General features: G+C 44.4%; 44 protein-coding genes and 3 pseudogenes (2 of these 47 only partly in view). 24 read left to right on the forward strand and 23 right to left on the reverse strand.

The window, feature by feature from the left end; translation table 11 throughout:
- On the forward strand, window positions 1-133 hold the 3' end of the coding sequence (locus ACESPU_RS08675) for an FKBP-type peptidyl-prolyl cis-trans isomerase (RefSeq protein WP_005859990.1). 386 nt of this gene lie to the left of the window's left edge; the window shows 133 of its 519 coding nt (coding positions 387-519); the start codon falls outside the window, past its left edge; the stop codon is at window positions 131-133.
- 337 nt (window positions 134-470) lie between these two features.
- Here the strand turns inward: ACESPU_RS08675 and ACESPU_RS08680 are convergent, their stop codons facing one another.
- The gene (locus tag ACESPU_RS08680) at window positions 471-1,265 is read right to left on the reverse strand and encodes a LytR/AlgR family response regulator transcription factor (RefSeq protein WP_373133279.1); all 795 of its coding nucleotides are present in this window, start codon (window positions 1,263-1,265) and stop codon (window positions 471-473) included.
- A 7-nt stretch (window positions 1,266-1,272) separates the two neighbouring features.
- Window positions 1,273-2,040, reverse strand: coding sequence for a LiaI-LiaF-like domain-containing protein (locus ACESPU_RS08685; RefSeq protein WP_158532916.1), 768 nt, complete (start codon window positions 2,038-2,040; stop codon window positions 1,273-1,275).
- A 239-nt stretch (window positions 2,041-2,279) separates the two neighbouring features.
- On the opposite strand from ACESPU_RS08685, the gene ACESPU_RS08690 reads away from it, so the two are divergent.
- A complete protein-coding gene (locus tag ACESPU_RS08690; protein ID WP_373133280.1) occupies window positions 2,280-5,417 on the forward strand; it encodes an ATP-binding protein in 3,138 nt (1,045 codons plus the stop codon).
- Between the two features lie 205 nt (window positions 5,418-5,622).
- Here ACESPU_RS08690 and ACESPU_RS08695 read toward each other — a convergent pair whose 3' ends face one another.
- The 5 genes from ACESPU_RS08695 to ACESPU_RS08715 all read right to left on the reverse strand — a co-directional run bounded on the left by ACESPU_RS08695 (window position 5,623) and on the right by ACESPU_RS08715 (window position 11,987).
- Complete coding sequence (locus tag ACESPU_RS08695; RefSeq protein WP_036616340.1) at window positions 5,623-6,855, reverse strand: glycosyltransferase; 1,233 nt, start codon at window positions 6,853-6,855, stop codon at window positions 5,623-5,625.
- Window positions 6,856-6,888: 33 nt separating this feature from the next.
- Window positions 6,889-8,100, reverse strand: a complete 1,212-nt coding sequence (locus ACESPU_RS08700) for a radical SAM protein (RefSeq protein WP_158532914.1) — start codon at window positions 8,098-8,100, stop codon at window positions 6,889-6,891.
- Window positions 8,101-8,522: 422 nt separating this feature from the next.
- Window positions 8,523-9,278: a succinate dehydrogenase/fumarate reductase iron-sulfur subunit gene (locus tag ACESPU_RS08705; RefSeq protein ID WP_036616332.1), complete on the reverse strand. Its 756-nt coding sequence runs from the start codon at window positions 9,276-9,278 to the stop codon at window positions 8,523-8,525.
- Between the two features lie 24 nt (window positions 9,279-9,302).
- Entirely contained in the window at window positions 9,303-11,246 is a 1,944-nt protein-coding gene (locus ACESPU_RS08710) for a fumarate reductase/succinate dehydrogenase flavoprotein subunit (protein ID WP_036616329.1), read from the reverse strand.
- A gap of 48 nt (window positions 11,247-11,294) precedes the next feature.
- Window positions 11,295-11,987 carry a succinate dehydrogenase cytochrome b subunit gene (locus ACESPU_RS08715; RefSeq protein WP_005859976.1) on the reverse strand — a complete coding sequence of 231 codons (693 nt, stop codon included), beginning with the start codon at window positions 11,985-11,987 and terminating at the stop codon, window positions 11,295-11,297.
- 185 nt (window positions 11,988-12,172) lie between these two features.
- Here ACESPU_RS08715 and ACESPU_RS08720 point away from each other — a divergent pair, with 185 nt between their 5' ends.
- The 11 genes and pseudogenes from ACESPU_RS08720 (at window position 12,173) to ACESPU_RS08770 (ending at window position 24,603) form a co-directional block, all read left to right on the forward strand.
- A complete protein-coding gene (locus tag ACESPU_RS08720) occupies window positions 12,173-13,588 on the forward strand; it encodes a tetratricopeptide repeat protein (RefSeq protein WP_158532913.1) in 1,416 nt (471 codons plus the stop codon).
- A gap of 109 nt (window positions 13,589-13,697) precedes the next feature.
- A complete protein-coding gene (locus ACESPU_RS08725; protein ID WP_121962464.1) occupies window positions 13,698-14,921 on the forward strand; it encodes a 6-bladed beta-propeller in 1,224 nt (407 codons plus the stop codon).
- Window positions 14,922-15,331: 410 nt separating this feature from the next.
- A complete protein-coding gene (locus ACESPU_RS08730; RefSeq protein WP_036616290.1) occupies window positions 15,332-15,817 on the forward strand; it encodes an energy transducer TonB in 486 nt (161 codons plus the stop codon).
- Between the two features lie 115 nt (window positions 15,818-15,932).
- On the forward strand, window positions 15,933-16,295 hold the full coding sequence (locus ACESPU_RS08735) for a BlaI/MecI/CopY family transcriptional regulator (protein WP_005859967.1): 363 nt from the start codon (window positions 15,933-15,935) through the stop codon (window positions 16,293-16,295).
- Between the two features lie 470 nt (window positions 16,296-16,765).
- A pseudogene (locus ACESPU_RS08740) lies at window positions 16,766-17,479 on the forward strand (M56 family metallopeptidase); the annotation flags it as partial.
- A gap of 93 nt (window positions 17,480-17,572) precedes the next feature.
- Window positions 17,573-17,785 (forward strand): annotated as a pseudogene (locus ACESPU_RS08745) (energy transducer TonB); the annotation flags it as partial.
- Window positions 17,786-17,911: 126 nt separating this feature from the next.
- Window positions 17,912-18,136 (forward strand): annotated as a pseudogene (locus tag ACESPU_RS08750) (energy transducer TonB); the annotation flags it as partial.
- 56 nt (window positions 18,137-18,192) lie between these two features.
- A complete protein-coding gene (locus ACESPU_RS08755; protein ID WP_158532912.1) occupies window positions 18,193-20,055 on the forward strand; it encodes a tetratricopeptide repeat protein in 1,863 nt (620 codons plus the stop codon).
- 31 nt (window positions 20,056-20,086) lie between these two features.
- A complete protein-coding gene (locus tag ACESPU_RS08760) occupies window positions 20,087-21,244 on the forward strand; it encodes a 6-bladed beta-propeller (RefSeq protein WP_057326100.1) in 1,158 nt (385 codons plus the stop codon).
- 445 nt (window positions 21,245-21,689) lie between these two features.
- A complete protein-coding gene (locus ACESPU_RS08765) occupies window positions 21,690-23,894 on the forward strand; it encodes a patatin-like phospholipase family protein (RefSeq protein WP_057328440.1) in 2,205 nt (734 codons plus the stop codon).
- A gap of 37 nt (window positions 23,895-23,931) precedes the next feature.
- Window positions 23,932-24,603, forward strand: coding sequence for a DUF2461 domain-containing protein (locus tag ACESPU_RS08770; protein ID WP_158532910.1), 672 nt, complete (start codon window positions 23,932-23,934; stop codon window positions 24,601-24,603).
- Window positions 24,604-24,614: 11 nt separating this feature from the next.
- Here ACESPU_RS08770 and ACESPU_RS08775 read toward each other — a convergent pair whose 3' ends face one another.
- Complete coding sequence (locus tag ACESPU_RS08775; RefSeq protein ID WP_005863380.1) at window positions 24,615-25,763, reverse strand: BPL-N domain-containing protein; 1,149 nt, start codon at window positions 25,761-25,763, stop codon at window positions 24,615-24,617.
- 21 nt (window positions 25,764-25,784) lie between these two features.
- Window positions 25,785-26,984: an LruC domain-containing protein gene (locus ACESPU_RS08780; RefSeq protein WP_121961181.1), complete on the reverse strand. Its 1,200-nt coding sequence runs from the start codon at window positions 26,982-26,984 to the stop codon at window positions 25,785-25,787.
- A 332-nt stretch (window positions 26,985-27,316) separates the two neighbouring features.
- Here ACESPU_RS08780 and ACESPU_RS08785 point away from each other — a divergent pair, with 332 nt between their 5' ends.
- Complete coding sequence (locus ACESPU_RS08785) at window positions 27,317-27,727, forward strand: DUF3836 domain-containing protein (protein WP_005863376.1); 411 nt, start codon at window positions 27,317-27,319, stop codon at window positions 27,725-27,727.
- 77 nt (window positions 27,728-27,804) lie between these two features.
- Here the strand turns inward: ACESPU_RS08785 and ACESPU_RS08790 are convergent, their stop codons facing one another.
- Complete coding sequence (locus tag ACESPU_RS08790; RefSeq protein ID WP_005859947.1) at window positions 27,805-29,166, reverse strand: TrpB-like pyridoxal phosphate-dependent enzyme; 1,362 nt, start codon at window positions 29,164-29,166, stop codon at window positions 27,805-27,807.
- A gap of 159 nt (window positions 29,167-29,325) precedes the next feature.
- Here ACESPU_RS08790 and ACESPU_RS08795 point away from each other — a divergent pair, with 159 nt between their 5' ends.
- Together ACESPU_RS08795 and ACESPU_RS08800 are read left to right on the forward strand one after the other, a co-directional pair.
- Window positions 29,326-30,555, forward strand: coding sequence for a DcaP family trimeric outer membrane transporter (locus ACESPU_RS08795; RefSeq protein ID WP_005859945.1), 1,230 nt, complete (start codon window positions 29,326-29,328; stop codon window positions 30,553-30,555).
- A gap of 22 nt (window positions 30,556-30,577) precedes the next feature.
- Window positions 30,578-31,798 carry a DcaP family trimeric outer membrane transporter gene (locus tag ACESPU_RS08800; protein WP_034530824.1) on the forward strand — a complete coding sequence of 407 codons (1,221 nt, stop codon included), beginning with the start codon at window positions 30,578-30,580 and terminating at the stop codon, window positions 31,796-31,798.
- A gap of 95 nt (window positions 31,799-31,893) precedes the next feature.
- Here the strand turns inward: ACESPU_RS08800 and ACESPU_RS08805 are convergent, their stop codons facing one another.
- Window positions 31,894-32,904: an aspartate-semialdehyde dehydrogenase gene (locus ACESPU_RS08805; protein WP_005859941.1), complete on the reverse strand. Its 1,011-nt coding sequence runs from the start codon at window positions 32,902-32,904 to the stop codon at window positions 31,894-31,896.
- 154 nt (window positions 32,905-33,058) lie between these two features.
- On the opposite strand from ACESPU_RS08805, the gene ACESPU_RS08810 reads away from it, so the two are divergent.
- The gene (locus tag ACESPU_RS08810; protein ID WP_158532909.1) at window positions 33,059-35,431 is read left to right on the forward strand and encodes a lamin tail domain-containing protein; all 2,373 of its coding nucleotides are present in this window, start codon (window positions 33,059-33,061) and stop codon (window positions 35,429-35,431) included.
- Window positions 35,432-35,464: 33 nt separating this feature from the next.
- Window positions 35,465-35,743, forward strand: coding sequence for a hypothetical protein (locus ACESPU_RS08815; RefSeq protein ID WP_048927034.1), 279 nt, complete (start codon window positions 35,465-35,467; stop codon window positions 35,741-35,743).
- A 102-nt stretch (window positions 35,744-35,845) separates the two neighbouring features.
- Here the strand turns inward: ACESPU_RS08815 and ACESPU_RS08820 are convergent, their stop codons facing one another.
- Window positions 35,846-36,976: a clostripain-related cysteine peptidase gene (locus ACESPU_RS08820; protein WP_048927035.1), complete on the reverse strand. Its 1,131-nt coding sequence runs from the start codon at window positions 36,974-36,976 to the stop codon at window positions 35,846-35,848.
- A 152-nt stretch (window positions 36,977-37,128) separates the two neighbouring features.
- Between ACESPU_RS08820 and ACESPU_RS08825 the strand changes: the two genes are divergently transcribed.
- The gene (locus ACESPU_RS08825; protein ID WP_005863367.1) at window positions 37,129-37,689 is read left to right on the forward strand and encodes a DUF3575 domain-containing protein; all 561 of its coding nucleotides are present in this window, start codon (window positions 37,129-37,131) and stop codon (window positions 37,687-37,689) included.
- 12 nt (window positions 37,690-37,701) lie between these two features.
- Window positions 37,702-38,208: a DUF3868 domain-containing protein gene (locus ACESPU_RS08830; RefSeq protein WP_121956061.1), complete on the forward strand. Its 507-nt coding sequence runs from the start codon at window positions 37,702-37,704 to the stop codon at window positions 38,206-38,208.
- Between the two features lie 286 nt (window positions 38,209-38,494).
- Here the strand turns inward: ACESPU_RS08830 and ACESPU_RS08835 are convergent, their stop codons facing one another.
- Entirely contained in the window at window positions 38,495-38,776 is a 282-nt protein-coding gene (locus ACESPU_RS08835; RefSeq protein ID WP_227154242.1) for a hypothetical protein, read from the reverse strand.
- A 225-nt stretch (window positions 38,777-39,001) separates the two neighbouring features.
- On the opposite strand from ACESPU_RS08835, the gene ACESPU_RS08840 reads away from it, so the two are divergent.
- A complete protein-coding gene (locus ACESPU_RS08840) occupies window positions 39,002-39,691 on the forward strand; it encodes a type 1 glutamine amidotransferase domain-containing protein (RefSeq protein WP_158532908.1) in 690 nt (229 codons plus the stop codon).
- A gap of 55 nt (window positions 39,692-39,746) precedes the next feature.
- Complete coding sequence (locus ACESPU_RS08845) at window positions 39,747-40,475, forward strand: nitroreductase family protein (RefSeq protein ID WP_057326109.1); 729 nt, start codon at window positions 39,747-39,749, stop codon at window positions 40,473-40,475.
- A 94-nt stretch (window positions 40,476-40,569) separates the two neighbouring features.
- Here the strand turns inward: ACESPU_RS08845 and ACESPU_RS08850 are convergent, their stop codons facing one another.
- The 6 genes from ACESPU_RS08850 to ACESPU_RS08875 all read right to left on the reverse strand — a co-directional run bounded on the left by ACESPU_RS08850 (window position 40,570) and on the right by ACESPU_RS08875 (window position 47,067).
- Window positions 40,570-40,980, reverse strand: coding sequence for a hypothetical protein (locus ACESPU_RS08850; RefSeq protein WP_005863355.1), 411 nt, complete (start codon window positions 40,978-40,980; stop codon window positions 40,570-40,572).
- Between the two features lie 945 nt (window positions 40,981-41,925).
- Window positions 41,926-42,882, reverse strand: coding sequence for a fimbrillin family protein (locus ACESPU_RS08855; protein WP_057319154.1), 957 nt, complete (start codon window positions 42,880-42,882; stop codon window positions 41,926-41,928).
- A gap of 53 nt (window positions 42,883-42,935) precedes the next feature.
- Window positions 42,936-43,967: a DUF5119 domain-containing protein gene (locus ACESPU_RS08860; RefSeq protein ID WP_057326111.1), complete on the reverse strand. Its 1,032-nt coding sequence runs from the start codon at window positions 43,965-43,967 to the stop codon at window positions 42,936-42,938.
- Window positions 43,964-44,539 carry a DUF5119 domain-containing protein gene (locus ACESPU_RS08865; protein ID WP_009275253.1) on the reverse strand — a complete coding sequence of 192 codons (576 nt, stop codon included), beginning with the start codon at window positions 44,537-44,539 and terminating at the stop codon, window positions 43,964-43,966. Before ACESPU_RS08865 ends, ACESPU_RS08860 begins: the two co-directional genes overlap by 4 nt.
- Before the next feature lie 132 nt (window positions 44,540-44,671).
- Entirely contained in the window at window positions 44,672-45,526 is an 855-nt protein-coding gene (locus ACESPU_RS08870) for a helix-turn-helix transcriptional regulator (protein ID WP_005859912.1), read from the reverse strand.
- Window positions 45,527-45,537: 11 nt separating this feature from the next.
- On the reverse strand, window positions 45,538-47,067 hold the full coding sequence (locus ACESPU_RS08875; RefSeq protein WP_005859910.1) for a glycoside hydrolase family 10 protein: 1,530 nt from the start codon (window positions 47,065-47,067) through the stop codon (window positions 45,538-45,540).
- Window positions 47,068-47,273: 206 nt separating this feature from the next.
- Between ACESPU_RS08875 and uvrA the strand changes: the two genes are divergently transcribed.
- On the forward strand, window positions 47,274-50,057 hold the full coding sequence (uvrA, locus tag ACESPU_RS08880) for an excinuclease ABC subunit UvrA (protein ID WP_005863345.1): 2,784 nt from the start codon (window positions 47,274-47,276) through the stop codon (window positions 50,055-50,057).
- Between the two features lie 88 nt (window positions 50,058-50,145).
- Here the strand turns inward: uvrA and ACESPU_RS08885 are convergent, their stop codons facing one another.
- From ACESPU_RS08885 to ACESPU_RS08900, 4 genes are all read right to left on the reverse strand, one after another.
- Window positions 50,146-51,777 (reverse strand): RagB/SusD family nutrient uptake outer membrane protein, encoded by a 1,632-nt coding sequence (locus tag ACESPU_RS08885; RefSeq protein ID WP_048927038.1) that lies wholly within the window; start codon window positions 51,775-51,777, stop codon window positions 50,146-50,148.
- A gap of 25 nt (window positions 51,778-51,802) precedes the next feature.
- A complete protein-coding gene (locus ACESPU_RS08890) occupies window positions 51,803-54,991 on the reverse strand; it encodes a TonB-dependent receptor (RefSeq protein ID WP_005863341.1) in 3,189 nt (1,062 codons plus the stop codon).
- Window positions 54,992-55,427: 436 nt separating this feature from the next.
- Window positions 55,428-55,646, reverse strand: a complete 219-nt coding sequence (locus ACESPU_RS08895) for a hypothetical protein (RefSeq protein WP_005863339.1) — start codon at window positions 55,644-55,646, stop codon at window positions 55,428-55,430.
- 49 nt (window positions 55,647-55,695) lie between these two features.
- On the reverse strand, window positions 55,696-57,498 hold the full coding sequence (locus ACESPU_RS08900; RefSeq protein WP_373133281.1) for a T9SS C-terminal target domain-containing protein: 1,803 nt from the start codon (window positions 57,496-57,498) through the stop codon (window positions 55,696-55,698).
- Window positions 57,499-57,571: 73 nt separating this feature from the next.
- On the opposite strand from ACESPU_RS08900, the gene hflX reads away from it, so the two are divergent.
- On the forward strand, window positions 57,572-57,671 hold the 5' portion of the coding sequence (hflX, locus tag ACESPU_RS08905; RefSeq protein ID WP_005859898.1) for a GTPase HflX. The gene runs 1,112 nt beyond the window's last position; only the first 100 of its 1,212 coding nucleotides appear in the window; the start codon lies at window positions 57,572-57,574; the stop codon falls past the right edge of the window.

Consider the following 57,671-nt stretch of genomic DNA (forward strand, 5'->3'; position numbering starts at 1 on the left):
TCGTTGGGAGATTTGGATTCCTCAACAGATGGGATACGGTTCGGCTGGAAGGAGTGCTTCGGGAAGTGTCATAATAAAGCCTTATACGACTTTGATCTTTGATTTGGAAGTTACAAGGATTGTCAAAGAGTAGGTTCTTTCATTAAGAATAATTACGGCCGCCTCTTTTTAGGGGTGGCCGTTTTTTTATAGTTATATGTAAATCTAGGGAAGCAAACCTCTATAAACAATTAAAGCCTGTCTCACGACAAGCCCTAACCAAACTTTGTTAACCTTAAATCTAATACTATTATGAAAAAACCACGATGCAAAGATACGTTCGTCAAGACCATTTGTCAAGTCTTTTGCAACTAATATATGTTAAGTAACATATCTATGCTTGCCAAAAAGTGTTACACAACACAAAACTCTATATATTACAATCAAAATCTTCTAATTTTAACGATGATTAGGTCCCTTTTATAGGACTGCTAAAGGGAAAGACGTTCTTTGAGTAGCTTATAGCCAGCGCTACTGGCACGAAGATATGTTCCATCCTTTAATCGTACTTGATAGGTTTCTTTTCCGAATAGTTCTACTCGCAATATCTGTTCCGTATTAACGATATAAGAGCGGTGTATACGAACGAACTCCGGAGAAGGAAGGCTTCGCTCGAAATACTTCATGGTTTGCTCCTTTACGTGCTGACCGGAAGTGGTGAATAAGGTCACATAGTCGCCACATGCTTGCAAATAGAATATCTCTTTTATCGGGATGATATGAATACGTGCCCCGTCTTTTACGGATATACGATCTAGAATCTCCTCCGGAACGGTAGTCGGGGGAGGTGCCGTCTTTTCCTCCATTTGTCTCACGATAGGTTCCGCCTCACTCTTTCTTTCCCGACTGGCATACCATTGGGATAGAATGATCCATGCCATTAGGCCGAACAGGAATCGAAAAGGAATCGTGATCGAGAATTCCTCCCAATCTTCCAATCCGAATATTTGTAGCAAGATCGAGCATCCGGCTATGCAAGCGATTTGTACGAGTACGGCGAAAGCCACTCGTGCTTGCATGATATGTAACGTACATTGTACATACCAAAGATAATATCCCGCTACGGCGAACAATGCGATGGAAAGTAAGCTATCGATCAAAGTGATGCTCAACGGAAGATCGCCATAAAGAGTTAATAATGCGCATTGGATCGCTATGGCTAAAAATAATAATAGGCTTCCCAGCCCTTTATGTAATATGGATGTTGTAATAGGATGTTCTTGCATGATGAGTTTAGTCTCTTAGTTCAAGGCCGCTGAACGACAAGTCTCCACATATATACAACGTGTGCGTCATGTCGGTTGTTTCTGTCAGGTCCCTCATATCTTGGCATCCAGCCAAGAAGGAATCAACCTTTAGACGAACCAGCCATCCTTTAGGGACATATATTACTACGCCGCTGAAGGAGCTATCTATGTTTATGATGGTTTCATCAGCCTCTAATGTTGTTTTTTTAAGATCGAGGATCACGTTGCCGAAAGATACGTCTATGTCCGCCCCCTTGAATACGGGGTCCAGTACGATGTGCCTTACCGAGTTGAAAGTGGTGTCAACCGATACGAAACCGTTATCTGTCTCGTAGTTGATCTCATCGTTAGGCTTTCGGTGCCCGAAAGGGGGATGGTTAAAGGGACGTTTATGCTTTTTCGTGCGGATAGAATCTTTCCGCTTCAGCATGATGACCAATCCTAACAGGATTAATCCTAACGGCCAATATACACGTAAGAAATCGTTCGTGATCCAATTTAACTGCGGGAAAAGGAAATAGACTCCCACGCCCACGAGGAGCATACCTCCTACCGGATTACGGTGGAAAATCATAAAGATGCCCGACACGACAAGCAGCATCGGCCAAGATACAAGCAAGTCAAATAAAGATGGATCTATCATTCCTAGATTCCGCAGTAAAAATAATATACCGACAATGATAAATAAGGTAGCGATCAGATACCCGTTTGTCCTCTTCTCTTTAAAATCGATGTCATAATCTTTCATATCCATAAGTTCCATTTTTTTGTTTTTTATCAAATGTACGGGTTCGTCATTCTATACACAAGTAAATACCGCTGATTTCTATACGAGTATCGGTAAATAACCGAATAATCCCGATTAAAAAAGCCTTTAGTTTGTAAGAAACGTGAATTTGACACCAAAACTTGATAAAAAAACGAGTTTGATAAGATTAGTTGATAATTAAGGAATATCTTTGTCTTTACAACTGCAATAGAGGAATGTAGGGAATGATACGAAATATTATAAATTTAAAGGCAATAATACTTTATTTTGGATTGATTTTATGCTTGATAGCCGGTATGCCGACTCCGGCTTATGGGAGTTTTTCATATCCGGTCAAGGATGAATCGTATGTATTGGTAATAAATTCATATGTGGATGGCGAACGCAGGTCTGGCAATTTATTAAACATGATCTCGAAGTTCGCTACCCCGGAGGAGTACACCCTCCGGATAGATCATATGAGCGTGATGTTGGTTGATACGCCAGAGAAATTAAAAGAGAAGCAAGAGGCCTTCTTTGAAGTTAATAAGAAGAAGCCGGATGGAATTATCTACTTAGGCGTAAATGGATGGGCTTTTATGCGGGATAAGATCCGGGAGAAATGGGGGGATATTCCCACTCTGGTCTGTTCGGAAACGGGTGAAATGGCAGAAGATGAATGTTATTTTAATCAGCGGCATTCCTCTGATAGGGTGATCCCTTTACAAGAGGCGGTTAAGGGGTATAACGCTACGGGCTTGGTTATCCCTTATTATGTTAAAGGTTCGATCGACTTGGTGAAGGAATTAATCCCGGGTTTGAAACGTCTGATTTTCATATCCGACAGACGTTATGTCTCCACATGGCTTCGGGATGAGATGGAGAAACATATGGAAACTTCTTTCCCTGAGGGGAAAGTGGATTTTTATACGGAGGGTTCTTGCTCCATGGATAGTTTAATGGCGGTTCTGTCGGAGAAAGACCCACATCGAGCGACGGCCGTGATGTATTACTCGTGGATTACCGAGAAACCTTTCTTGAATCACTCGTTATTATATAGTACTTTGTATCAAGGTATAAACGGCATTTCTAGGCATCCTGTTTTTTCTTTATATGATATGGGCGTGGAAGAAGGATATACGATTGGTGGATATTATAATAGCTCTAAAACGATTGAGACAGCTCTAATTCCCTTGCTACAGCAAGTTTATAACGGTGAAGATATGGGCAAGATCCCGGTTTCAACGGTGGATGATCCTCATAAATACTTGAATTATGTTTCGCTGATGAGCGCGATGTCTAATGAAGATAATTTCCCACATGATGCGATCTATTTGAATGCGCCTCCCTCTTTTTTAGAAAAATATTGGATGCCGCTATTAGGCTTTCTGATTTTCTTTCTGGTAGTCGTGTTTTTAGCGTGGCATTACGTGTATCGTTCTAAGCAAAAGATGAAGGAAGTGGAGTTGAGGCTATTATCCCGTTACCGTGATTTATTTAATAATATGCCATTGCCTTATATACGGCAGCGGCTGATTCGGGAAGGTACGCAAATCGATGTGCAGGTTTTGGATGTAAACCATGCTTTCGAGGAAAAAATCGCTCCTAAAGATTTCGTGGTAAATAAGCATGGAAAAGAGATCGCTAATTTAATTGGGGGAAGTTATCCTTTGCTTCTATCGGCTGTGCCTACAGTTCTGGAGAGTGGGAAATCCTTTACTTGTGAGTATTATTTTGAGCCGACAGGGCTTTACTATACGATTATCATCATGCCTACCTCGGAAGAGAATGTAGTTGACGCGTTTTTTATTGATATTACGGATATCCATAAATTCCAGACGCATTTGAAAGCCATGAATCATAAGCTGGCTATGGCGTTAGAGGCGGCAGATCTTTTACCGTGGCGATATAATCTGGCTGAAGGGAAGATTATCTATGAGTCGAAAGTACATCCGGAAGATAATATAGAGACTGCCGAGATACATACCCATGAGGTTTCGTTGAAGGAATATTTCAGCAAGATACACCCGTCTTTCAGGGCTTGCGTGGAAAAGGCTTTCGATGATTTGTGTAATGGGAAAATAAAGAAAGTACGAAAAGAATATTGTCTGGAGCGGTTGATTCCGGGAGAAGATCGCCATGAGTGGGAGGAGATACAGGTAATGGCCGAATATGATGCTTCCGGTAAACCGAAAGCGTTGATCGGTTCTACGATATCTATTACCGAGCGTAAGCAATTGGAACATGACCTTCGAATGGCTAGGGATAAGGCGGAAGAGTCGAATAAATTGAAATCAGCGTTTTTAGCAAATATGAGCCATGAGATACGTACACCGTTAAATGCGATCGTAGGTTTCTCTAATATCCTTGCCTCGACCGATGACCTTGAGGATAAGAAGGAATTCGCTGATATTATCGAGAATAATAATTCCCTATTGTTGCAGTTGATAAACGATATCTTGGATTTGTCAAAGATCGAGGCGGGTACCTTGGAGTTTACTTATGACTATGTGGATATTAACGCTGTATTGAGGGATTTGGAGCAATCGGCTCATTTGAAGAATAAGAATCCGGATGTACAGATCTCATTTAAGGATTATCTGGAGCCTTGCGTGATTTATACGGATCGAAATCGTCTGTCTCAACTGATGATCAATCTGTTGAACAATGCCATGAAATTTACGCTGGCAGGATCGATTTTATTTGGCTATAAGTTGAAGGATGATAATACGTTGTGGTTCTATGTAGAGGATACGGGCTGCGGAATCCCGGAGAATAAGCGGAAAGATATTTTCGGACGTTTTGTAAAACTGAATACTTTCGCTCAAGGAACAGGACTGGGTTTAAGCATCTGTGAGATGATTGTTACCCAGATGAAAGGAACGATCGGGGTTGATTCTATGGAAGGGAAAGGCTCTAAGTTCTGGTTTACATTGCCTTTTCAGCCGAAGAAAGAATTATTTCCTAGTGAAGAGCAGAAGCCTGTTACTTTGGAGAAGATCGCCCGAAGTGAGGTTACGATCTTGATCGCTGAGGACAATTCCAGTAATTATCGCCTGTTTGAGTCTATATTGAAGCCTGAATATAAATTGATTCATGCATGGAATGGAAAGGAGGCTGTGGAGCTATTTCATCAGCACAAACCGCAGTTGATCTTGATGGATATAAAGATGCCGGTCATGGATGGATACGAGGCTACCGCAGAGATTCGTAAGGTTTCTGCTAGCGTGCCTATTATTGCGGTGACGGCTTATGCTTTCGCCCAAGATGAGCAACGGATCATTAATAGTGGATTTGATGCCTATACGGCGAAACCGATTAATGGGAAGATCTTAAAAGACAAGATATCAACTTTATTGACGCATCGGATTATTCTGATGTAATCGAAGGGCTTTGCGGGAAGCAGACCTTATAAAACAATTAAAGCCTGTCTCACGACAAGCCCTAACCAAACTTTGTTAACCTTAAATCTAATACTATTATGAAAAAACCACTATGCAAATATACGGAGTTACCGCTATTTGTCAATAGTTTAAGTGCTAAATTGTGTTTTGTAACATGTAATAAAATCTAATAGGAACTTATGCCTCATTGAAATCTTTCGATAGAGTCGCATATATTCTTTATACCTCCCTCTTTTTGGATCATCTCGCCTATATGAGCGGCATTTTTCTTATAAAGCGGATTGGTGACCAGATCACAAACCTTGCGTTCGATCTCCTGCTCGCTCGCTTTCGCTATCTTAACCCCTTCCGGCCCTAACCCTAATTGGTGGATTCGATAGGACCAATAGGGTTGATCGATAATCAACGGAGTGATTAATTGGGGCTTTCCCGCCCTTCCTACGCTATGGGTCGTGCCGCAACCTCCATGATGGATAACGCCGTCGCAGTGCGGAAATATCAAATTATGCGGAACCGGCTGCTTCATTAAGAATAAATGTTTATCCGCTTGTAAGGTGATTCCTGTCTTTGCCCAACCGGAACCGATGATGAGCCGATAATCATGTTTCTTGCAAATATCGACCAAGGCTTTGCTGAAACGGTTACCATCCTTGGAACTACAACTCCCGAGGGTAAAAAAGATAATAGGGCTTTGAGCGCTGTCGACGAATGATATCATTTCCTCGTAAGCCTTCTCATCATATTGAAAAGTGTCATTGAAGCAATAGCCTCCGATCGACCATTCGAACGTCCAGTCCGGATCTACGTTTCCTAGGTGCTGGCTGAAAAGCAAGTAATTATATGAACGCTCTCCCGCGTGATAGCCAAAATTGCGGATCGGAGCGAGTCCGTATTTAGCCCGGTTCTTATTGATCGTGTCTTTGACCATGAAATTGGTCATCCGGTTCATCAACTTCCATAGGATAGCGGGAGTGATGATCGGGTTGGGTTTGGGAAATGGCAATACGGCCGGGGGAATCTTCTTACCCGGCAAGAACGGGGCGTAGGCGGTACGTATCAAGGGTTTCTTGCAATACTCGGCGATACTTGCGACAGCAAATTCCGAGTTGGTCGATACTAAAATATCATGCTCTTTTAGTAGGGGAATCAATTGATCGAACTGTTTATCGATCACGTTCCGCATCCATTTAAGGAATGGCCGGAATTTATGTGAGTTTTGCGCTGCGCTATCGATCATGCCGCCGATATCGTCAAACTGTTGCAATACGTATTTAAATCCGTAGGGTTTAACGGTCTCCTCGAATATTTGAGGGAGATTGATGGTCACCTCATGGCCACGTCTTTCCAATTCGGCCGCTATGGCCAAATAAGGAAGGACGTCGCCTTGTGAGCCTCTGGTTACTAATAGTATTTTCATGCTACGTTTATTTATAGGCTATGAGGGTCTTGTTTACCGGATATTCAGTTGACGCAAACGCTCGATGTCCAGATGGTATTTGGCTTCCATCGTTTGTAGTTTCTGCTCATTGATGGCTAAGGGATGATTCAATCGTTTCGTTTCCCGGTATCCTTTATATACGGAGCGAATCATTTTACGTGGATTGAAAATGACAGATGAGGTGATCCAGCAGCCGTGCGTACACCAACAGTTGGCTTTATACCCATGTCCGATAGCGGCTATTTCCTGTTTCATCGCTTCGCTATTCATCACTTTACTTATATCGCAACCATATTCTTTTATATTTCCGAGCGGTTCCCGTAGCTCGCAGGCACGAAAACGTCCGTCGTAGTCGATTACCAAGGTAGTCTCTCCGGCCGTACAATCCATCCCCCAAGGGGTCGGGTGATCTATGTTGCTGGCACGCACATTATATAAGGTACGTATAAGGCCGAGATAGAAGAAGCGTGTGATCGGTTTCCTTAAGCCGGTGGTATCCGCTACCATCCGATCCGCATAAGCAGAATAGATAGGGGATATGTCATCTTGTATTTTGCGTAGCGTTGACTCGGTTAGGATTTTCACGCCATCGTCACGGGTCATGCCTCTGGCAGCCTCAATCGTATGCGTGGAGGTACGGAAACGTCCGTATACCCAAGTCATGAAGTCTTCTATCTGGTCTATATTGTATTTCGTGATAACGGTTGCTATATTTTTTAAGACTTTGCCGTCATCTCCGAAATTCTCCTGTATCTTACGCAGGGTTTCCAAGGCCTTATAGAAGTTTCCCGGTACGCCTCTCTGTGTATCGTGGGTCGTACTGAAACCATCCAAGGAAAGGCTTACGTTAATATTACAATCCGGGCAGTTCTGGCGGAACCGTTTTACCCATTCGACGATCCGGTCTGGTTTTAAGCCGTTCGTAGGGATGTTCACATCTTTGATATGGTTGTTTTTGTAGAATAACTCCAATATTTCCGGTAGATCCTCACGCAAGGTAGGCTCACCCCCGGATATCCATAATCGATTGAATTGCCCGGCGGTTTCTGATATCTTCTTGATTTCATCGAAAGTGAGGTCGGGTTGCTTCTTATCCATTTCTTGGGCATAGAAACACATCGCGCATTTGGCGTTGCATCGGCCTGTTACGAAAAGGAAGATCGACTCGAGTTTTCTTTCCGTGCTCATTGCCCTGAAAGAACTGGTGGTTCGTTTTTTGTCCATTTTATTTTTGTTTTACCATTTGTCTTATCTGGCGCATGATTTTTTCCTTGTGTTTGATCAACACCCGGAGAAAATAACATAAGAAGCCAAATAAAATACTTATTAGCATATACTATATGATCTTTAAAGGCAAAGATCGACGATAAAATGACGCTAAACAATCTCTATTTGCAGTATTTTATGGTCCATGTTTAAAAGGTAGGTCTATAAACAATTAAAGCCTGTCTCACGACAAGCCCTAACCAAACTTTGTTAACCTTAAATCTAATACTATTATGAAAAAACCACGATGCAAATATACGGACTTTTCAATTCCTGTCAAGATCTGTAGTGCTAAATTATGTTTTTCAACATATAACAAAAATAAAAAGGCGCCTTTCTTTTAGAGAAAGACGCCTTTTCCATGATATACTAATCAAATATTAGTCTTGTAATTTAGCGCAAATGAACTCACGGTTCAAACGAGCGATGTTGCTAACGGAGATATTCTTCGGACATTCCATCTCGCAAGCACGTGTGTTCGTACAGTTACCGAAGCCAAGCTCATCCATTTTAGCGACCATAGCTTTGGCACGGCGAGCAGCCTCGACTTTACCTTGAGGCAACAAAGCCAGCTGGCTAACCTTAGCGGATACGAATAACATAGCGGAACCATTCTTACAAGCGGCGGCACAAGCGCCACAACCGATACAAGCAGCGGCATCCATTGCCATCTCAGCGTCTGGCTTAGGAATAGGAATTGCGTTTGCGTCGGGTACACCACCGGTATTTACGGATGTGAAACCACCCGCCTGAATGATTTTATCGTAAGCGTAACGGTCTACCATTAAGTCGCGGATTACCGGGAAACCGGCGGAACGCCACGGTTCGATCGTGATGGTCTCACCATCGTTGAAACGGCGCATGTATAACTGGCAAGTCGTAGCTCCAGTTGCCGGTCCATGCGGATGTCCGTTTACATACAATGAACACATACCGCAGATACCTTCACGACAGTCATGGTCAAAAACAACAGGTTCTTTACCTTCGCTGATTAATTGCTCGTTCAGGATATCCAACATTTCCAAGAAAGAAGTGCCTTGGTTGATGTTTTTAAGTTGGTAAGTTTCGAATTGTCCTTTTACATTCGGACCTTTCTGACGCCAAACTTTGAGTGTGATATTTATATCTTTATCCATGATTCTAATTTTTGCAATGATTGATTACTTCTTATAGTTACGTGTCTGAGGAACTACGAATTCATAGTTCAAATCTTCCTTCAGCATAACAGGGTCTTTATCCTCACCCTGATATTCCCAGCAAGAGACATACATGAATTTGTCATCGTGACGTAATGCCTCGCCTTCCTCAGTCTGGTGCTCCTCACGGAAGTGACCACCACAAGATTCAGCACGGTCTAAAGCGTCATGTGCCATCAAGGTACCGATCTCGATAAAGTCTGCCAAACGTAACGCTTTCTCCAGCTCTACGTTCAAGTCATCTGCGTTACCCGGAATGAATACGTTGCTCCAGAATTCCTTCTTCAAGTCTTTCAACATCTGGATAGCCTCTTTCAAGCTCTCTGCGTTACGAGCCATACCGATGTGTTCCCACATGATGTGTCCCAAACGTTTGTGGATAGAATCAACAGACTCTTTACCCTTGATGCTCATCAATTTATTGATACGGGCTTGGATATTCTTCTCTGCCTCGTTGAACTCAGGCAGATCGGTGCTGAAACGCGGAACCTGAATCTGGTCTGACAAGTAGTTCTGGATTGTATAAGGTAATACGAAGTAACCATCGGCCAAACCTTGCATCAATGCGGAAGCACCCAAACGGTTTGCGCCGTGATCGGAGAAGTTTGCCTCACCGATAGCGAACAGACCCGGGATAGAAGTCATCAATTCATAATCAACCCACAGACCACCCATTGAATAGTGCAATGCCGGGTAGATCATCATCGGAGTTTCGTATGGATCGTCGTTGGTGATTTCTTCGTACATATCGAACAAGTTACCATATTTCTGTTTTACAACCTCTTTACCCAGACGGTTGATAGCGTCGGAGAAGTCCAAGAATACAGCCAAACCTGTGTTATTAACACCGAAGCCAGCGTCGCAACGCTCTTTAGCGGCACGAGAAGCCACGTCGCGAGGAACCAAGTTTCCGAATGCCGGATAACGACGTTCCAAATAATAATCGCGATCTGCCTCAGGAATATCTTTACCTTTCTTTGTTCCTGCCTGTAAAGCCTTAGCGTCTTCCAGTTTCTTCGGGACCCAGATACGACCATCATTACGCAAAGACTCGGACATCAAAGTCAATTTAGACTGATAATCACCGTGTACCGGAACGCAAGTCGGGTGGATCTGAACCATACAAGGATTAGCGAAGTAAGCGCCTTTCTTGTAGCATTGCCATGCGGCGGAACCGTTAGATGCCATAGCGTTGGTTGACAAGAAGAACGTATTAACGTAACCACCCGTAGCTACAACTACAGCGTGAGCGGCGTAACGCTCGATCTTACCTGTAATCAAGTTGCGGGCGATGATACCACGAGCACGACCGTCTACCTTAACTACATCCAACATCTCATGACGAGTGTACATCTTAACCTTACCCAAACCGATCTGACGGCTCAACGCTGAATAAGCGCCTAACAAAAGCTGCTGACCCGTCTGGCCACGGGCGTAGAACGTACGTGATACCTGAGCGCCACCGAATGAACGGTTATCCAACAAACCACCATATTCGCGAGCGAAAGGAACGCCTTGAGCCACGCACTGGTCGATGATTGAGTTAGAAACCTCAGCCAAACGATAAACGTTAGCCTCACGAGCACGGTAGTCACCACCTTTGATCGTATCGTAGAACAAACGGTAAACAGAGTCACCATCATTCTGGTAGTTCTTAGCGGCGTTGATACCACCTTGAGCGGCGATAGAGTGCGCACGGCGGGGAGAATCTTGGATACAGAAGTTCAATACGTTGAATCCCATCTCTGCCAAAGATGCGGCAGCGGAAGCTCCAGCCAAACCTGTACCGACTACGATAACATCCAAACGACGCTTGTTAGCGGGGTTCACCAATTTCTGGTGATTTTTATAATTAGTCCACTTCTCAGCCAACGGGCCTTGAGGTATTTTAGAATTTATTTCAGACATAATGATTTAATTTCAAAAGTTCTTAATTATAAAACCTGTAGCTTGCAATTAAGCACCTACTCCGTTTAGGAAGAAGATGATAGTAATGATCGCGAAAAGTCCGCAAATAACCGTAGCTACGATCTTAGAGATACATTCCCAGCGGTTCATCCAGATCGTGTTATTCCAACCGATTGTTTGGATAGCGCTCCAGAAACCGTGAGTCAAGTGGAACCACAAAGCCACGTACCAGATCAAATAAAGAACGGTGATCACGGCATTACCTTGGAAGTAATAGTTGATAAAAGCGGCTCCGTCTTGTGGAGATACCATAGCTGACCCCAATGCAACTTCGTGATGACCGATCAATTCGGCGAACATCATCTTATACCAGAACTGGCTGAAGTGCAACAGCATGAACAGGATAACGATCAAACCCAAAACGAACATGTTCTGAGATGCCCATTCCACGCCTTTCGGACGAGCGTTGATAGCGTAACGGTCGTTACCACGTGCCTTACGGTTTTGCAAGGTAAGAATGATAGCGTACACGAAGTGGATCACAACGCCTGCGGCCAATACGAGAGTAGCTGCCACAGCGTACCAATTAGAGCCCAACAGCGAACAAACCATGTTATAAGCCTCTCCGGAGAAAACGGCCGCCACGTTCATCGACAGGTGGAACAATAAGAACAGAACAAGAAAGAGGCCTGATATACTCATTATCAGCTTCTTCCCGATAGAAGAATTAAGTAACCACATAAGATAATAATTTAAGTTATTTAATTGTATTTAGAAATTTCTACTTAAACTATGTAATTATCACGCAAAGGTATGCTAAATCCATATATCGCGCAAACGATTAAAGAAATATTTCTGCATTAATGGGAGAGGTCAGGGCATGTGCCCCGACACATGAAATAATGCGGAAGGAAAAGGCTTTCCTTATGAATAATTTATATACATTTGCCTATATGCGTAAGGATTTGAATGGGGCACGGCATTTTTCTATAGGGATCAAGTTTACGATCTTATTGTTTACGATCGCGATCTTGGTTCTTGTGCTTTTTTCGTATAGGAGCGACAAGCATGGCAACCTGTTCTGGCAGGTAGAGAAATTGATTCCGCATCATCCGGACAGCGCTTTGGTGTTATTAGAGAAAGTGACGGATGTCAATGGATTATCGCTTCGAGAGAAAGCCCGTTATTGTCTGTTATGGACCGAATCACGGGATGAGGCGGGATTGAGGCATACATCGGATTCCATAATCTCTATCGCTACGGATTATTATAGGACGACACGAGGCTGTTACTGGCCTCCCAAAGCGTGGTTTTACCGGGGGAAAGTCTATGAGGATATGGATCAACCGTCCCTAGCTTTGGAATGCTATTTACGTGCGTTGGAATATGAGGGAGGGAATTGGGATTACGAATTTTGGGGACGGTTATATAACCAGATAGGGAGGCTGTACGCCGAGCAGGAATTATATGGCAAGGCTATGTCTTTTTTGAGAAAAGCGAGTGCCCAATATCAGCTCTTGAATGATACGGCCGGACAAGGCCGGATACTGGAGGAAGTCAAGAAATACGAGGCGTTACGGGATTCTATCGGATCGCTGTCAGCGAGAGAATCGATTTATCAGATCACTTCCCGGTATGATGTAAGGCCGGTTCGTGAGGACTTATATAGGAAAGAATTGATGTTATCGCAAAGGGGACAGGAGCGTTATCTGTACGCGTTTATTATCGGCATAATCCTATTTATTTGCTTCCTCCTTTATCGGCGATGGAGAAATACGCAGGAAAACGCTCTTCGAAGGGAAGAAGCCTTGCGACGTTCGATTGCTAGCCAGCAACAACGTATGCGAGAAGAAAAAGAAGAGAATGAACGGCAAATCACCCTTTTGGAAAAAAGAATTACGAAAATAAAGGAAGAAAAGGATCAAGAGTTGATGTTGGTTTCCTTACAATTGGAAAAACAACGGCTGGAGATTTGTAACGAGTCGATTCATAATAAGGAGAGTAAGCATTTATTATCTGTTGCGATCTTGCGGAAATCGGAGGTCTATGAGAAGTTTCACGATCGGGATGCCGGCAAGATTGTCTCTGAGGATTGGGAGCTTTTGGAGGTGCTGTTGAATAAGGCTTATGATGACTTTACCTTACGGCTGAAAAAACTATATCCTGCTATTTCCGATACGGAGTTGAAGGTCTGTATGCTTACGAAGATCGGCGTTCCCGCCAACCAGATCACACGGGTATTGAAATATAATAGTTCGGTACTTCGTCCTCGTCTATTCCGGAAGATTTTTAAGAAAGAAGGTTCTACGGAGACATTTGTGGAGTTTATCTCAAGTTTTTGATTATTATGTATTTATAGCGGTCTTGGCAGGTTTGTTCTCATTTTTGTTCTCATTTATCATGTGATTTGTGAGATATGCGGGATATTTTTGGAGGCAAAAAAGCATGGTTATGAAAAGTGTAAAGTTAGCCTCTATCTTGTTTTATTTAAATAGTGTTTTTGTCGTTTCTTGTTTCGTGTCATGCGGTTCTTCGCCAACGGAAGCGTCCTCTCTTTTAACCGCGGATATAAGAGGGGGGATGGATAAACCGGGGCTATTGGGATTAGGCGATGAGATCAAGGGGGTTACTTTTGTCCCTTTAGAGGTGACCACGGATGATGCCTCGTTGATAGACGGAGTTTATGATTATGCCGTGACAGATCGATATATCTATGTGCTTCCCGTAAAAGAGCCCCGTATCGTCCTGTTCGATCGGCAAGGGCGTTTTATCCGGACGTTGGTAAAAGAAGGGCAGGGGCCGGGTGAATTTAGCGGTATTCTGCCATGTATCCAAGTGGACGAACGTAATGACCGCCTTTTTTTATTTAGTAATAATCGAGTTTGGGAATATACGTTGGAAGGTGAATTTATCGGACAATCCACCCATGAGTATTCGGTAATCTATATGCGTCATATCGGAAAGGATCGTTTCGCCGCCATATCATTCCCTTTTCAGCCTTTCAACGGAGGGGGATTCGGATTGGGCCTATTTTCGAGGAAAGGGGATACGATAGCGATCAAGAATGATTTTTATTCCTTTTTATTACCTCATGAGAAGAGCGGGTTCACGACAAGCATCGCCCCCGCTTATTCTGATGCGCAAAACTCCGTGTTGTTTAAGACCGGTAGCAATGATACGGTCTTCTGTATCTCGGCGGATCGAATAAGTGCGGCTTGTGTCCTTGATCTGAAAAACTCGGATGCGGAAGTGATTCGTTCGTTGGATGTTACGGACATGAGTAATTTGCGAATTGAAAAAAAGGATCCCAAGGATATCTTTGTGCAAGATATGATTGAGTTTCCGGCACATTATTATTTCCGTTTATTGTATAACCAAGGCTATTATATAGCCTCTGTAGATAAAAAGACGGGAAAGACACTTGTGGAAAAATGTGAGATGCCGGGTTCTATCTATGAACTGGCGGATGCGAACCTTCAACATGGCATGCAGGGTACGAGAAGTTATCGGAATTTCCCGGTCTGGGGGAGGGTCGTAAAAGATGAGCTGGTACAAGTAGTGACCCCGTATGAGCTAAACTTATATAAATCGCTTCGCTCGATCACGATTCCGCAGGAGTTGAACTTAAAAGGAGAGGAGGGCAATCCGGTTTTTGTGTTCTATTCGCTTATCTGACTTCGATGTGTATCACTCGGTTGTACTTCTTGTAATAATCTAGCGATAGAAGCTATAGTATTCATGGCTACTATCTATAGAAAATCCGATTTACTATTGATAGTAATCTGATTTATTATAGATAGTAATTGGATCGGTAATAGGCGTATATGTATAACTGCGTAGATATCAGCTATATGCCAATATTTACGTGCAAAGTGGGCATATTGTGTATTTTAACTGTTCGGTAAATAATCGTGTTCTTTTATCTTTTCTATGCCTTTGATGGCTATTAGTGTTAATTAACGTATTGTTTATATTTACATTACGAGTATTTCGTATATTTGTGAAACCAACGTAATATCCGGATATGTTTAGAGGTTGGTAAGTATGTGTAATAACGGTATAAATAACATTAAAACTGATTGAAAATGAAAAAGGCAATTATGAACACAATGATCATCCTGTTCGCTTTGGCGATGTGTGTAGGATGTGGGCAGTCTTCGGAACAAAAAGAAGACAGTGTACCGACAGATGTTGCAAAGGAAAAAGAGCAAGTGCAGGTACAAGCGGAGGACGAAGATACGCTGGAAAATGGAGAGCAGGTATTTAGGGTGGTAGAGGTGATGCCGAAGTTTCCCGGCGGTGATGCGGAGCTTTTGAAATTTATAGCCAAGAATGTAAAGTATCCACAAGAGAGCCAAGAGAAAGGGGAGCAAGGCCGTGTGATTTGTTCGTTTGTGGTAACGAAGGATGGAACGCTTACGAATTACAAGGTCCTTAGAGGAATCTCCCCGGCATTAGACCAAGAGGCGGTTCGGGTCTTGCAAATGATGCCTCGTTGGACACCGGGCACCCAAAAAGGCGAGCCGGTAGCCGTGAAATATACGGTGCCGATCACATTTAAGTTGCAATAATTCACGATTGCAGGTCTTGTGATTCTTATTTAATGTTAATTAACGTGCCTTCCGCATGCCGTTTACGACTATTTCGTAGCTTTGTGGATATACATTAAATAAAAGGATAAGATTTATGGAGAAGCTAACGATGCAGGAAGAAGAGGCGATGCGCTGGATTTGGCGGATCGGTCCTTGTTTTGTGAAAGATGTGCTGGCCAAATACGAGGACCCGAAACCTCCTTATACGACGCTCGCTTCCGTGATCAAGAATCTGGAGCGAAAGAAGTACGTGAAGGCGAAACGTTATGGAAATACGTATGAATACCGTCCTTTGATAGAGGAAACGGAATATAAACGTACGTTCCTTGGCGGCGTGGTAACGAATTATTTCGCTAACTCGTATAAAGAAATGGTTTCTTTCTTTGCGAAAGATCAGAAAATCTCTACGGATGATTTAAAGGATATCATCGATTTGATTGAGAAAGGAAAAGAATAACCTAAATCCCACATACCATGACACCGGAATTTGCCTACTTATTGAAGGTAAATGTAGCCTTTGTACTCTTTTACGCCTTCTACCGGTTGTTCTTCTATAAGGACACGTTCTTCAAGCTACGTCGTGCGATCTTGCTGGCGTTCTTTGGCTTGGCTCTGTTTTATCCTTTGCTGAACATCCAAGATTGGGTAAGGCAACAAGAGCCTATAGCGGACGTGATTTATATGTATTCCGCTATGTTGCCTGAGGCGACGGCGAAAGCGGATGCCGCGGCGTCCGTGGATTGGTATGGATGGTTGTTGGGATCTTTGGGGTTTATTTATTGGGGGATCGTAGCGTTCTTATGCGGACGTTTTCTCGTGCAATTAAGCAGTATCTTATGGTTGGCTCATACCAGTGAGCGTGTTGTTATTCATGAAACTCCGGTTTATGCGTTGCGGAAGGCCGCCGGGCCATTCTCCTTTTTCCGTATGGTCTTCTTGCATCCGGAGAGTCATTCGGATAAGGAAACGGATGAGATATTGACACATGAATGTACGCACGTATCCCAATGGCACTCGATTGACGTGATCTTGAGCGAGATGATGTGTATGGCTTGCTGGTTTAATCCTTTTGTATGGTTATTGAAGCGTGAGGTTAGGCATAATCTGGAGTATCTGGCGGATAACACGGTGATCCAGTCTGGTTACGATAGTAAGAGCTATCAATACCATTTATTGGGATTGGCTCATCATCAGTCCGTTACTACTTTGTATAATAGTTTCAATGTGCTGCATCTGAAGAACCGGATTATGATGATGAACAAGAAGCGGAGCCCGGGTATCGTACGTACGAAATATCTGATATTTATTCCATTGGTAGGGATCTTGATGCTGTTAAGTAATATCGAGGCGGTAGCCCGTTTGACTGTCCGTCTGGCGAATGAGGCTACGGTCTCGAACGCTGTGGTGACGGCTACGGGCATTCTGGTTGATGAGACTGGGCAGCCTTTGATCGGGGCATCAGTTGTGGTGAAGGGCGGTAAAGAGGGGACTATCACGGATAGGAAAGGGGCTTTCTCTTTGGAGGTCCCTGCGAATGCGATTTTGCGATGCAGCTATCAAGGAAGGGAGTCCCAAGAGGTCTTGGCTGCTGATATGACAAATAATACCCATTTGTCCTTATCTTCCAAATCCCGTGAGATGAACGAGCAAGTATTTACCGTGGTAGAGAAGATGCCTAGTTTTCCGGGTGGGGATGCGGAGTTGTTGAAATACATAGCCACGAATATAAAGTATCCGAAAGAGAGCCAGGATAACGGGGAGCAAGGGCGTGTAATCTGCTCGTTTATCGTCGGGCGTGATGGTTCTGTCAATAATCCGGAGGTGCTTCGGGGAGTGACTCCTTTATTGAATGAGGAGGCCGTAAGGGTAATAAACACTATGCCTCGCTGGAATCCGGGAATGCAACGTGGAAAGGCGGTCGCCGTGAAATATACGGTCCCGATTACGTTCCGTTTGAAAAGTCCGGTAGAAGAAATGAAGGAAGAGACTTTGACGGTAGTGGACGTGATGCCGCAATATCCCGGAGGGGATCGTGAATTATTAAAGTTTATCGCTCAAAGCATAAAGTATCCGACGGATGCGCAGGAAGCGGGAGTGCAAGGTCGTGTGATCTGTTCGTTTGTGGTAGATAAGAAAGGAAATATCGTGGAACCTAAAATCATACGGGGGATAGATCCCTCCTTGGATGCGGAAGCTTTGCGAGTCATCGGAATGATGCCCCGGTGGACTCCCGGTCGTCAGGACGGAAAGGCGGTCCGCGTCTTATATACGGTGCCTATTACTTTCCGGTTACAGTGAAATAAGAATAGAGGCTATGTTGGTCGCTTAATCAGTAATCTTAAAAATATACAGATATGAATGCGAAATGTAATTTAGTTACAGTTCTGTTACTTTGTTGCCTTATTTTTCCCGGAAATGCTCAAGAGTTTAATTGGCAAGACTTGGTGAACCGTAAGCAATATGCGGCTGTGATCGCTCATGCTGATAGCCTTACACTAGCTGATTCTTCGAATTATGAGATTATGAACGCTATCGGGCAGGCTTATGAGGGTATGCTTCGGTATCAGAAGGCTTATGACTATTACCGTCTTTGCTTTTCTATGGATATGACGAACTTGGATATCTTAAACATCTTGGCTCGGACGGCGACGAACTTAGGCCGTGCGGAGGATGCCGAGCGATATTTTCATCAGGTATTATCCGCCGATAGCTCGAACTTCTACGCTAATTATCAGTTGGCACGTCTGTATTTCCAATTGGGGGAGTATGAGAAAGCAGTTGATGCCTATGAGAAATTGCAAGCTCAGAATGAGGATAATACTGTCTTATACCGTGCGATTGGCGATTGCTATACTCGAATGGAACAATATCCTTCTGCTACGACCGCTTATTTTCAGGCGTATAACTTGAATCGTGAGAATGCGGGGTTGGCGGTTGCGTTAGTGAATTCATTGTATCGGATGGGGGCTAGTAGCCCGGATTATATATCGGAAGGAATAGCGATTTGCGATACCGCCTTGTTTTATAATCCCGGGAATCGTCAATTATTGCGTAGTAAAGGATTGGGGCTATATATCGTGAAACAATTTGTTCAGGCGGATTCTGTCTATTCCAGTTTGTTGGCTGATGGTGATTCCACCTACCTTACCTTGAAATATGGGGGAGCCTCGAAGTATTATGCCGGTCTGTATATGCCCTCGGTAGATATTTTGGATATGGCATATGAGCAGGATACGACCTCGGTCGAGGTATGCCTCTTATTGGGTTCCGCCTTGGGTAAGACGTATGACCGGAAGCGGGCTTACGACTTATTTGACCGGGCGGAAAAGGGATTGGAACCCAATCGTTTCTTGGTAAATCAATTATTGGCCTTCCGTGCGGAGACTTACCAAAAGGATGGGAGATACAAGGAAGCGTCCCGTCTCTACTATGAGGCATGGAAGAAGAATCCGGAACGACTGGATTTCCTGGCGGCGATCTCGCATATGTATAGTGAGATTGACGTGTCTAAATTCCAGAGCGAGGAGGATCGCCAGCGAGGGCTTTTTATCTTGGTACTTTATATGAATGAGAGTTTAAAGAAAAAAGCGGACGAGAGGACGATGGTGTTTAGCCGGGCGCTTCTGCAATCCTTCTATGAGGATATGTTCTTCCGTAATGTGGCGGAGGAGACTATGATAGACCCGGATGGAAAAAAGAGCAAGATTTCTATCGTGGATTTGCGTAACTTGATCAATCAATTGCCGGAGGAATCGGAGATGGTCATGGAGATTCGTGCCATGAGCGCCAGAAGCTCGGGTAAGATAGAGGAGGCGGCCCGTCTGCTTTATCGGGCGTGGAAGGTGAAGGGTACTCGTGTAGAATTGCTTCGTGAGATCGCGAACCTATATAGCCATCCGGATATCTCCGGATTCAAGAATGCGGAGGAGCTACAGAGAGGTGTATTCGCTCAAGTGACTTACGCAAAGGAACTGTTGAAAAACGAGTCGGATCTGAGTGACCTGACTTTTACCCGGCCTTTCTTGGAGTCATTAAATTCGGATATGTCCAAACGGGGTATCACGGAGCAAACCATGCTGGCTCCAGATAACCGGAAAAGCCAGCTTTCTATAGATGAACTCCAATCTCTGATCCAACAACTGCCAGAGACATCCGATGAGGTAAAAGAGATGATACGGATGATGAACAAAGAGAAAGCGCTAAAGAGCAAGAAATGACATCGAACGAAAGACTTTAAACATCATGAAAATGAGAAAATTAACTACGAACGCAGTGGCTATGCTGCTCGCTTTAGTCGGATGTATGGGATGTGGCAATCGGTCCGCTTCCTCTGTCGATAACCTTATTAGGGTTGATGTCATGGCCGATTATCCGGAAAAGGAACTGATACTTCAAGACCTTATGGACGTGGAATACATCGCGTTGGAAACCACGGATGATTTTATAACTAAAGGTGCCGTGAAAGCGATCGGAAAGGATATCATGCTGGTGACGAATCGGGGCAGTGATGGGGATATTCTTGTTTTCGATAGAAACGGAAAGGGACTAAGGAAGATAAACCGTTTAGGGCAAAGCGGTGAGGAATACACGCAGCTTACAGGGCTTGTCTTGGATGAGGATAACGATGAGATATTCGTCAAGGATAATCCAGCGAGAAAAATAGGTGTCTATGACTTATTAGGAAACTATAAAAGGAGTTTTAAGTTCACGGATACCAGTTATTATAATTATATATTTAATTATGATCGTGATCATTTGATTTGCTATAAGAGTTATCCATCGGAAAAAGGCAAGCGGGAGTGTCATTTGATTATTTCCAAGCAAGATGGCCGTATCATTCATGAGATCCAAATTCCCTCTAAGGGGACTGAGACTCCGGTTGTAACAGAAGGGGAGTTTATCATTACGCCGGAATTTTATCTTACGTTTCCGGATCGGGATAAATGGATACTTGTCAATACATCGTCTGATACCATATTCCATTACTTGCCGGATGGTAATCTGAGTCCTTTTATCGTAAGAAGCCCTTCCATATCCTCCATGGATACTAAAGTATTTCTTTTTCCAACCGTCATCACCGATCGCTACTGTTTCATGAGAACCATGAGAAAAGAGGTTGACTTTACGACGTTTAAAGGTTTCCTTGGTGAAGATCTGGTGTATGATAAACAAGAAAATGCCTTATTCAGCTATATTCTATACAATGATGATTTCATCAATAAGGAAGAAGTCTCTCTAACATCAGAGCCAAGAAACCCCGAAATAGCTATCTGCCAAACTCTAGATGCCCCGGACTTAGTTGAGGCTTACGAGAAAGGCCAGCTAAAAGGAAAGTTGAAGGAGATCGCCGCAAACTTGGATGAAGAGTCGAATCCTGTGGTCATGTTGCTGAAAAAGAAAAAGTAATATATTGCTCCGGCTGCTACCTTGCTGGAAAAAAGTAAGTTGATGGCTATATTATTTTTTGATAAACACGTACATACCTGATTCATAATACGTAAATCGATTTTAGAGAGAAATGCCTATTAATTCTAGGGAGACTGTATCAAATACTATCTATTGCCCACTTATGTTCCGGAAATAAAATGTTCCTCTCCTGTTGAAATAGTTCTCCGATAACCTATACATTCCATAGCGAATAAGTATTTATTCTTAAATCAGCGCCGTGAACTGTATAAACCACGCCGTGGAATGTGCAGACCACGCCTTGGTTTATACAGTTCACGGCATGGTTTATAGAATAGATGAGATAGCGATAAACTTTATATATAGGTAAACATACGTTTTATTCTAGATGAATCCGTTTGCGTTTTCGAGTAAACCAGCTACATTTGCCGGAAAGAATATCTAGATGAGGAAGTTCCTTTTATTGTGGTTGGTTGGGTTGATGTTGGTGCCTTCTGTGATGGCTGAGCGGAAAAAGGTTGGCTTGGTGCTGGGAGGCGGTGGGGCGAAAGGTGTCGCTCATATCGGGGTGTTGAAGGTATTGGAGGAGGCCGGCATCCCGATTGATTATATTGCCGGAACCAGTATGGGAGCTATCGTTGGTGGCTTGTATTCCGTTGGCTATACTGCCGCTGAGATCGATAGCATGGTACGTTGGCAGGATTGGAGCATGTTGCTAAGTGACCGTGTGAAACGTAGTAACCTTACTTTTCCGGAGAAAGAGAATTCCGAGCGATATGTCTTTTCCCTTCCTTTTGGCCGGAGTAAAAAAGAGATAACGATCCAAGGGATGATAAAAGGTCAAAATCTCCAGAACCTTTTCTCTGATTTAACGATCGGTTATCATGATTCCGTAGATTTTAATCAATTGAATATACCTTTCGCTTGTGTGGCGTTGAATGTGGTGGACGGGCAAGAATATGTTTTCCATCGTGGAAGTCTTCCGTTGGCAATGCGTGCCAGTATGGCGATTCCTGCCGTGTTCGCGCCGGTACGTTTGGATAGCATGGTGTTGGTAGATGGTGGGATCAAGAATAACTATCCGGCGGATGTCGCACGGGATATGGGGGCGGATATCATTATTGGCGTAGATCTGGGTACTAGCGACTTGAAACAGTTGGAGCGGATAAATACCCCTTGGGATATCGTAGGGCAGATCATCGCCTTGCATGGTTATGAGAAATACGGACCGAATAAGGAACAGACCGATCTGTTGTTCCGCCCGAATACAGACCCTTATAATTCCGCTAGTTTTGGGGAGACGGCCCTGGATACCTTGATTGACCGGGGTGAGCAAGTCGCCCGCAAGCAATGGGATGAGATTCTTGCCTTAAAGAAGAAGATTGGTTTATCCGATAGTTCGGATATGCACCGAAAGAGATTAGTACATTCCTATCCGGTAGCCCCTACCGATACGTTTCATATCCGGCGTGTCTTGTTTGAAGGTATAGATCCTCGTGATGAGAAATGGTTGACGCAAATCAGCGGCTTGAAAGAGAACAGCTTGCTTACCGTGAAGAAATTGCAGGAAGCCATGTCTATCGTGATCGGTACAAACCTTTACTCGAATGTAAGCTATAAATTGGTCGGCGAGAGGCAGGAGGATTTGGTGCTTACGGTACAGGAAAAATCAAATAGTGCGATTAATGTGGGCTTGAATTTTAATAGTGAGGATATCGTCGCCCTGTTGCTGAACGCTACTTTTGACAATCGGGCTCGTTACCATTCGAAGTTCTCCGTAACGGGAAGGATCGGGAAACGTATGTATGGGCGAGTGGACTATGCGATAGAGCGTAATCCCTTGCGTAACATCAATCTGTCTTACATGTTCACGTACCATGATCTCGACGTCTATAACCGGGGGGATAAAATCGTAAATACGACGTATCGCCACCATTTCGTGGAACTCGGATATTCGGACATGAACTGGCTGAATTTCAAGTTGAAGCTAGGAGCCCGTTATGAGTATTTCGATTATAACTCATTCCTTTATACGGCGGAAAACCAAAAGTATCAAGTAAAACCGGAAGGCTTTATCAGTTACTTCGCTCAGGCCCATCTGGAAACCTTGGACCGCCGTTACTTCCCGAGTAAAGGCGTTTCTCTGCAAGCGGATTATTCCATTTATACGGATAACTTCGTGACTTATAAGGGACATACCTTCTTCTCCGCTTTGAAACTCAGTTTCCTTTCAGTATTGCCGCTGACTTCCCATTTGAGTCTGTTGCCGTCTATCGATGGTCGCGTGTTGATCGGGAAAGATCCGGCTTATCCCTTTTTGAATGTGGTGGGAGGCGATATGCCGGAAAGGTACCTTCCCCAGCAGTTACCGTTCGCGGGGATCAATCGGATGGAGATATTCGATAATTCCGTGGCGATCGTCCGTTTGAACTTACGTCAGCGTATCGGGCAGCGGCACTATATCTCATTGATAGCCAACTATGCGATCCATGAGGATAATTTCTTCGACCTGCTCAAGGGAGAAAGTGTATGGGGAGGCAGCATCGGTTATGCCTATAATAGTATGTTCGGTCCGATGAATACGAACTTCGGCTTGTCGAACCGGAATAATAACCTGCAATTTTATCTGAATCTGGGTTACAGTTTCTAATATTTCTTACATTTGTAAGGATTAAAAATAGAAAGTTATGAATGAACAGATCATAGAGTTCTTGACAGAGTTGAGGAGCCATAACAATCGGGAATGGTTCCAAGACAATAAAAATCGTTACGATGCGCTACGTAAGGGGTTTATCGATGAGGTACAAGATTTAATAGGTCGTATCTCCTTATTCGATCCCGAGGTAGCCGGGTTGGAGGCGAAAGATTGTTTGTTCCGGATATACCGGGATATCCGTTTCTCTCCGGATAAGACTCCTTATAAATGTCATTTCGCCGCTTACATCTCCCTAGGTGGTCGTGCCAGCGAACGGGGTGGTTATTATATCCATCTGGAGCCGGGAGGTTGCTTGCTTTCCGGAGGTGTATGGTGCCCGCCACCTGCGCTATTAAAGAAACTTCGTCAGGATATATACGATCATATCGAGGAATTTACGGCTATTATCGAGGAACCTACATTTAAGAAAACATTCCCGGTGTTAGAGGGGGAGATGCTGAAACGCATGCCTGCCGGCTATCCAATGGATTCCCCTTATGGTTATATCATGAAGCATAAGGATTTCAGCGTGGTGTCTTATAAGCCGGATAATTTCTTTTACGCTACGGATTGGATGGATAAGGCGGTGGATGACTTTAAATTGTTATTACCATTCAATCGTTTCTTAAACTATACGGTAGATGAATATCTAGGGAGAGTTTAAATCTCCCTAGCCTAAGGAAGTAGGGCTGTTAGTTTCTCCAGCTGCGTCTTTAACTCTTCTTGGGTCGCCTTATCGGTTTCTGTCCGGTAAGCCGCCTGTAAGTTGGGTAAGAAAGGTAAGTAATGGGTATCCGCTATATATCGGGCTGCCCGGATACGGACGGCGGGTGAAGCGTCATAAAGCAATCCTTGTACCCATCGTTTGGCGTCCCATGAATGATGTGCTTCCAGCCAATCCAAGGCGGCAACCTTTTGCTCGCTTTCTCCGCTTAAAAGGATTTGAAAGGCTTTTTCTTCCTGCTTTAAATCATCGGTAGCCATTAATGATTCATGATTGAACAGGTCTGGACGTACGGCGGAGGATTGATAAGGGATAAAAGGCTTATTCAAGGTCCAACGTACCATCCGGGGGATCATCCACATCATGCCGGGAGTACCTTCGGGGTGGGCGATGGAACTAAAAACACGCCCTTTCCCGTAGTTATTGGCTACGAAGAATGGCTTACCGTTTGTCATATTAGCCGGGGCGTTTCCTTCCTCATGCACATCGCTTTCCATGATGGCAAGCGTGTTGCTTTGGATCGTATCAGCCGGATTGTTTATAAATACCGGTCCCTCATAGTAAATGACGAAACTCGTATCGCGGTCGGCTAATTCGGGGAATATCTTCTTACCCTCCTCGCATAAGGTGAATTTCGCTAATCCATGCCCTCGGTTGTCATGCTCGATGTCGATCGCTTGCTGTCCATTTAGCTGTATACAGGTGTAATCAGGAGTATTCGAGAATAGATAGGCTCCGGCACAGATCCCGACAGCCCCTTTACCTTTAGCGATGAAGTCCTTGATACGTTGTTGATTTAAGGTCCCTAGGTTTAAGTACTGACTTTTGCCACTTCCTCCCGGGATAATAATAGCGTCGATCGAATCGAGCACATTATTAGCTATATCTGCTGTAGTAATGGTACATACCTCCATTTCCGGGTCTAGCCGGATAGCGGCGACAGTTTCCCAAATACAGGTCTGTGCTCCTCCATGCCCATCGAATACACCCACCTTTATCGGCTGAGTACTAATCTCTTTTTTCGTGCTCTTGTTTTCCGGCACTGAGCACTGAACGCATAAAGCCAGATAGGCAAGAAATAAGATGGCGGTCGTTTTCATTTTACGGAGGATTTTAGGTTGTTATTGTTCTCGGGTATAAATCCACTTATCAACCGTATTCTTACTTTTATACCATTGTACATGTTTGCTATCTCCACTTACCCATTTCAATAGATCCGGATAGGCATCACCAATAAAAGCATGTTCCACAGGGTATTTGAAATCATCCGGTATCATTAAGGCCCATATGCAATTATCATTTGAGTAATAACGGTATCTGACCCCTTTGGGGGTATAGCTATAATTACGTTGGTGGATTTCCGTGCGTAAGACCTCTCCTTCCCGCTTTAATACGGTCGTGAAAAGATCGATGTCATCAATGGTCAAATCTTTTAAGGCACCGGCTGCGAACGAAAAGGTGATCAAACGTTCTTGCTTTCCCCTATATGGAAGGTCATTATCTGTATTAATCATTTCATGAAAAGAGAATAATCCATGTATATCATCCGATAGGGCATAAACCGGAGTCTCGGTTTCCGATTCTGGAGTCGTGGTCCAGCCATTTAACTCGGCTTTTTGGATGTCTTTGGACTTTATGCAGGGGAGATGGATGAAAGCTCCGGCCCGCTTAGTTCCACCTAATGCACGGAAAGTCAGTTTTATATTGGCGAATTGTACATAATCGTCTTTCATGGAAGTTTTCATCTGGACTTTTATCACGGCATCATTAAAATCATAATCTCCATAATTAGGGAAAGAGTCTTCTATTATAAATGTATAGGTGGAAGACACGCTTCGGGTCGGGGTACGGCTAACCGGAGTAGCGGTTGTTTCCTGCGATACGGCTAACGAATCGAAAGCACAGACATTATCATTACCCGGTGTTAAGGTGACAGGAGCGGTAACTTGATATCCGGTAGGGGTCGTCAATTGTATGTAAACTTGATCCGACTCTCCCTTTGGATAGATAATTTTCTTATCGAAAAGCGTTTTCTTTGAGCAAACCCCGGTAGCGAGAAGATTCGCATCTTGATCTTCCGGACTTTTATCAAATACTTCTACCAGATAATTATAGGTGCCATCATAGGGGTCGAAAGATTGTACGGTAAGGTGGGATATTTGTATCATCGACCAATCGAAATTAGAGGAAATTGTTACCTTTGAGAATGGATTAGTACCTTCTCCCGGAATTTTATCGGAAGGATCATATACATCCTTTGTACATCCTGAGAATAGGATAAAAAGAAAGGATGTGATAAATAGTTTCATTATTTGTCGCATGTCAAGAAATCAATTTGCATTCTGCCTTTGCAAAGGTAAGAATATATTTATTAATCAATAGATTTTTAATTTATTAAAAAAGCGGTGTCTAAAGTTTTCTTTTGAAAGTTACATCCGGCTGGTGGTAAATAATAGATATTTAAAAATCGGGGGAACTTACGATTTGGTTTACAATATGTCAGTAAACATGGGGGAATCGAAGGGAATGAAGGTCTTGAATGTGTTAAATATTGTGATATTGCTAACGATTTGTCACTTTGCTTTTGGTGATTGTCGGGAAACTTCCTTACTTCGCGGTACAAAATGATAGTAACCTTATAAATTAAAATAGTATGAAGACATCAGTTTGGGGTAAAAGTATTCTTGCGCTAGTTTTTACTTTCATGTGTAGTTTAGCGATAAGCGCAGCGTCTCCTAAAGATTATCTATATGATACAAAAGAGGAGAATGGTAAGATTATCTCTAAAGTGGTATTCTTACAGGAAAACGGACTGTTGAACAAACAGGTAAGATATGAGTTCCAGTACAACGAGAACGGCAAGGTTTCCGAGAAGAAAGCGTTTCGTTGGGATCGGACAAACGACGAATGGGTTCCATTCTATCAGATCACTTATCAATATGATGATCGAAGTGGAGAGATAAAGACAAATTACGGTATGTGGGATAAGAAGAAGAAAAACTTTAGCTTAAATGTCCAGAACATGATTATCCCGAGTACTAATTACGAAGAAATTTTCTCATAATACATACTTTAAATTAAGACTTTCATAGACAAATAAGGGAAAGGGGCGATTTGGTATCGCCCCTTTTCTTGTTTTTATCAGATGATTTTCTCCAAATCTTTCAAATTGTTAGCTACTTCCTCATCCGTTACCTCATAGTTTGTTAGATCACCGGATAGATATTGGTCGTAAGCGGCCATATCGATCAAGCCGTGGCCCGATAAGTTGAACAAGATCGTACGAGGTTTACCTTCGATCTTGGCTTGCTCTGCCTCATGGATAGCCGCGGCGATAGCGTGGGATGATTCCGGGGCCGGTATGATTCCTTCCGCTTGCGCGAATAAAGTAGCGGCCTTGAAGGTATCCAATTGCTTGATATCCACGGCGCTCATCAATTCGTCTTTCATCAACTGGCTGACGATGGAGCCGGCGCCATGATAACGCAAACCTCCCGCATGGATATTCGCTGGAGAGAAATTATGTCCCAACGTAAACATCGGGATTAGCGGGGTATAGCCAGCCTCATCTCCGAAGTCATATTGGAATTGCCCTCTTGTAAGTTTCGGGCAAGATGCCGGTTCCGCTGCTATAACCCGGATATCCTTACCTTCCGTTAGTTTATGGCGCAGGAATGGGAATGTGATACCGGAGAAGTTGGAACCACCCCCGAAACAACCGATAACGACATCAGGGTACTCGCCAGCCATTTCCATTTGTTTCTCAGCTTCCAGTCCGATAACGGTCTGATGCAGCATAACGTGGTTTAATACGCTACCTAATGTATATTTACAGTTCGGTGTCTGCATGGCCAACTCTACCGCCTCGGAGATAGCGGTACCTAGGCTACCTTGATAATTAGGATGGTCTGTCAAGATCTTGCGTCCGGCTTTCGTACTCATACTTGGGGAGGCAACAACTTGTGCTCCGAAAGTCTGCATGATCGAACGACGGTAGGGCTTCTGGTGGTAACTAACCTTTACCATATAAACGGCAAGTTCCAAGCCGAAAGCTTTTGCCGCGTAAGAAAGAGCGGCACCCCATTGTCCAGCGCCTGTCTCGGTCGTGATATTTGTCGTACCCTCTTGTTTACAATAATAAGCCTGAGCCAAGGCCGAATTCAACTTATGTGAACCGATCGGGCTTACACTCTCGTTCTTGAAATAGATATGGGCGGGCGTATCCAGCGCTTTTTCCAATCCAGTGGCACGAACCAACGGAGTCGGTCGCCATACCTTATAAAGCTCGCGTACTTCATCGGGGATCTCGATCCATGTGTCTGTCGTGTTCATTTCTTGATGAGAGACGCCTTTCGAGAATAGAGGATATAAATCTTCCTCCTTTAAGGGCTGTTTAGTTTGTGGATTTAAGATCGGCAGCGGTTTGTTCTTCATATCCGCTACGATATTATACCATGCCGTAGGTATATCTTTTTCTTCTAGCAAAAACTTTTTAGTACTCATTTTCTTTATCTGGTGTTTACAATATTAATCTAATTTGACCTTTAAGGCTTACAACTTGGAAGCAAAGGAACAAATAATATTTCGTTTCTTCAAATTGAATCCATAAAAATATATACATTCGCGGCTTATAAGGTAAGAAAAATAACAAACTGAATTATAATGAGACGGATTACCCTGTTGCTCGTGGGGATGCTAGCCTTATTTTCTACGACAGCGCAAAGAAAAAACTTCACTTACAAATTCTACGGCTTCGTCCGTGGAGATCTTTTCTACAATTCCCGGGCTAATATGGCTCCGATCGATGGGAACTTTTATCTCTATCCTTTGGATAAGAGTTTTGATGCGGATGGCAAGGATTTGAACGCCACGCCGAATGGCAGTTTCTATACGTTCACTTCCCGCTTGGGCTTGGACGTGACGGGTCCCGATATCGGCAAGGCTCGTTCCTCCGCTAAGATAGAGACGGACTTTGGCGGTTTTTCCGGTAGTAATACGATGTTACGTATCCGGCAGGCATACGTAAACTTGGATTGGGGAAAATCGGCGGTATTAGTAGGGATCACGTGGCATCCCTTGTTTGGCGCCGTGATGCCGGATGTCTTGAATCTTTCCACCGGAGCGCCGTTCCAGCCTTTCAACCGTAGCCCTCAGATCCGTTACCAGTATAAGGCGAATAGCCGGGTACAATTGACGGCTTCCGTGTTGTGGCAATTACAATACCTTTCCAGCGGACCGAAAGGCATGAGCGAGGATTATATTAAGAATAGCTGCATTCCGGAGATGTTCGTGGGGGCGGATTTTACCCCTGCGGATGGTTGGTTGATGGGGCTCGGCGCTCATATGATCTCCTTGAAACCCCGTACTTCCACGGAATGGAAGGAGCAAACTTTTAAGGTGAACGAGCGAATGACCGCATTCTCTTACGAGGCACATTTGAAGTATAGCGGAAGAAACTATACCTTTGCGGCGAAAACCTTGATGGCCTCAGCCTTGGATCATACCGCTTTATTGGGCGGTTACGGGGTGAGCTCGGTGGACTCCCGTACGGGCGAGCAGGGATATACGCCTTTTCGCCATTCTACGACATGGGTGAATTTCGCCTACGGAACGAAATGGAGACCGGGAGTTTTCGTCGGATATACGAAGAATTTGGGAACCGGGAAGTCCTTGGTCTCAGCGGATAAGGTCTATGGTATGGGATTGGATATCGATCAATTAATAACCGTCAGCTTAAACGTATCGTATAATTTACCGCATTGGAAGTTCGGTTTCGAGTATTGTCCGGCGACAGCTTATTATGGCACGACCGACTTAGAGAGCGGACGTATCGAGCAAACACATGCGATAACGAATCATCGTATATTAGGTTTGATGATGTATTATTTTTAAAGATAGATTGACCGGAATGGAAATGAAACGCAACTTGCTTCTTTTGATCGGCCTATGTATGGCGGTATGCGTACAGGCGCAAAAGAAAAACTTCTCTTACAAATTTTACGGACAGGTACGTGGAGACTTGTTCTATAATTCCCGTGCGAACGCCGAGATCGTGGATGGTTTGTTCCACCTATATCCGAAGGACGTGGCGTTGGATGCGGATGGCAAGGACTTGAACGCTAGTCCGAACGGTAGTTTTTACCTGCTTTACTCCCGTTTGGGAATCGATGTACAAGGACCGAAGGTTGGTTCGGCCAAGACTTCCTTGAAACTGGAGGCCGATTTCCGGGGTTCGGGTAGCAATTGGGCGGTGCTTCGTATCCGTCATGCCTATGTGAATCTGGATTGGGGCAAGTCCGCTGTCTTGATCGGACAGACGTGGCATCCGCTATTTGGCGAGGTCTTTCCACAGATGTTGAATCTTTCTACCGGCGCCCCGTTCCAGCCCTTTAACCGCAGCCCGCAAATTCGTTATCGTTATACGGACAATGGATGGCAATTGACCGGGTCGGTTCTATGGCAGTTGCAATATCTATCGGCCGGCCCGAATGGAAAGAGTGAGGAATATATCAAGAATAGTTGCGTACCGGAAGTCTATCTCGGGGTGGATTATAAGAAACCCGGTTGGCAGGTAGGAGCCGGTATGGAAATCTTGTCGTTAGTGCCGAGAACGCAGAACGAGGTGGATGGCAAGATTTATAAAGTCAGCGAGCGGGTTACTTCCGTATCCGGCGAGGCGCACGTGAAATATCAGGATGCGAATTGGTTGGTGATGGCGAAAACATTGCTGGCTTCTAACTTGACGCAGACTTGTATGTTGGGTGGTTACGGCGTCACCTCTATCGACCCACGTACCGGCGAACAGGAATATTCACCGTATCTTTTCTCTACTTCTTGGCTGAATATCGTGTACGGAAAGAAATGGAAACCGGGTTTGTTCTTAGGCTATTTGAAGAACTTGGGAGCGAACGAGGCACTGGTAGGCAAAACCTATGGCGTAGGTCTGGACGTAGATCAGGTATTTACGACCAACCTGCAGCTTTCGTATAATCTTCCGCACTGGAAATTAGGTGTTGAATATAGCCCTTCCATCGCATGGTATGGCAATGTGGATTTGCAAGATGGCGGACGGATTCATGACACACATTCGATAACCAACCATCGGGTATTGGGCGTATTGATTTATACGTTTTGAGAAGGCATGAAGGAATTACGCTAAGCATAAAAAAGCGGGATAAGAGTATTCTCTTGATCCCGCTTCCACGTATATAGAATTTACAAAGTTGTCTGTTATTTGATATTACCCACCTTTAGCAAGTACTCGGCGATTTGTACGGCGTTCAAAGCGGCGCCTTTCTTGATCTGGTCGCTCACGGTCCAGAATGTCAAACCATTCGGGTTGCTGATATCCTTACGGATACGGCCTACGTAAACCGGATCGTGATCCGCTACGAACAACGGCATCGGATAATCCTTGTTTGCCGGTTCATCCTGCAATACCACACCCTCAGCCTCGGCGAAAGCCTTGCGAGCCTCTTCCACGCTGATCGGACGCTCTGTCTCTACCCAAGTAGATTCGCTATGCGCGCGCATAACCGGTACGCGAACACAAGTAGCGCTCACCTCGATATCCGAGTGCATGATCTTACGGGTCTCGTTATACATCTTCATCTCCTCTTTCGTATAGCCATTTTCCGTGAATACGTCTACGTGAGGGATTACGTTATATGCCAATTGATAAGCGAATTTCTCTACTGTAGGCTCCTCGCCCTTTAATAATTGCTCATATTGTTTTACCAACTCAGCCATAGCGGTAGCGCCCGCTCCACTGGCAGCTTGATAAGTAGATACGTGAACACGCTTGATATGAGATAAGTTCTCGATCGCCTTCAACGCTACAACCATCTGGATCGTGGTACAATTCGGGTTAGCGATCACGCCACGAGGACGATTCAAGGCATCCTCCGGGTTTACTTCCGGTACGACCAATGGAACATCCTCGTCCATACGGAACGCGCTGGAGTTATCGATCATCACCGTACCATGTTTCGTGATCGTCTTCTCAAATTCCTTGGAAGTACCACCTCCGGCTGAAACAAAAGCAACATCGATTCCCTTAAAGTCGTCGTTATGCTTCAGTTCCTTAACGGTATACTGTTTACCACGGAAGGTATAAACACGTCCGGCACTACGAGATGAGCCAAAAAGTACCAGCTCATCCATCGGGAAGTTTCTCTGGTCGAGTACACGCAGGAACTCCTGTCCTACGGCTCCACTTACACCAACAATTGCTACTTTCATTTTGAGCACTGATTTAATTTGAATAATGTAAAATAGTTATAACTTTGCTGTCTGTAAAGGGCTTTCATATTTTTGCCTTTTGCGCCCTATTATTTACAGTTGTAACTTATTAGGGTGCAAAGATAGAGAAATTTATAACTAAAACGATATAGCTATGAAACAATTATTATTAATTCTTGCGTTTTTACTTCCGCTTTGCGCTTATCCCCAGTTAAAAGAACCGTTTAATGGACCGGAGATTACATCGGATAACCCTTGGACGGGTGATTTAGATTGCTTTGTGATTGAGACCGGATGGCTGGTCTCACGTGCGGATCCTACCCGGAAAAGTGTTTCCATAGAAACTCCTCTCGTTTATTCCGCTACAATGGAATGGGAATTTGAGATTCGGATGGATTTCAAACCAAGCGATCAAAACCATATCCGGCTACATGTTTATTTAGATGATCAGAGGATGCTTGGATTAAAAAACGATTATTATGTCCAAATCGGCAGTAATAAGAAAACGATAACTTTTCGGAAATATACCGCAACGGAGAAGAATCCAAAGATCTTAATAGAGAAAGCGCTCGATGTCTTGTTGGGAGCCGTGGATTTGAAAGTGAAACTTACTTTAGAAAATCATAAGATATGGAACTTATATGTGCTAGAGAAGGGTAGGTTTGTCTTGATAGGGAGTTGTGAGTCTGAAGTTTCTTCTTCATGTAAAGGGGGACAACTACGTTTTGAATGCCGCTATTCTAAAACTCGAGTAAATGATTTTGCGTGTAACTACATCATTATATCCGATAATATATCGATCGAACCAGAGAAGCCGGATACTCCCGAAGAGCCAGAAGAACCCAATGAGCCCGATGAGCCGTTGGTTCTTCCGCGGCTTCTTGCTATCCAACCGATCACCGAGTCTGTTTTCCAATTACAATATAATCTTCCGGTGGATATCCGTGAGGCGATATTCTCTATATCGGGTATCGGTAATGCCTCTCGTATGACCTATGCGGATGATATGCGGATCCATGTGAATATCAGCTTTGATAAGGAGTTGAAGGTTGGTATGGGTTATGATTTGTTGTGCTCGGGGTTAATGGATCTTGAGGGAAATAAGATTCCGGAGAGTTCTACCGAGATTCGGTTAGAATATGAAGAAGAGCCCGACGCTCCGGAGGAACCAGAAGTGCCGGATACTCCTTCTTTCCCCGCCGGTAGTATCCGTATTAATGAGGTGATGGCTGATCCGAAAGGACAAAAGGCTTTTCCGGAAACGGAGTATGTGGAACTTTATAATACGACGGATAAGGCTATAGAGTTAAATGGTTGGTCATTCTTATATGGTAGTAAGCCTACGGTATTAACAGCTTTGCTTTTGGATGCGGATGGATATATCGTGCTTTATCGGTCCGGTAGGGATATACATATTGACGATTCGGGACAAGATATACCCTTGGATAAATTCCCGGCGTCTTTGGCGAACACGGGGAAGGAGCTTGCGTTATTAGATCCTTCCGGTAAGGAGATCGACCGGATTGCCTATGAGAAAGCGAAAGCCGGTATCGCTTGGGAACGTTCTGAAATCGGTTTTTATTTATCAACGGATGAGCGAGGAGGCACGCCGGGTTCCGCAAACTCTTCTCCTGACGATGAACCAGAAGATCCGGATCGTCCGGACACTCCCCATAAACCGGGTATCCCCACGGACATTATAGTCTTACCCAATGAGATCGTTTTTAATGAGTTGTTGCCGAATCCTTACCCGGAAGGGAGTGAGTATATCGAGCTTTATAATCGTTCGGACCGGACATTGTCTTTGGCTGGACTGTCTGTTGCTACCCGCAAATCCGATGGTACATTGAGTACGCATTATCCTTTATCTTCTATAGTCTCTCTGGTAGAACCACAAGATTATGCGTTGCTGACTAAAAGTATAGAAGGAGTGAGCGATTTTTATCTGATATCTTCGCCGGATGCTTTGCATGAATTAAAACTTCCGGTCTTGGCAAATACCTCCGCTACGCTAGTCCTGTTTCGTACGGAAGATGAGGTTATGATCGATGAGATTCGTTATTCCTCTAAATGGCATGCCCCATCCGTGAAAAATGAGAAGGGGATTGCCTTGGAGCGGATTAATCCTGATAGCGATACGCAGGATGAGATGAATTGGACTTCGGCTTCGGCCACGGCGGGATACGGTACGCCCGGCTATCGGAATTCCCAATATGGAAAGCAAGATGAAGGCGAGGTCACGGGCATAGAGTCTCCCGTTTATTCTGAGGCAACGAAGGAATATACGATCTCCTACCATCTTGATGAATCCGGCTATACCTGTAGGGCCTGGATATTTGATATCTCCGGAAGGCGTATCAGTGAGGTGGTAAATCATGACTTATTAGGGATAGAAGGTGAATTGGCTTGGAACGGCCTTGCGGTGAATGGTTCCAAGGTGAGAACAGGAGTCTATATTTTCTATGCGGAACTCGTTCATCCTCAAGGAAAAATTGAACGTTATAAAGAAGTTTTCCTAGTGAAATAGAATGGGATGTGAAATATAAATACTATTTTTGTCATGAGTGATTTTGAAAGAAGGAGAGAAAAGAATAAAGAGGCACGAGAGTTAGTGAAGATACGGAGGGAGAATATCGCGAAGTATTTCTTTGACCTGTCAAAGTTGACATTTGCGGCTTTAGTGTTGGGATTAGGTGGAGCTTTCTTTAATATAGGTAATTGGGAAAGGTTATCATATGTTGATACTATACCTTTGATCATTTGGTATATTTTTGGAGTTGGCTTAGTTGCTACCGTATGGTTCGCATATATTGGAAGTTTAATACTTAAAATAGATTAGTATGATAGTAGTGGCTGTGTTTTTTACAATTGTTGCTGCAATAGCAGGGAGTATCTTACTATTTCTTCACACTCCTCGCGGAAAGCGTTGGATAAGAGGTGATTAATAGACCGCTTTATACCACTCAAGATCCTTGTACCACTCATTTAGTTTGGGCAAGGCTTCTTGGGGGATGTAGATAGATAAGCCGCTATATTTATTGACCGGCAGATAGCTTCCATACGGATACGGATAAGCGTAAACCGCCTTGGGTGTAGTAGCCTTGTAAATAACCGCCTTTTCCATGCTCCGCTTGAATGCGTTATATTGCTCTTCCGTGGCCAGACGGCTCACGTAATCATCAAAATCATATAAGGCATGATAATTCGGCGTCAAATACTCCATGATCTGCAATTCGCTAACGGGTACGGCGAAAAGATCTCTTTCCGTCTTATCATGGAATAGGGTACGGCAAGTAGCAGCCAATTCATCCAACTCATCGCTTTTCATGACCGAGATCGTTCCTGCCTCACTTTGATAATACGTATAAAACTTTGTCGCTATCCCCACCACATCAGCTTCTTTCTTGAACATATCCCCCATTATCGATTGATAAGGGAAGCCGTTCGCCAATATCTCCGTTGGCGAGCCGATAATATAATCCGCACATCCCCGGAAAGCGTAAGCTACCTCGGCACACGACATATAACAAGCGTCGAACAAAATAAAATCAAAATGATACTTCGATAAAGCGGAGGCCAGATCATTGATCTCCATGAAATTATTTTTCCCGTCTTGCCCGAAGGAACGCAAATAACTATAGATATCAGAAGGCAGCCATCCTGTTCCGTGACTCCACAGCACCAACCCGTAACTATCCGCCGGATATTCCTTTTGTACCTTGTCGATTATTTGCGTCAGCGTCTCGGTAGAGGCCGAGTTCTGGTTCGAGTCGTAGGTCTCGAGCACGATCTGCCGGATGGTATCCGCTTCCAGCTTTAATTGAAAAAGCTGGGGAGCCTCGTTCTGCTTATCCGTATAGATCAACAAATTGCCGTTGTTCAATCCATCTCGCTCAATCCCTTCCTTTATCGCCCTCAGGTTTTGGCTCACGTATCCACTCAAGCTATTATCCCCCGCGAAATAGATAAGAACCGTACGAGGGGCGGTAGTAGGGATAACGACCTCCTCTTTATCGCAAGCGACAAACGAAAGGAGTGACAGGAAAAAAATCACGATATATTTAGCCTTCATGAGTCATATTCTGGATTTATTTTACAAAGATAACGTTTTTCATCCGTAAATCATGGATATTATATAAGTTAACGTACAAATGAACTGATAAATAATATTTATATTTGTACGGTTTTGTCTCTTAAATAAACAAACCTAATGAACCGGGAGATATGAATAAACTATATTTACTGTTAGTATTTCTTTTGTCAACCTTTATGGATATTCAAGGACAGGTCGTGGCCGTGAAGACCAATGTGCTTTATGATGCGATCACTACGCCGAACGTAGGGGCGGAGGTCGCGTTCAACAAGCATTGGTCGGTTGAGGCATCGGGGTATTATAACGGTTGGACATTCTCGAGCGATAAGTCCTTTAAGCATTGGATGATACAACCAGAGGCGCGCTACTGGATACACGAGCGTTTCAACGGACATTTCTTCGGGGTTCATGCCCAGTATATGGATTACGATTTCGCCGGTTTGAAGCTCCTGTATGGGATGGAGAAAAAGAATAGTTATAACGGTAACGCTTATGGCGGCGGTATCTCTTATGGTTATCAGTTATACGTGTCGCCCCGTTGGAACGTGGAGTTCACGGCGGGTTTCGGATACTTGCATTTCGAATATGATAAGTACGCTTTTCCTAGAGGAGATGCGCCTATCGGCAAGTTCCGCAACGAGTATTGGGGATTAACAAAGGCGGGTATCAGTATCGTTTACATCATCAAATAAAGAGATAAATCTATGAAGACATTCATTTATATATGCTTGCTTGTGATCGGCCTTGTTCTTCCGGCAGGAGCGCAGGTGCCTATACAATCTTACCGGGGGCAAGTCTCCGTGAAGCAAAACCGCATCGAGCGGGAGGGCAACTCCTTGCGTCTAGACCTAACGATCAGTGTCTGCGGACTCTCCGTGGGACGATATCAAACCCTGTCCTTGATGCCGATGTTGCGTAGCGACAGAGATTCCGTAGTCATGGCCCCGGTAGTACTAAACGGGGCAAACAAGCAAAAAATGTACGACCGTACCTTAGTTTTCGAAGGCAAGAAAGCCGCCGATGGCGACGCTTATACGGTAATCAAGAACACCCCGGAACTGATCAGGGAAATCCCCTATGAACTATCCATTCCATACCACCCATGGATGAAGAACGCCGCTCTGATCTTGGTTGGGGAGTTGGATAATTATGAAGGTGCGCCATTACGAACATTCGTAAACGTATTGACAGAACATTTGGACATTCCGTAAAATAGTTTTTAACGCATTCCGTTATCCTGCAAGTACTGTCGAATAAGCGTAGGCGTTAGACTTGGGTATGGGCTTGCGCCTGCAATGTGTTCTGTATCTTTCGCTATGTTTCGGTGTTGAAAAATAGCTCGATGCCATATTCGTACATTTCTTGTACTTCTGTGTCACTGGCTCTTTTCACGAAAGTTTCCCCATTCCTGAAGTCAACTAGGTAAATGGCAAGTTTGTCACTCGGTAATTCCAGAAAGTCGTTAACCACATAAGGACTGTGTGTCGTTATAAAAAACTAGTTTCTGTCCGATTGGATAATATCCTGCGTTACCTTTGATATGAAAGGAGGGTATGAGTGGGCTTCCGGTTCTTCAAAAACTAATGCGGACTCACTGTTACTTTCAATAGCCGCTTTGTAGAAAATCATACGCTGCAGGGTATCGGCTATGGAATGAAATGGAATTAAAAATATCTCTCCCGGTTTCTTTTCTTTCATTACTTTAATCTCCTGGCTATTGGTATCGAAGACATATTTCAAGCCATAGTCGTTGAAAATAGCTCTTAATTCTTCTTTCAACTTGGGCATCATGGAAACGATATTCATCAAATTGCTTCCTCCCGGAGGTAATAGGAAAGGGATCGGTAATTTCTCCTTATCGAATGCTGGTGGATAGAGATAGCATTTGAAAGGATTTGCAGGTTTTCATATTTTCGGATTATGTTAAAGATTCCATATTCTGAAAAACAATCTATCCATGTGTATGTTTTCTTTTAAAGAATATGAATCAATAATTTGATTATCATGAAGATTTTAATAATAGTTACTAGCACAGGGACTTTTGCCAATGGGAAACTCACGACCGGATTATGGCTTAGTGAGTTTACTCATATCTATCATAGTGCAAAAGAAAGCGGCTATGACATAACGGTAGCCAATCCGAAAGGAGGTTATACTCCCATTGATCCCGAAAGTTTAAAACCAATTTTTTTAGATGAAATGTCCGAAAAGTATTGGGAAAAGCCAGAATTCAAAAAGCTGTTGGATCATGCAAACAGTTTGGATAACCTGTTGGAACAACAGTTTGATTGTGTCTATTTAGCCGGCGGACACGGTGCGATGTATGACTTTCCTGACAATGAAGCTTTAAAGACTATCGTAAGGAAACAGGATGAAAGTGGGAGGATAGTGTCGGCCATCTGCCACGGGGTCAGTGGGTTGTTGAATGTCAAACTATCCAATGGCGAATATATGATTAAAGGCAAAAAGCTGACGGGATTCAGTTGGTTTGAGGAAAGTCTTGCCAGAAGAAAAGAAGACGTGCCTTTTGATCTTGAAGCGTTGTTGAAAGAGAGAGGAGCGGATTATGAAAAAGCATTGATACCTATGACTTCAAAAATAGTTGTAGATAATAATCTGATTACTGGGCAGGACCCGTTCAGTTCTAAAGAAATGGCGAAGGTCGTTATGCGGCAATTAAATAAAGCACAATAATAAATGGCTGAAGTAATCAGCTGGGAATAAATGTTTAATTCAAATCAGTATCATTATGAATTTAGATGAAGTCCTTCATCATCGTCGTTCTGTACGGGTGTATGATAAAGAAAAACCAATAGATACGGAAAAGGTAAAACATTGTTTGGAACTGGCTACATTGGCTCCTAACAGTTCTGATATGCAATTATGGGAATTTTACCATATTACAGAACCTGAATTATTGGCAAAAATTTCAAGGGACTGCCTTGGTCAGAAAGCGGCTTCTACCGCTTCACAAATTGTCATTTTTGTGGTTCGGCGTGACTGGTACAAGAAACATGCGCGATTCGTACTCAATTTTGAACGGGAGAACATTCGTCATTACAGTCCTAAAGAACGTCAGGACAAACGTATTAAGGATCGGGAAATATATTACGGTATATTGATGCCCTTTGTTTATGCCCGGTTCTTCGGTATTCTCGGATTGCTCAGGAAATTGTTGGCTAATATAATCAGTATTTTCCGTCCTATGATGCTTGAAGTTTCCGAGAATGACATACGTGTGACAGCCCATAAATCCTGTGCGCTTGCCGCACAAACGTTTATGATTGCGATGGCAAACGAAGGCTATGACACGTGTCCCTTAGAAGGGCTGGACAGCCGTCGGCTAAAAAGGACATTGAAACTACCTCATGGTGCTGAAATAAACATGGCTATTCCTTGTGGGATACGGGATGGAAATAAAGGCATTTGGGGAGAACGTTGCAGAGTACCTTTTGAAGATGTTTATCGTAAACTTTAAGGCCTCCTTTTTTAAGGCTGGAATTTTCACTCACAAATAAAAAGTACAAATATCAAGTATAAGTGGTAGATGTTGTAGATGTTCGCATGAGCCGTTAATTCCCTATCTCGCAAAAATAAGTGACTTGTATCCATTGGCCATTCTGAAAGTGGATAAGTTGAAGGACGGCCCGATGGCTGTTGATGGTGAGGTTGGCGGTAATCTGCTCCGTGGAGAATGAGTGGTGAGCGTATTTGGCAGTGTGGTTGATGATCTTGTTGGCATACGTCTCTTTTCCTTCCTTTTCCCACGTGAAGATAGCGCGATCGAAATCTAGCGTGAAACGATCATGGAAGGTGTTTCCTTTCCATGTCTGACCCAAGGGCTTGACGCCTTGTGGAGTATCAACGCATTCTGTTATCCGGCAAGTGTTGTCGGATAAATGTAGGTGATAGACTTGGGCATGGGCTTGCGTGGCAAGCAGGAGCCATAGCGACAAGACGGGTAACAGGAGGATCGTCTTCATTTAATGGATAAGGGCAACCTGTCTCCATCGGTTGCCGGGCTAAAAATACAGAAGCGTGGAAACTATTGATATTACCGTATTGAGGCTCTGGACGGCCCTATCCATGTAATAAACAATAGCCCACGCCATGCTGTTATATCGTCCAGAGCGATTACTGGTAAATATAGCACCGACGTGAGCGTTTATTGTCTATTATCCATGGATATGAAATTGTCCAGATTTCAATACGGGATAATATCTTTAAACGCTCTTCGTTAACTTATGTCCTCCTTCAGTGACCTACGCTTAGATATGAGGGATTATCGCAAATATAGGAAGAATAATTGATATCCGTATGCTATGTGGGGAGAAGTTTCCTCGCAGATTGACATTTTGACAAAATGTAAACGGAAGTCCGTGAGAGTCGATTATTTCGGGCGGATGTACGTCTCGCTTCCAAATACGCAAGAAAAAAACAGCAAAGGTTTGCCTTATAGCTACTTATCGAAAAATGGACTTTTATTCTAGCGAAATTAATTCATCATAATTCCTGTTTTGCCGGATGTTTGGGCGATTCCATAGGGTTACGATAGGGAAATCATTGGGTTACGACGCCGTTCTTAATAGGTTATAACCCTATTCTTGGCCGCTTACGATGCCTAACGCGACTATATGTGTTGCCTAACGCGACCTATTGTGTGTGAAAAGGGGTACTTTTGAGAGGTAAAAGGCGGTTTATGGGGATGCCTTTGGTGTTGTTTCGTGATTGTGGGGGGAAGGGATTGTTACGATATATGGCTTATATTGAGCAAAAAGATGGAATGGAACTTGTTTTGCTGATAAAAAGTCTTTGTGATTATCTTGTTGTAAGAGTAAAAGAAACTGCTTAAGTTGTTTCTATTATGAGGCTGTATCAAATAATACAATATGATAGTTATATTTGATGCAGCCTCATTGATTTATTTATTACTTATTAATTTCTGGTTTTTCCTCTGTAGTATCCCAAGGACTAACAGTTGCGCTTAGTTGAACATCGCTTAAGCTAACATCTATAGTGTAATTATATACTTTATTTTTGTCCCACTGTGTAACGGAACCATATTTAAGAGCTATGTCTTTTGCTTCGCCATTAAATGTGACAGATTCATTAAGATTACTATCTGTAGTTGTAACAGTATATGTAATAGCTACCTTTGCATTTTCTATTGATTGAGGTACCATTAAATATGCTTGATCAGCAGTAATAGTATTATTTAAATCTGTAGTTGAAGAAGTCCATGTTCCTGCTGCACAATCATATGTTCCACCGTTCTTGATGCCGGTTAACGTGATAGTATTGATAGTCACAGTACTTCCCTCTGCAATTGTTTGGGCTGAGAATTTGACTTTAGATAGGACGTGTTGAAAGGTAAGAGAAACTGTCTCTTTACTTTTATCATTAGCTACGGTTGACACTAAAAGATCTGTAACTCCATTCTCTGAAGAAGGTATAGTAAACTCTATTTTAGGTAAACCTGTTGATTGGTTTGTGAAGTCAGAACTTACAGATACTCCATTAGTTTCTGTAGGAAATGGGTAATATCCAATGAATGAAACTTTTTCAGCATTAGGCCAGTATTTAACAGGAGAATAGGTGTAATTTGTTCCATCAAAGGTTACTTCTTGATTAAACATAAAGTTTGGCGTGGCAGTAGCTTTGGAACTCTCCCATGTTGCATCTTTAGTGTGATAGGCAAAAACTCCGAATTTAGTATTGGCAGTTAAAGTATTTTCTTCTACTGCGGCTTTTGTCTGTTTCCCTACATAAGTAGTGAAATTAATCGCATTATCACTCTTAGCTACTAATGTGCCAACCTCGTCTTCGCTTGAGCAGCCCGCCAATACTACTAGGCTTAATGCTGCGATGAATAAATTTGTCTTCATAATGTTTAGTCTTTTAATGTTGTTTTATGTTGTTACTATTTATCATTCTATAGTTATGCGGGGATTACGATATTCGTCTCATCTCCCCAATTGTCTACTGTTGCGTCGAATCCCCCTTCGCCGCCATTCTTTTCCGGCTCCACGTTTGGCAGCTCCAAAGGAATATCCTCGGGAACTTCTTCCTTATCGGGATCAATTTTCGTACCCAGCACCACTTTCACCTCTTTCGTCTCATTATTGATCGCGGCACGTGGAGCTATATCATATTGCTTCGTAATGACCGTTTTGTTATCGACCAATAAGATGGAGAGCGTAAGCAAATTGCTGGTCTCGTCCGTGGCCTTCGATGTGACGTTCGGCCTGCCGAGTGTCAAGTAAGAGCCGGATAAGATACCGTCGGTCGTTGAGTTCTCGTGAAAGGTCTTTTCCGAGAAGTCCACGAGTTGCGTCGCTACGCTACTCCCGGTCTTTCTATCCGCTATCCAATATGTATCCGCCATCCCTTTAATCGATCCCCTCGCTGTCCGTACATTATGCAATCCTTTTATCTCTAAAGACAGATGAGCCGTAAAGATTACCTTCTCGGGCCGGCAAGCCAAGGAAAACTCCTTTCCCTCCTTAAGGTTCGCCCGTACCATCTCTTGCGTCACCTCAAAACCCTCCAATGTAGCTACCGCTAAAGGTTCCGGATCGTAGATCAGCCGCTCTCCCTCGGTGGGCGTGTACCAATCGCTATCCGTCGTCTTCATCACGATCCGCAGGGTGCTGTATTGATCTTGACCTTCGATCGTGAGATAACTGTATTCTTCGGCCGCTTGGTTAAATACCACTACGTTATAGATCCCTTTCCTCAATCGCACCTCGTCGCCCGTCACCGTGTTGGTAAGGAAACGGCTTGGCTCCCCTCCATCGACCGGGTAAAAGAGCGCGGTCATACCATCCGGGTCGATACCGCAAGGACCCCAATCTATGTCGAGGCGCACCGCGCAACGGTCTACATACTCGCCGATCATAGTCTCTTTCGAGCATCCCGCCAATCCCATGACAAGCGAGATCAAGATGATAAATAACCGGCTCTCTCTCATCGGATACTCGTTTTCTTTAGCCCGTTGATATTGTTTGCGATCCCTTTCCTTTCATTGCTTAGATTCAAGGAACTGTCCTTCGATAGGAAAAACGGCGACAAGGTCAATTCCTTATGCTTCTCCGTGTCCCCCTCAACCTCTACCGAACGGATCGTGGCGACATATAACGGGATCACCTCGTCTTGACATGCCTCCAGATCCTCTAGAGAGGAGATATATGCTTCCGCTTCCTCGAACTTCGACATATTACGAAAACCTATGTTTTTCGCGTCGTAATTGAAAACCAATACATTATATTTATCCGGTGGTAAGAACAGGGTGATGCCATTGGCGTTCCCATCCGTCTGTATCATCGGCCCGCCCTCCGACGGGTAGATACAATAGCGAAGTTTCTCCGGTACCGGGGAACCTGCTACCACGCTATCCCAACGAAGGGTGCAAGTGATGTAGCCCGTGCCTCTTTTCTCCGGTTCCTCGGATCTCTCGCAACTACATTCCAGCACCATGCCGATAATGAATAAAACTGCGATAGAGATCTTTAAGATAATACTTGTCTTATTGTACCTATACATTTTATTTATCTTTGAAAATCAATTATGATTGATCTTCTGGACGCAAATGTATAGGGAATGCTAAAGGGGAGAATTGTTATTTTTGTCCAAAGAGTTGCAAAAGTTGAGAGATTTAAAAAAAATCATTGAATATTATGTATTTTCATCCTTTAGAGAACGGACAGAGCGGGGAGATTGGCCGAAATTAGCCCTGCAGAAGTGCGAGAAGTTAGAAAGCGATTCAAAGCCATACTTGTAGCAAATCTCGGATATGGAAAGCTCTGTCATGATAAGGTCGTTATGAATGTCTTGGCATTTGCGTTTCAGCATCCATTGATAAGCGGGCTCTCCAAACGTATCCTTGAAGATACGGCGGAAGGTGGGTACGCTGTAGCCTCCCAATTGGGCGAAGGTCTCCACGTCTTTCGCCTTCTGGTAGTTCTGCATCACGAAATACTGGAAACTGTGGCTATACCGGTAAATCGGGGCGTAAAAGGCGGCTAGCTCCTTGATGGGGTAGTAGCAGTTCAGCAAGTAGACCATCTCCGAGCGTTTGGCTTGCATCAGTCCGGAGCATCTTAAATCATCGTTGAGGTAAAGCTTCATGCCCTCGATGAAGAGTTGTATCGGCGGGACCATCGTCATTACGATGGGCTGCTGGCGTTCGTTCTCCACGATGGAGATGCCTTTGTTGAAACGATTGTCGCATATGTTTTGCGGACGCTCGAAGAGATAGATGATACATTCGGTGTAGTCGAGTACCTTGCACTCCACTTTCGAGCCGATCGGTTGCAATACGAACTGTCCGCCCCGGAACGTGGTGTCCGGGTGCTCCTCGCTGTTCAGCCAGATCTCTCCCTTGACTAGGAAAAAGACCATGTTCTGCATGCATCTTGTCTGAGGGATCACGTACCCTTTCGGATAAAGACGATACTTGAATATGTCCCTCTGGTAGAAACTACAAGAGGAACAGTCGGTATATTTGGTGCAGCGATGGTCGGTTAACATAATTGGTGTCTTTATAATTTTACTTTCTTTGTCTTGCCCTCGCTCTCGTTGTGAAAGCGATCTACGGCGGTCACTACATAGCGATATTTTACCTTACCTTTCTCGTAAGGCATCAAGTAGCCGGTTTCCCGGGTGATAGCCACGATCTTCGAGGGATCGCTCGTGTCTATCGGCTCCTTGTCGTTAAAGCGATAGACCACGAAATAGGAGGCTAGCTCCGGATTCGTGGGGCTTTGCTCCGCTTGCCAATGTAACAAGAAGCCTTTAGGTGTCCATTCGGTCTTTAGCTTGCTTACGTCTTTTGGCGGACGGTTATGCATATGGGTATAGGCCGGGATAAGGGCCGGGTAACGGTGGTAGTTCCGTTTCAGGCTGTCGGCTACGCCCTTGTTGTTCCATAGAATCTCATTGGCGGGCCAGAAACAATTGCCGCTCACGTGAGGCAAGGCACGCTCGTAACGCATCTTGCGGGTTAATTGGTCCGCTTTCATGGTGCGGGCCACGTCTTGCCCGATATATAAATGACCTCCGTTGGCGTTTTTGTCCCACCATTTGATAAGCGTGATGTAATCTGCTGCCGGGTGTCCGATCTCCCAATAGATCTGGGGGATGTTATAATCGATCCAACCTTGCTGTACCCAATAGGTGATATCGGCGTAGAGGTCGTCGTAGTTTTGCAGACCGTTGGTATTGCTACCCGATCCGTCTGCGGTGCTTTTCTTGTTGCGGTAGATGCCGAAGGGACTGATACCGAAGCGTACCCAAGGCTTGGTGAGCAGGATGGTACGTTTCAATTCCCGGATCAGGGTATTCACGTTCTCCCGGCGCCAATCGTTCCTTTGCGCCTCGCTGTATCCTTTTCGCAAGCCGTATTTCCGGAAGCTGTTATCATCCGGGAAAGGCATACCCGCTGCGGGATAGGGATAGAAATAATCGTCCATATGGATAGCGTCCACGTCGTAACGGCCGACGATATCACGCACTACCCGGCAGATAAACTGACGGCTTTCCGGCAATCCCGGGTCGAAAAGGATTTGTTTATTATAGGTGACAAACCATTCGGGATGCTTATGATAGATGTGGGAATCGGCGAAACGGGTGTTTCCCGCCGTGCTCGCCCGGTAAGGATTCAACCAAGCGTGAAACTCCATGTTCCGTTTATGGCATTCTTGGATCAGGAAGGCCATCGGGTCGAACTCACCTGCCGGGGCTACGCCTTGCTCTCCGGTGAAGAAGCGGCTCCACGGCTCGATATCGGATTTATAGAAAGCGTCCGCCTCGGGGCGCACCTGAAAGATGATGGCGTTGATGCCGCATGCTTGCAGGTAATTAAGCTTGCGGATGAAGTCTTTTTTCATCCGGGCGGGAGTCATATCCTTGTATTCGCCTTGAAAAGCGGTCTGTATCCATGCTCCCCTAAACTCTCGCTTGGCCTCCTTGCCCGTACTCGTAGCCGGACGAGGCTTCTCGCGAACCGTAGAACATGAGGTTATCGCACAAAAGAGAATCGCTACTAAGAAGCGAAAATATTTAATATACATGGGTGCCTTGCTGTGTTTGTCTATGAAATTTTCAACAAATGTAGAAGATTCCCTGTAAATATGAAATATTTCACCCTTGTTATTTTATTTACTTGGCAGTAGAGACGAGGCACACCCTGTCTAACTGTGTGAATTAGTTCGATGAAGATAAGGCAGAATCGGTTAGTTTTGGCTATCTTTGCGTTAAAGAAAAAGATAAAGGTAATATGTCTGAGAGCAATTCGATTTTCATCAAGGGGGCACGTGTCAACAACTTGAAAAATATAGATGTAGAGATTCCGAGGGACAAGCTGGTGGTGATAACCGGGCTGTCGGGGAGTGGAAAATCATCGTTGGCGTTCGATACCCTTTATGCGGAGGGACAGCGTCGGTATGTAGAGAGTTTATCCGCTTACGCCCGCCAGTTCTTGGGGAGGATGAGTAAGCCGGAATGCGACTATATTAAGGGAATACCGCCGGCTATCGCTATCGAGCAGAAGGTGAATACCCGTAATCCGCGTTCCACGGTCGGTACATCTACCGAGATTTATGAGTATTTACGCTTGTTATATGCTCGCGTCGGGAAGACGATATCGCCGGTTTCCGGCACCGAGGTGAAAAAACATCAGGTGAGCGATATTGTCAAGGAGGTCATGCGATACCCCGAGGGGACTCGTTTTGCCGTATTCGCCCCGGTTGTCTTGCCGGAAGGCCGGGATATGAAGGAACAGCTGGAGATCTTGCGGAAAGAAGGATATGCCCGTCTGTCGGTGAATGATACGGTATATCGTATCTCGGAGGTACTGGCCAGCGAGGAGTTACTGTCTTACCCGATCGAGTTGTTGGTGGACCGCCTGACGGTATCGGACGATAAGACCTTGAAAAGCCGTTTGGCGGATTCGGCCGAGACCGCTTTCTTTGAGGGCCATGGTACCTGTTTGATCCGTATTTATACGGAGGAAGGGGTAGTCGTGAAGGAATTCTCGAAGAAGTTTGAGGCGGATGGCATGATATTCGAGGAGCCTACCGATATGATGTTTAGCTTTAATAATCCGTTGGGCGCTTGTCCGACTTGTGAGGGGTTCGGTAAGGTGCTGGGCATCGATGAGAATCTGGTGGTGCCCGATAAAAGTTTGTCTGTCTACCAAGGAGCCGTGGTTTGCTGGAAAGGTGAGGTGATGGGGGAATGGCTGAAAGACTTTATCGTGAAGAGCGAGAAATATAACTTCCCGATCCACCGCCCGTATTACGACTTGACACAGAAAGAGAAAGATTTGTTGTGGCATGGGGCGAGAGGTTTACACGGCATCGACGATTTTTTTAAGTTCGTGGAAGAGAATCTTTATAAGATACAATACAGGGTGATGCAAGCCCGCTATCGGGGAAAGACGACTTGCCCGGTTTGTAAGGGGAGTCGCTTGAGGCCGGAAGCGCTGTATGTGCAAGTGGGTGGTAAGAATATCGCCGAGCTGGTAACGATGCCGGTTTCGGAGGCAAAGGCTTTCTTTGATCAACTGGAACTAGACGAGACGGATGCGGCGATCGCTAAACGTTTGCTCACGGAAATCAATAATCGCTTGCAATTCCTGTTGGATGTGGGGTTGGGTTATCTGGCTTTAGATCGCCTCTCGGCCTCTTTATCCGGAGGAGAGAGCCAACGTATCAATCTGGCTACCTCGTTGGGTAGTAGCTTGGTGGGTTCGTTGTATATTTTGGATGAGCCGAGTATCGGTCTGCATTCCCGGGATACGGATTTGTTGATCAAGGTATTGCGACAGTTGCAAGCCTTGGGGAATACCGTGGTCGTGGTGGAGCATGATGAGGAGATTATCCGTGCGGCGGATTATATCATCGATATCGGTCCGAAAGCAGGGCGTTTGGGGGGCGAGGTCGTTTATCAAGGCGATGTGAATAACCTCCGGAAATGTACCGATAGCCACACGGTACGTTATTTGACGGGAGAGGATCAGATCGAGATCCCGCCTTATCGGCGTCCGTGGAATAATTATATAGAAGTGACAGGGGCTCGGAAGAATAACTTAAAGGGTGTGGACGTGAAGTTTCCTTTGAACGTGATGACGGTGGTTACCGGTGTGAGCGGTTCGGGTAAAAGCTCCTTGGTTCGTGATATCTTCTACGAGGGCGTGAAACGTCATTTGGATGATGCCGCCCGCCTGACCGTGGATTGCTCCGGTATCAGTGGAGATTTGAATATGATTCAGGCGATCGAGTTCGTAGACCAGAACTCGATCGGAAAGAGTTCTCGCTCGAACCCCGTGACGTATATCGGTGCTTACGACGAGATCCGTAAACTATTCGGCGAGCAGCCCCTAGCGAAACAGATGGGATATAACGCCGCCTATTTCTCCTTTAATAAAGAAGGAGGTCGCTGCGAGGAATGTAAGGGCGAGGGCAAGATCACGGTAGAGATGCAGTTTATGGCGGATATCACCTTGGAATGCGAGGCTTGCCACGGTAAACGCTTCAAGCAGGATGTATTGGATGTAGAGTATCAAGGCGCTAACATATACGATGTGTTGGAAATGACCGTGAATCAAGCGATCGAGTTCTTCGAGAAAGGTTCCGGCTCCCAAGAAAAGAAGATCGTGAAACGCTTGAAACCGCTGCAAGACGTGGGCTTGGGCTATATCAAGCTGGGACAGACTTCCTCCACTTTATCCGGTGGTGAGAACCAACGTGTGAAACTGGCTTATTACTTAGGCCAAGAGAAGCAGCAACCTACCTTGTTCGTTTTCGACGAGCCTACGACCGGTTTACATTTTCATGATATCAAGACTTTGTTGAAAGCTTTCAATGCCTTGATCGAGAAAGGTCACTCCGTGGTAATTATCGAGCATAATATGGATGTGATCAAATGTGCGGATTATGTGATCGATTTAGGACCGGAAGGCGGAAAGGCCGGCGGACAGCTGGTTTGTGCCGGCACACCGGAGGAGATAGCGGCTTGCGAGGCATCCTATACCGGTAGGTTTTTAAGGGATAAGTTATAAAGAGACGATATAAAGACAAATGTAAATAGCTCCTGCCCGAATATTCGGATAGGAGCTATTTCTTTTAAGAAGAATGGGAGCATTCCCATTAATATCCTGGGTTTTGCTCGATGATTCCATTTTTCGCAAGGTCTATAACCGCTTGCGGTATCGGGCCGTATTCGTGGGTCCCTTTGATGAAACGGGCATTTTGGAGATGAGAGCGGAATGTCTTCTCATGCTCGAAATAAGTGTTCATCACGTCTGAGGCGATTCCCCAACGGACTAGATCAAAGAAACGTTCACCTTCTAAGGCGAATTCCAGACGTCGTTCGGTACGTAAGGCTCGGATCGCCTCCTCTTTGTCGGAAAATGACGGATATAATCCGATCCGGTATTTGGCGGCATCCGCTGTCCCGTCAGCGGTTTTTACGGTCTGGCTGTTCATGGCACGCTCGCGAACTTGGTTGATGTATTTCAATCCGGTAGCCAAATCGCCTAGTTCGATAGCAGCTTCGGCACGCCACAATAACACGTCCGCATATCGAATAATATAAACATTCAATGCGTTTACGTATGGCCAGATAGCCAAATAGTAACTTGAGTTCTTGGAGACAATACGTTTTTTCGGGCTATACGGACCGTAAACCGTAGCCTCACGAGGAGTCCAGTCATAGAGTTGGACATCTAGGAACATGATTCCGGGGCGGGCTACCGTGTGGTCTAGGCGGGTGTCTACATAATCATTTTCCGAAACGTCTATGCCGTCTTCCAAAGGCAAGCCGTTGGAGTCGGTCTTATAAGCGTTTACTAGGTTTTGGGAAGGACGAAGGAAACCATAGTTGGGATAAGGGCCTCCCGGAGGTAACAAACGGTCGCCCGGATTTCCGTTGTAGTTGTTCGGGGAGCCATCGTTGATAGAGGCTTGGACTGAAAATAAAATTTCAGGGCAGTTGTCATTTTCCGGCAAGAAGATATTCCGGAAGTCGGGGAGTAGCTGGTATTTGCCGGAATTGATCACCTCATCCGTCGCTGTAGCGCATTCCTGCCATTTGCCTTGGAACAAGTAAACTTTAGCCATATAAGCCCGGGCCGTCATCTTGCATGGACGTGCCACATCCGGCTGGGAATCCGGGAGACCTTCGTAGGCGGCCTTAAAATCATTCAGTATCTTCTCCCATAATTGATCGGATGTATACTCCTTATTCGAGATAGAGGCGAACGCAGAAGGATCGCTGACACTCTCGTCGAAATATGGGATCTGGTTATAGATGATCTTTAAGTTGAAATAGAAATGGGCACGCAGGAAACGCATCTCGGCGATACGGGTCTCCTTTTTATCATAATCGCTGCCTTTGAGGATACGGATCGCTTGGTTACAGCGGTTCACGCCCTCGTATAAGGCTAGCCATTTCCGATTGTAATCTTGGATAGTCGGGTCGATATGGAAGATTTCCATCAAGTGAACCGGGTTCTGGTCTCCCGTACCACCTCCGCCTTTGTAGGTATCGTCTGAGATCACATCGCCAAATTGCCAGTTGGAGCATCCTGAATTCAAGCCGGAGCTGGCATCGTCCATCTGGCCGTCTAGGATGGAATAGGCGGAGATAATCAATCCCTCGATGTTATTGGGATCTTGTGCTTGTTCGGGAGTCAGTTCGCCTACAGGTGTCTCTTCCAGAAAATCGCTGCATGATGTCAATGCGAATACGGCACAGGCCGCTATAATCATTTTCTTCATATTCTAGTTTGTTGTTGTTTGATGATTAAAAACTTACGTTTACTCCAAAGGTGAAGGTGCGGGATAACGGATAGATGCCGCGGTCCACACCCATATCTAGGTTACGGTAGTCACTGGAGTAACTTTGTAATCCCACTTCCGGATCGATACCGTCGTATCCTGTGATCGTGAATAAGTTAGTTGCTTGCGCATAGATATACAAGCTATTGAACTTAATCTTGGATAGGATGGACTGAGGTACGGAATAACCGATTTTCATGTTCTTTAAGCGAACGAAAGAAGCGTCTTGCACATAGTAAGACGAGGGCCGGATGTTATTGTTCGGATCGTCCATGGTGACACGGGGTATGTCCGTATTCGTGTTGGTTGGTGTCCATGCATTAACGACACGGCTGTTTTTGTTGTATTGCGATTGATTGTAGAAATCACCCACATAACGGGTCAAGTCGTATACATCGTTTCCGAACATTCCCTGAAAGAATAGACTGAGGTCAAAATTATGGAAGTTGACTCCTAATGTAAGGCCTGCTGTGACATCGGGGAGCGGGTTACCGATATAGTCACGGTCGTTACCGTCTATTACGCCATCTCCGTTTACGTCTACGAACTTGATATCACCCGGTTTTGCGTTAGGTTGGAGTAGTTCGCCTTTATTATTGGTATATGATTTGATCTCCGCCTCGCTCTGGAATAAACCGTCTTCTTTATAAGCGTAGAAAGAGCCGATTGGTTGACCGATGGCGGAACGAGAAACCTCTTGATCGAAGTTGAGGGAGTGAATCACACTGGTAGGCAGTCCGATATAGGAGACATCACCGTCTAATTCCGTCATCTTGTTCTTGATAGCGGACATATTGAAGGCGACATTGAACCCGAAATCTTTATTGATGCTCTTATTGTAGCTGACCTCAGCTTCGAAACCCCGGTTACGCATTTTCCCGACATTGTCCCATACCGTTTGGTTTGTACCCCCCACGGTACCGATCAAGGGACGCTCCCATAATAAGTCCTTGGTATCTTTGTTAAACCAATCCAGCACAACGGTTAGGCTGTTATCTAGGAAGCCTAGATCCAGCCCGACATTAGTTTGCGTGGTGGTCTCCCATTTCAAGTTTGCGTTACCGTAACGGGTTTGGGTGTATCCGGTTGTCACGGAACTTTGGCTACCGTCGATCGGATAGTTGGAGTGGTTCGGATTACTCATGTAAGAATCGATCGTGGAATAAGCCGGGATATCAGAGTTGCCGTTTTGTCCCCAACCTATGCGGACTTTCATGTTGCTGATAGCCGGAATATCATAAAACGGTTCGCTACTGATACGCCAGCCTGCGGAGACAGCCGGGAAATTACCCCATTTATTGTTACCAAGTTTAGAAGATCCGTCACGTCGGAACGTGGCTGCGAATAAGTAGCGGTTGTCGAAATTATAATCAATTTTACCGAAATAAGACATCATCTTGGAAGTAAAGGCAGAACCTGCGTTCTTCTGGGAGCCGCTATCGCCCGCATCGAGGAAATGGAAGTTATCGTCATCCGAGGCAAAGCCTTCACGGGAGGCGGAGAAATATTCCTCTTGATAACGGTTTGTCTCGATACCTAATAAGGCTCCGATCGTATGTTTATCGAATGTCCGTAAATAGTTTAACGTGTTCGTGAATACCCAATTGAAGTTCCAACGGTTTTGCGTGCTCAACGTACTCAAGGGTTGCTGGGTGTTCAATTCGTTGTATTTGGCCTTGAAGCTTCGTTTATACAGGTTTTTGTAATCCGCTCCGAAGTTGGTCTTGAAATAAAGTCCCTCTAGGATATTCAGTTCGGCGAATAGATTACCGAATAGACGGGTGGTACGATCTTTATTATCCTTATTACGGTATAATTCGCCTAACGGGTTGGAGATGTCGGCGATCGGGTTGCTGCCGAAATTCCCGTCCAGATCGTAAACAGGGGTAATGGATACGGTCTTATAGGCGTTGTATAACATACCTCCCAGTGCGGCGTTATTGGTGACCGAGGTTCCCCACGCATGTGATAATGTGGCGTTCTCACCGATTTTCAAACGATCGTTGAAGAGCTTGAACTCATTGTTGAAACGTCCGGATATACGTTCGAAACCAGTATATTTCATAAGACCGTCTTGGTTGAAATAGCCTAGGGAGAACAAGTGGCTGCTAACTTTATCTGCTTTCGCCAGAGAGAGGTTATAGGACTGGACCATGGCTTTTTGCATGATCTCGTCAACCCAATCCACGTCTCCCGAGGGAAGGCGGTGATCTGCGTCAAGGAATTCCGGAATTACGGCGGTCTCGCCGGAGCCATACACGTCGCTTACTGGTGATTTCCCGTCGTTACGCTGTGCCTGCCATAATAAGTCGCCATATTCTTGGGCGTTTAGCATACGCATCTGTTTTGCCGAGGTTTGTACACCCACGTAAGCGTCTAGGTTTACCCGGAAAGTACCTTCCTTCCCTTTTTTTGTACTGATGATAACCACGCCGTTTGCCGCACGTGCGCCATAGATGGAAGCAGAAGAAGCATCTTTCAATACCTGCATACTTTCGATATCATTCGGGTTGAGAAAATTGATGCCGCCCTCTACTGGCACGCCATCGATGATATAAAGCGGATCATTGTTACGGATCGTGCTGAAACCGCGTACACGTACCGCTACGCCTCCGCCGGGCATATTATCCGGGATTACGTTTACGCCGGACAATTTACCTTGCATCATTTGATCTACACTGGATACCGGGGTATCTTTCAGGTCGCCTACCTCCAGTACGGAAACAGCACCGGTAAGGTCTTTTTTCTTCTGTACACTATAACCTACCACGATAACCTCGTCTAGGTTCTGGGTGTCATCCTGCAATTGGATCGTGAGGGGAGAACCATTCCCGGCTGGAATCTCCTTGGTGTTATAACCGATATAAGTAACGACCAATATGCTTTGCTTGTTTTGCAGCGAGAGAGAAAATTTGCCGTCAAAATCGGTTACGGCTCCATTTGTAGTCCCTTTCTCAATCACGTTAGCCCCGATAATTGGTTCTCCGTTCGTATCGGTGACTACGCCACTTACCGTGAATGTCTGTTGAGTGATCGTCATTCGTCCAGTAACGTTTGGCAGATCCTCCGCCGGTGCCGCATTGATTGGCTGTAAGTATGCTACGCCTAGCAAAAGAGCGGGAATCGCCATCGTAAAGTAATTTCTGTTGTCCATCCTTTTGTCCTTAAAATATATTAGAATTAATCTATTTTTTCAGAACGCAAAGGACGTGTGATTATATTACGATGATATGTCTATGTTATTAAAAATATGTTCACGATTGTATTGCCTTTCAGGGATATGACGATTAGGCTACGATTACAAAAATGATATTGGCTGTCTTTTGCGTATTGGTTAATGACGTTTTAGTACTAGTGAATAAAATGTAAGAATTATGAAAGTAACTCATTTTAAGAAAGTAAGCGAAACAAGTGGTGTGTGTGTCCTGTTAAGATTGTACTTATTTATAATCGAATAATTTATACTGTGCGTAGTCTTTACGAGACATTCAAGTAGCCTGTGAAGGCGAAAAAGCAGTAATATTAATACTAGTGTAATAAAATAAAGTTCATTCAGCCTGTTCTTCTGTGAAGAAAAACAGGCTGTGTTTTTATTGCTTGGCAGGATCATCGTCTTTATTCCACTTATCTCGCATTCTCAGACGTTTGACTTGCAGATAGCGTAGAAGGATGATGATGACGAGCGTAGCGCCGATCATCAAGAAATATTCGGTATAATTGTTTCCGGGATTGTTTCCCGGCCAGCCGATGATACTCATTACGATTAAGTAAACAAGTAAGGCAATTGTTGTGATATTGATCTTCTTCATATTCGTTTTATTCTAAAAACAGGGCAAAGATATAAGATTGTTTCGGGCTTTAGGAGGTTAAAACGCATTTGTACTGTGCCCGATAATGTTCTGTTTGAATAATTAAGATATATAAACCTTGTGGGAGGGGAATCGGGAGGATAGGGTTCCCTGCCTGTACCGCTTGCGTGAATACTAATATGCCTGCCGGAGTAAACAGTTCGACTTTACCGGGGGATGGAAGATTAGTAATGAATAAAGTCTTGTTCTCTAGCTGATAGCTTAATTCCGGAAATGAAAATACTTGATTGGAAACAGGGGAATCTTGTCGGGCTTGAGGTTCCGATGTCGGGAAAGATATGGGTGCGTTCGTTGATAATAATTTATAATTGGCTGGTTCGGATGTATTATATACAGATAGGCTGGTACTTTTATTCGCTTTGACAAAGAAAGCGGAGAATGGAGGGATGGCGAAATCGCTACCGATCACGTAGGGTTGGTAGGTGGAACCGTCATATATATAAATGTATCCGTCTAAGGCCAAGTTTGATTCTATTTGACTAAGAGATAAAGGAGCCGGCAGAGGATTACCGCATAGATACCAGCCGTTGTGATTCTGGTTCTGGCTTTGGTTGTTAATGCTTACCGGAATAGAGGCTTGACCGTTTTTTCCGAAATCTATAGGGATATCTTTTGCTTTCGAGGAGAAACGAAGGTTCTGGCGATCGGCGGAAGCGTCAATAGCGATCAGGTACCCCTTGTTCTTCTTGAAGATGGGCTGGGATGTATTGATTATTGTTTGTGGTATGACTTCCCAGTTGTTGGAAGGGCTTTGTGAATTAGCTCGCTTTTCTCCGTTATAGGTTTGTACGTAAAAGTAATTACCGTTTGTATCGCTTTTGTCATCACCCAGTTGGAAATCCGGGTCTATGCCGGAAGCGAATACATCGAAGGGGAAGGAGATAAAATACCATTTGCCTTTTTGAGCGAAGGTCTTCTCGATTGTTATTTTGCCGGAGATGTTAATAGTTCCAGACGATCGCAAGGTGGAGGAAGACGCCAAGATACCATCATTAGGATAGATGGTAAGGTTATTTGCGGATAGATTTCCGGTTGGTAAAATATGGATATTTCCATTGCCAATAAAGATATCTTTACAGCTGATATTTGTATTTATGGAGATATTGCCGTTAATCAAGGCGTTGCGGTGACGGTAGGCGGGTAGGTGGCTCCAGCGATCCTCATGGTTCCAATCGCTGTTTCCGGTAAATAGGGAATAGGTAGGAATGATTCCATGAGCATAAACACTGTCTACATAATAATAGCCGTTTTTGGTATTGGCGGCCGGTGTGGGGACGATAAGATCTAAGCCCGGAGGATTGTTTTTTATATCTGTGGTTTTGAAAGGATTGATGCCACTCTCTCCTATGGTTGGAACTAAGGAGGGATAACTTGTTTCCCCTTTTCGATAGGTTCTGGCTCTCATGCCTTCTCCTTCTACTAGAAGGATGCCCCCTTTCCGTATACTGATTTTTATATCTTGATGATCTGTTAACGTGAAATGCTCAAAAGCCACTTGCGTATTCATTGGCATTCGTAACCCGTAGTTACCGTGGCTGTTAGGAATATCTTTCACGCCGGAGATATCTTCAATAAGGGCTTCACCTGTAATGGCATAATCCCAATTATCAGTAGGAAGTCCCTCAAATGTCTGCATCCGAAACGTATCCCGGATAGATATATTTGCGTTACTTTGCACAAAGCTTTCCCATGTAGACGGATTTGAAACTTGTGACTGGATAAATTGTTGTACGAATAGGAATGCCGTACAAGCGACAACGCATCTGGATAGATGCCAAATTCTCTTTTTCATAGCTAAGTTGATTTATATTTGTAAATATGTTCGCAAATATACGTAAATAATTGAAATAATATATCTTTGTGGCATGAAAGAATTTATCATATCTGAGGCACAGACCGAGAAGGCCGTTTTGGTGGGTTTGGTTACCCCTGAGCAAAATGAGCAAAAAGTTAAGGAATATCTGG

Source organism: Parabacteroides sp. 20_3 (assembly GCF_964238835.1).
In the GTDB taxonomy this organism is placed as follows: domain Bacteria; phylum Bacteroidota; class Bacteroidia; order Bacteroidales; family Tannerellaceae; genus Parabacteroides; species Parabacteroides distasonis.

Coding starts and splice junctions, on each gene's coding strand:
- ACESPU_RS08680 (WP_373133279.1), bottom strand. CDS start 1,265: ATGCAAGAACATCCTATTACAACATCCATATTACATAAAGGGCTGGGA.
- ACESPU_RS08685 (WP_158532916.1), bottom strand. CDS start 2,040: ATGGATATGAAAGATTATGACATCGATTTTAAAGAGAAGAGGACAAAC.
- ACESPU_RS08690 (WP_373133280.1), top strand. CDS start 2,280: ATGATACGAAATATTATAAATTTAAAGGCAATAATACTTTATTTTGGA.
- ACESPU_RS08695 (WP_036616340.1), bottom strand. CDS start 6,855: ATGAAAATACTATTAGTAACCAGAGGCTCACAAGGCGACGTCCTTCCT.
- ACESPU_RS08700 (WP_158532914.1), bottom strand. CDS start 8,100: ATGGACAAAAAACGAACCACCAGTTCTTTCAGGGCAATGAGCACGGAA.
- ACESPU_RS08705 (WP_036616332.1), bottom strand. CDS start 9,278: ATGGATAAAGATATAAATATCACACTCAAAGTTTGGCGTCAGAAAGGT.
- ACESPU_RS08710 (WP_036616329.1), bottom strand. CDS start 11,246: ATGTCTGAAATAAATTCTAAAATACCTCAAGGCCCGTTGGCTGAGAAG.
- ACESPU_RS08715 (WP_005859976.1), bottom strand. CDS start 11,987: ATGTGGTTACTTAATTCTTCTATCGGGAAGAAGCTGATAATGAGTATA.
- ACESPU_RS08720 (WP_158532913.1), top strand. CDS start 12,173: ATGAATAATTTATATACATTTGCCTATATGCGTAAGGATTTGAATGGG.
- ACESPU_RS08725 (WP_121962464.1), top strand. CDS start 13,698: ATGAAAAGTGTAAAGTTAGCCTCTATCTTGTTTTATTTAAATAGTGTT.
- ACESPU_RS08730 (WP_036616290.1), top strand. CDS start 15,332: ATGAAAAAGGCAATTATGAACACAATGATCATCCTGTTCGCTTTGGCG.
- ACESPU_RS08735 (WP_005859967.1), top strand. CDS start 15,933: ATGGAGAAGCTAACGATGCAGGAAGAAGAGGCGATGCGCTGGATTTGG.
- ACESPU_RS08755 (WP_158532912.1), top strand. CDS start 18,193: ATGAATGCGAAATGTAATTTAGTTACAGTTCTGTTACTTTGTTGCCTT.
- ACESPU_RS08760 (WP_057326100.1), top strand. CDS start 20,087: ATGAGAAAATTAACTACGAACGCAGTGGCTATGCTGCTCGCTTTAGTC.
- ACESPU_RS08765 (WP_057328440.1), top strand. CDS start 21,690: ATGAGGAAGTTCCTTTTATTGTGGTTGGTTGGGTTGATGTTGGTGCCT.
- ACESPU_RS08770 (WP_158532910.1), top strand. CDS start 23,932: ATGAATGAACAGATCATAGAGTTCTTGACAGAGTTGAGGAGCCATAAC.
- ACESPU_RS08775 (WP_005863380.1), bottom strand. CDS start 25,763: ATGAAAACGACCGCCATCTTATTTCTTGCCTATCTGGCTTTATGCGTT.
- ACESPU_RS08780 (WP_121961181.1), bottom strand. CDS start 26,984: ATGCGACAAATAATGAAACTATTTATCACATCCTTTCTTTTTATCCTA.
- ACESPU_RS08785 (WP_005863376.1), top strand. CDS start 27,317: ATGAAGACATCAGTTTGGGGTAAAAGTATTCTTGCGCTAGTTTTTACT.
- ACESPU_RS08790 (WP_005859947.1), bottom strand. CDS start 29,166: ATGAGTACTAAAAAGTTTTTGCTAGAAGAAAAAGATATACCTACGGCA.
- ACESPU_RS08795 (WP_005859945.1), top strand. CDS start 29,326: ATGAGACGGATTACCCTGTTGCTCGTGGGGATGCTAGCCTTATTTTCT.
- ACESPU_RS08800 (WP_034530824.1), top strand. CDS start 30,578: ATGAAACGCAACTTGCTTCTTTTGATCGGCCTATGTATGGCGGTATGC.
- ACESPU_RS08805 (WP_005859941.1), bottom strand. CDS start 32,904: ATGAAAGTAGCAATTGTTGGTGTAAGTGGAGCCGTAGGACAGGAGTTC.
- ACESPU_RS08810 (WP_158532909.1), top strand. CDS start 33,059: ATGAAACAATTATTATTAATTCTTGCGTTTTTACTTCCGCTTTGCGCT.
- ACESPU_RS08815 (WP_048927034.1), top strand. CDS start 35,465: ATGAGTGATTTTGAAAGAAGGAGAGAAAAGAATAAAGAGGCACGAGAG.
- ACESPU_RS08820 (WP_048927035.1), bottom strand. CDS start 36,976: ATGAAGGCTAAATATATCGTGATTTTTTTCCTGTCACTCCTTTCGTTT.
- ACESPU_RS08825 (WP_005863367.1), top strand. CDS start 37,129: ATGAATAAACTATATTTACTGTTAGTATTTCTTTTGTCAACCTTTATG.
- ACESPU_RS08830 (WP_121956061.1), top strand. CDS start 37,702: ATGAAGACATTCATTTATATATGCTTGCTTGTGATCGGCCTTGTTCTT.
- ACESPU_RS08840 (WP_158532908.1), top strand. CDS start 39,002: ATGAAGATTTTAATAATAGTTACTAGCACAGGGACTTTTGCCAATGGG.
- ACESPU_RS08845 (WP_057326109.1), top strand. CDS start 39,747: ATGAATTTAGATGAAGTCCTTCATCATCGTCGTTCTGTACGGGTGTAT.
- ACESPU_RS08850 (WP_005863355.1), bottom strand. CDS start 40,980: ATGAAGACGATCCTCCTGTTACCCGTCTTGTCGCTATGGCTCCTGCTT.
- ACESPU_RS08855 (WP_057319154.1), bottom strand. CDS start 42,882: ATGAAGACAAATTTATTCATCGCAGCATTAAGCCTAGTAGTATTGGCG.
- ACESPU_RS08860 (WP_057326111.1), bottom strand. CDS start 43,967: ATGAGAGAGAGCCGGTTATTTATCATCTTGATCTCGCTTGTCATGGGA.
- ACESPU_RS08865 (WP_009275253.1), bottom strand. CDS start 44,539: ATGTATAGGTACAATAAGACAAGTATTATCTTAAAGATCTCTATCGCA.
- ACESPU_RS08870 (WP_005859912.1), bottom strand. CDS start 45,526: ATGTTAACCGACCATCGCTGCACCAAATATACCGACTGTTCCTCTTGT.
- ACESPU_RS08875 (WP_005859910.1), bottom strand. CDS start 47,067: ATGTATATTAAATATTTTCGCTTCTTAGTAGCGATTCTCTTTTGTGCG.
- uvrA (WP_005863345.1), top strand. CDS start 47,274: ATGTCTGAGAGCAATTCGATTTTCATCAAGGGGGCACGTGTCAACAAC.
- ACESPU_RS08885 (WP_048927038.1), bottom strand. CDS start 51,777: ATGAAGAAAATGATTATAGCGGCCTGTGCCGTATTCGCATTGACATCA.
- ACESPU_RS08890 (WP_005863341.1), bottom strand. CDS start 54,991: ATGGACAACAGAAATTACTTTACGATGGCGATTCCCGCTCTTTTGCTA.
- ACESPU_RS08895 (WP_005863339.1), bottom strand. CDS start 55,646: ATGAAGAAGATCAATATCACAACAATTGCCTTACTTGTTTACTTAATC.
- ACESPU_RS08900 (WP_373133281.1), bottom strand. CDS start 57,498: ATGAAAAAGAGAATTTGGCATCTATCCAGATGCGTTGTCGCTTGTACG.